The 55,114-nt window shown below is 52.5% G+C and carries 61 protein-coding genes (1 of these 61 running past the window's edge); 36 read left to right on the top strand and 25 right to left on the bottom strand.

Features of this window, described 5'->3' with window-relative positions:
- The 3 genes in view from MOV14_RS03680 to MOV14_RS03670 are tightly spaced (at most 19 nt apart) and all read left to right on the top strand, a layout consistent with a single transcriptional unit that may run on beyond the window.
- Positions 1-194 carry the end of an ABC transporter permease gene (locus MOV14_RS03680; RefSeq protein ID WP_318537885.1) on the top strand. Its footprint begins 901 nt before the window's first position, so the window shows 194 of its 1,095 coding nt (coding positions 902-1,095); its start codon lies beyond the left edge, outside the window; its stop codon occupies positions 192-194.
- Positions 195-213: 19 nt separating this feature from the next.
- Positions 214-1,203: an ABC transporter ATP-binding protein gene (locus MOV14_RS03675; protein ID WP_442786696.1), complete on the top strand. Its 990-nt coding sequence runs from the start codon at positions 214-216 to the stop codon at positions 1,201-1,203.
- On the top strand, positions 1,203-2,162 hold the full coding sequence (locus MOV14_RS03670; protein ID WP_442786695.1) for an ABC transporter ATP-binding protein: 960 nt from the start codon (positions 1,203-1,205) through the stop codon (positions 2,160-2,162). Before MOV14_RS03675 ends, MOV14_RS03670 begins: the two co-directional genes overlap by 1 nt.
- Before the next feature lie 6 nt (positions 2,163-2,168).
- Here MOV14_RS03670 and MOV14_RS03665 read toward each other — a convergent pair whose 3' ends face one another.
- Together MOV14_RS03665 and MOV14_RS03660 are read right to left on the bottom strand one after the other, a co-directional pair.
- A complete protein-coding gene (locus MOV14_RS03665) occupies positions 2,169-2,753 on the bottom strand; it encodes a hypothetical protein (RefSeq protein WP_318537882.1) in 585 nt (194 codons plus the stop codon).
- Between the two features lie 117 nt (positions 2,754-2,870).
- A complete protein-coding gene (locus MOV14_RS03660; protein WP_318537881.1) occupies positions 2,871-4,325 on the bottom strand; it encodes a hypothetical protein in 1,455 nt (484 codons plus the stop codon).
- A gap of 87 nt (positions 4,326-4,412) precedes the next feature.
- On the opposite strand from MOV14_RS03660, the gene MOV14_RS03655 reads away from it, so the two are divergent.
- From MOV14_RS03655 to MOV14_RS03635, 5 genes are all read left to right on the top strand, one after another.
- Positions 4,413-6,713 carry an ABC transporter substrate-binding protein gene (locus tag MOV14_RS03655; RefSeq protein ID WP_318537880.1) on the top strand — a complete coding sequence of 767 codons (2,301 nt, stop codon included), beginning with the start codon at positions 4,413-4,415 and terminating at the stop codon, positions 6,711-6,713.
- 96 nt (positions 6,714-6,809) lie between these two features.
- On the top strand, positions 6,810-7,895 hold the full coding sequence (locus MOV14_RS03650) for an ABC transporter permease (RefSeq protein ID WP_318537879.1): 1,086 nt from the start codon (positions 6,810-6,812) through the stop codon (positions 7,893-7,895).
- 7 nt (positions 7,896-7,902) lie between these two features.
- Entirely contained in the window at positions 7,903-9,315 is a 1,413-nt protein-coding gene (locus tag MOV14_RS03645) for an ABC transporter permease (RefSeq protein WP_318537878.1), read from the top strand.
- A 9-nt stretch (positions 9,316-9,324) separates the two neighbouring features.
- Positions 9,325-10,296, top strand: coding sequence for an ABC transporter ATP-binding protein (locus MOV14_RS03640; protein ID WP_318537877.1), 972 nt, complete (start codon positions 9,325-9,327; stop codon positions 10,294-10,296).
- Between the two features lie 5 nt (positions 10,297-10,301).
- Complete coding sequence (locus MOV14_RS03635) at positions 10,302-11,291, top strand: ABC transporter ATP-binding protein (RefSeq protein WP_318537876.1); 990 nt, start codon at positions 10,302-10,304, stop codon at positions 11,289-11,291.
- On the opposite strand, the gene MOV14_RS03630 is transcribed toward MOV14_RS03635, so the two are convergent.
- Positions 11,288-12,010: a DUF72 domain-containing protein gene (locus MOV14_RS03630; RefSeq protein ID WP_318537875.1), complete on the bottom strand. Its 723-nt coding sequence runs from the start codon at positions 12,008-12,010 to the stop codon at positions 11,288-11,290. The genes MOV14_RS03635 and MOV14_RS03630 overlap by 4 nt on opposite strands.
- 92 nt (positions 12,011-12,102) lie before the next feature.
- Here MOV14_RS03630 and MOV14_RS03625 point away from each other — a divergent pair, with 92 nt between their 5' ends.
- Together MOV14_RS03625 and MOV14_RS03620 are read left to right on the top strand one after the other, a co-directional pair.
- Positions 12,103-13,839 carry an NEW3 domain-containing protein gene (locus tag MOV14_RS03625; protein ID WP_318537874.1) on the top strand — a complete coding sequence of 579 codons (1,737 nt, stop codon included), beginning with the start codon at positions 12,103-12,105 and terminating at the stop codon, positions 13,837-13,839.
- Entirely contained in the window at positions 13,840-15,060 is a 1,221-nt protein-coding gene (locus tag MOV14_RS03620) for a cytochrome c biogenesis CcdA family protein (protein WP_318537873.1), read from the top strand. It begins immediately after the preceding gene.
- Here MOV14_RS03620 and MOV14_RS03615 read toward each other — a convergent pair.
- From MOV14_RS03615 to MOV14_RS03600, 4 genes are all read right to left on the bottom strand, one after another.
- Positions 15,037-15,354: a hypothetical protein gene (locus MOV14_RS03615; RefSeq protein WP_318537872.1), complete on the bottom strand. Its 318-nt coding sequence runs from the start codon at positions 15,352-15,354 to the stop codon at positions 15,037-15,039. The genes MOV14_RS03620 and MOV14_RS03615 overlap by 24 nt on opposite strands.
- Positions 15,323-16,864 (bottom strand): alpha-amylase, encoded by a 1,542-nt coding sequence (locus MOV14_RS03610; RefSeq protein ID WP_326403760.1) that lies wholly within the window; start codon positions 16,862-16,864, stop codon positions 15,323-15,325. Before MOV14_RS03610 ends, MOV14_RS03615 begins: the two co-directional genes overlap by 32 nt.
- A gap of 61 nt (positions 16,865-16,925) precedes the next feature.
- Positions 16,926-17,450: an inorganic diphosphatase gene (gene ppa, locus MOV14_RS03605; protein ID WP_318537871.1), complete on the bottom strand. Its 525-nt coding sequence runs from the start codon at positions 17,448-17,450 to the stop codon at positions 16,926-16,928.
- A 65-nt stretch (positions 17,451-17,515) separates the two neighbouring features.
- Entirely contained in the window at positions 17,516-19,081 is a 1,566-nt protein-coding gene (locus MOV14_RS03600; RefSeq protein ID WP_318537870.1) for a GTP-binding protein, read from the bottom strand.
- A 97-nt stretch (positions 19,082-19,178) separates the two neighbouring features.
- Here MOV14_RS03600 and MOV14_RS03595 point away from each other — a divergent pair, with 97 nt between their 5' ends.
- Complete coding sequence (locus tag MOV14_RS03595; protein ID WP_318537869.1) at positions 19,179-20,342, top strand: DUF72 domain-containing protein; 1,164 nt, start codon at positions 19,179-19,181, stop codon at positions 20,340-20,342.
- On the opposite strand, the gene MOV14_RS03590 is transcribed toward MOV14_RS03595, so the two are convergent.
- From MOV14_RS03590 to MOV14_RS03580, 3 genes are read right to left on the bottom strand one after another with little or no spacing between them, the layout of a single operon-like run.
- Positions 20,299-20,871 (bottom strand): DUF429 domain-containing protein, encoded by a 573-nt coding sequence (locus MOV14_RS03590; RefSeq protein WP_318537868.1) that lies wholly within the window; start codon positions 20,869-20,871, stop codon positions 20,299-20,301. The genes MOV14_RS03595 and MOV14_RS03590 overlap by 44 nt on opposite strands.
- An 18-nt stretch (positions 20,872-20,889) precedes the next feature.
- Entirely contained in the window at positions 20,890-21,408 is a 519-nt protein-coding gene (gene dcd, locus MOV14_RS03585) for a dCTP deaminase (RefSeq protein WP_442786694.1), read from the bottom strand.
- Positions 21,409-21,435: 27 nt separating this feature from the next.
- The gene (locus MOV14_RS03580; protein WP_318537866.1) at positions 21,436-22,116 is read right to left on the bottom strand and encodes an endonuclease III domain-containing protein; all 681 of its coding nucleotides are present in this window, start codon (positions 22,114-22,116) and stop codon (positions 21,436-21,438) included.
- A gap of 53 nt (positions 22,117-22,169) precedes the next feature.
- Between MOV14_RS03580 and MOV14_RS03575 the strand changes: the two genes are divergently transcribed.
- On the top strand, positions 22,170-22,940 hold the full coding sequence (locus MOV14_RS03575; protein ID WP_318537865.1) for a 5'/3'-nucleotidase SurE: 771 nt from the start codon (positions 22,170-22,172) through the stop codon (positions 22,938-22,940).
- A 290-nt stretch (positions 22,941-23,230) separates the two neighbouring features.
- Entirely contained in the window at positions 23,231-24,580 is a 1,350-nt protein-coding gene (locus MOV14_RS03570) for an FAD-dependent oxidoreductase (RefSeq protein ID WP_318537864.1), read from the top strand.
- Here MOV14_RS03570 and MOV14_RS03565 read toward each other — a convergent pair.
- The 3 genes from MOV14_RS03565 to tatC all read right to left on the bottom strand — a co-directional run bounded on the left by MOV14_RS03565 (position 24,534) and on the right by tatC (position 29,302).
- Complete coding sequence (locus MOV14_RS03565; protein WP_318537863.1) at positions 24,534-25,115, bottom strand: hypothetical protein; 582 nt, start codon at positions 25,113-25,115, stop codon at positions 24,534-24,536. The genes MOV14_RS03570 and MOV14_RS03565 overlap by 47 nt on opposite strands.
- 48 nt (positions 25,116-25,163) lie before the next feature.
- The gene (ileS, locus tag MOV14_RS03560; RefSeq protein WP_318537862.1) at positions 25,164-28,346 is read right to left on the bottom strand and encodes an isoleucine--tRNA ligase; all 3,183 of its coding nucleotides are present in this window, start codon (positions 28,344-28,346) and stop codon (positions 25,164-25,166) included.
- A 140-nt stretch (positions 28,347-28,486) separates the two neighbouring features.
- Positions 28,487-29,302 (bottom strand): twin-arginine translocase subunit TatC, encoded by an 816-nt coding sequence (tatC, locus tag MOV14_RS03555; RefSeq protein WP_318537861.1) that lies wholly within the window; start codon positions 29,300-29,302, stop codon positions 28,487-28,489.
- Between the two features lie 67 nt (positions 29,303-29,369).
- On the opposite strand from tatC, the gene MOV14_RS03550 reads away from it, so the two are divergent.
- Positions 29,370-29,609 carry a ferredoxin gene (locus MOV14_RS03550; RefSeq protein ID WP_318537860.1) on the top strand — a complete coding sequence of 80 codons (240 nt, stop codon included), beginning with the start codon at positions 29,370-29,372 and terminating at the stop codon, positions 29,607-29,609.
- On the opposite strand, the gene MOV14_RS03545 is transcribed toward MOV14_RS03550, so the two are convergent.
- Together MOV14_RS03545 and MOV14_RS03540 are read right to left on the bottom strand one after the other, a co-directional pair.
- Positions 29,588-31,138 (bottom strand): hypothetical protein, encoded by a 1,551-nt coding sequence (locus MOV14_RS03545; RefSeq protein WP_318537859.1) that lies wholly within the window; start codon positions 31,136-31,138, stop codon positions 29,588-29,590. The genes MOV14_RS03550 and MOV14_RS03545 overlap by 22 nt on opposite strands.
- 27 nt (positions 31,139-31,165) lie before the next feature.
- Entirely contained in the window at positions 31,166-31,435 is a 270-nt protein-coding gene (locus MOV14_RS03540; protein ID WP_318538164.1) for a hypothetical protein, read from the bottom strand.
- A 34-nt stretch (positions 31,436-31,469) separates the two neighbouring features.
- On the opposite strand from MOV14_RS03540, the gene MOV14_RS03535 reads away from it, so the two are divergent.
- From MOV14_RS03535 to MOV14_RS03525, 3 genes are read left to right on the top strand one after another with little or no spacing between them, the layout of a single operon-like run.
- On the top strand, positions 31,470-32,042 hold the full coding sequence (locus MOV14_RS03535) for a hypothetical protein (protein ID WP_318538124.1): 573 nt from the start codon (positions 31,470-31,472) through the stop codon (positions 32,040-32,042).
- A gap of 8 nt (positions 32,043-32,050) precedes the next feature.
- Complete coding sequence (locus MOV14_RS03530) at positions 32,051-32,773, top strand: purine-nucleoside phosphorylase (protein ID WP_318537858.1); 723 nt, start codon at positions 32,051-32,053, stop codon at positions 32,771-32,773.
- Positions 32,770-33,360 (top strand): tRNA(Phe) 7-((3-amino-3-carboxypropyl)-4-demethylwyosine(37)-N(4))-methyltransferase, encoded by a 591-nt coding sequence (locus tag MOV14_RS03525; RefSeq protein ID WP_318537857.1) that lies wholly within the window; start codon positions 32,770-32,772, stop codon positions 33,358-33,360. Before MOV14_RS03530 ends, MOV14_RS03525 begins: the two co-directional genes overlap by 4 nt.
- A gap of 53 nt (positions 33,361-33,413) precedes the next feature.
- Here the strand turns inward: MOV14_RS03525 and MOV14_RS03520 are convergent, their stop codons facing one another.
- From MOV14_RS03520 to MOV14_RS03510, 3 genes are read right to left on the bottom strand one after another with little or no spacing between them, the layout of a single operon-like run.
- Entirely contained in the window at positions 33,414-33,806 is a 393-nt protein-coding gene (locus tag MOV14_RS03520; RefSeq protein ID WP_318537856.1) for a CopG family ribbon-helix-helix protein, read from the bottom strand.
- A complete protein-coding gene (locus MOV14_RS03515; protein WP_318537855.1) occupies positions 33,803-34,603 on the bottom strand; it encodes a metal ABC transporter permease in 801 nt (266 codons plus the stop codon). The genes MOV14_RS03520 and MOV14_RS03515 overlap by 4 nt, the downstream gene beginning before the upstream one ends.
- Before the next feature lie 9 nt (positions 34,604-34,612).
- Positions 34,613-35,365: a metal ABC transporter ATP-binding protein gene (locus MOV14_RS03510; RefSeq protein ID WP_318537854.1), complete on the bottom strand. Its 753-nt coding sequence runs from the start codon at positions 35,363-35,365 to the stop codon at positions 34,613-34,615.
- A 113-nt stretch (positions 35,366-35,478) separates the two neighbouring features.
- Between MOV14_RS03510 and MOV14_RS03505 the strand changes: the two genes are divergently transcribed.
- From MOV14_RS03505 to speE, 3 genes are all read left to right on the top strand, one after another.
- Positions 35,479-36,366: a metal ABC transporter substrate-binding protein gene (locus MOV14_RS03505; protein ID WP_318537853.1), complete on the top strand. Its 888-nt coding sequence runs from the start codon at positions 35,479-35,481 to the stop codon at positions 36,364-36,366.
- 18 nt (positions 36,367-36,384) lie between these two features.
- Positions 36,385-36,612 (top strand): winged helix-turn-helix domain-containing protein, encoded by a 228-nt coding sequence (locus MOV14_RS03500; RefSeq protein ID WP_318537852.1) that lies wholly within the window; start codon positions 36,385-36,387, stop codon positions 36,610-36,612.
- A 160-nt stretch (positions 36,613-36,772) separates the two neighbouring features.
- Entirely contained in the window at positions 36,773-37,696 is a 924-nt protein-coding gene (speE, locus tag MOV14_RS03495) for a polyamine aminopropyltransferase (protein ID WP_318537851.1), read from the top strand.
- Here the strand turns inward: speE and MOV14_RS03490 are convergent.
- On the bottom strand, positions 37,693-39,159 hold the full coding sequence (locus MOV14_RS03490; protein ID WP_318537850.1) for an acetyl-CoA carboxylase biotin carboxylase subunit: 1,467 nt from the start codon (positions 39,157-39,159) through the stop codon (positions 37,693-37,695). The two genes, speE and MOV14_RS03490, sit on opposite strands and share 4 nt — an antisense overlap.
- On the bottom strand, positions 39,160-39,957 hold the full coding sequence (locus MOV14_RS03485; protein ID WP_318537849.1) for a TatD family hydrolase: 798 nt from the start codon (positions 39,955-39,957) through the stop codon (positions 39,160-39,162). It lies immediately after the preceding gene.
- A 61-nt stretch (positions 39,958-40,018) separates the two neighbouring features.
- Here MOV14_RS03485 and MOV14_RS03480 point away from each other — a divergent pair, with 61 nt between their 5' ends.
- From MOV14_RS03480 to MOV14_RS03465, 4 genes are all read left to right on the top strand, one after another.
- Positions 40,019-40,921: a polyprenyl synthetase family protein gene (locus tag MOV14_RS03480; RefSeq protein WP_318537848.1), complete on the top strand. Its 903-nt coding sequence runs from the start codon at positions 40,019-40,021 to the stop codon at positions 40,919-40,921.
- Positions 40,897-41,559, top strand: coding sequence for a class I SAM-dependent methyltransferase (locus MOV14_RS03475; protein WP_318537847.1), 663 nt, complete (start codon positions 40,897-40,899; stop codon positions 41,557-41,559). The genes MOV14_RS03480 and MOV14_RS03475 overlap by 25 nt, the downstream gene beginning before the upstream one ends.
- A 182-nt stretch (positions 41,560-41,741) precedes the next feature.
- Positions 41,742-42,092 carry a PadR family transcriptional regulator gene (locus MOV14_RS03470; RefSeq protein ID WP_318537846.1) on the top strand — a complete coding sequence of 117 codons (351 nt, stop codon included), beginning with the start codon at positions 41,742-41,744 and terminating at the stop codon, positions 42,090-42,092.
- A gap of 271 nt (positions 42,093-42,363) precedes the next feature.
- Positions 42,364-43,482, top strand: a complete 1,119-nt coding sequence (locus tag MOV14_RS03465) for an NAD(P)/FAD-dependent oxidoreductase (protein ID WP_318537845.1) — start codon at positions 42,364-42,366, stop codon at positions 43,480-43,482.
- Here the strand turns inward: MOV14_RS03465 and MOV14_RS03460 are convergent.
- The gene (locus MOV14_RS03460) at positions 43,479-44,228 is read right to left on the bottom strand and encodes a nucleotidyltransferase family protein (RefSeq protein WP_318537844.1); all 750 of its coding nucleotides are present in this window, start codon (positions 44,226-44,228) and stop codon (positions 43,479-43,481) included. The two genes, MOV14_RS03465 and MOV14_RS03460, sit on opposite strands and share 4 nt — an antisense overlap.
- 151 nt (positions 44,229-44,379) lie before the next feature.
- Here MOV14_RS03460 and eno point away from each other — a divergent pair, with 151 nt between their 5' ends.
- The 8 genes from eno to xerA all read left to right on the top strand — a co-directional run bounded on the left by eno (position 44,380) and on the right by xerA (position 51,138).
- A complete protein-coding gene (eno, locus tag MOV14_RS03455) occupies positions 44,380-45,684 on the top strand; it encodes a phosphopyruvate hydratase (RefSeq protein ID WP_442786693.1) in 1,305 nt (434 codons plus the stop codon).
- A 48-nt stretch (positions 45,685-45,732) separates the two neighbouring features.
- Positions 45,733-46,536 carry an HD domain-containing protein gene (locus tag MOV14_RS03450; RefSeq protein WP_318537842.1) on the top strand — a complete coding sequence of 268 codons (804 nt, stop codon included), beginning with the start codon at positions 45,733-45,735 and terminating at the stop codon, positions 46,534-46,536.
- Between the two features lie 54 nt (positions 46,537-46,590).
- Positions 46,591-47,811 carry a DegT/DnrJ/EryC1/StrS family aminotransferase gene (locus tag MOV14_RS03445; RefSeq protein ID WP_318537841.1) on the top strand — a complete coding sequence of 407 codons (1,221 nt, stop codon included), beginning with the start codon at positions 46,591-46,593 and terminating at the stop codon, positions 47,809-47,811.
- A gap of 5 nt (positions 47,812-47,816) precedes the next feature.
- On the top strand, positions 47,817-48,509 hold the full coding sequence (locus MOV14_RS03440; protein ID WP_318537840.1) for an acetate--CoA ligase family protein: 693 nt from the start codon (positions 47,817-47,819) through the stop codon (positions 48,507-48,509).
- 241 nt (positions 48,510-48,750) lie between these two features.
- Positions 48,751-49,080 (top strand): hypothetical protein, encoded by a 330-nt coding sequence (locus MOV14_RS03435; RefSeq protein WP_318537839.1) that lies wholly within the window; start codon positions 48,751-48,753, stop codon positions 49,078-49,080.
- 67 nt (positions 49,081-49,147) lie between these two features.
- A complete protein-coding gene (locus MOV14_RS03430; RefSeq protein WP_318537838.1) occupies positions 49,148-49,819 on the top strand; it encodes a hypothetical protein in 672 nt (223 codons plus the stop codon).
- On the top strand, positions 49,806-50,282 hold the full coding sequence (locus MOV14_RS03425) for a bifunctional nuclease family protein (RefSeq protein ID WP_318537837.1): 477 nt from the start codon (positions 49,806-49,808) through the stop codon (positions 50,280-50,282). The genes MOV14_RS03430 and MOV14_RS03425 overlap by 14 nt, the downstream gene beginning before the upstream one ends.
- The gene (gene xerA / locus MOV14_RS03420) at positions 50,275-51,138 is read left to right on the top strand and encodes a site-specific tyrosine recombinase/integron integrase (RefSeq protein WP_318537836.1); all 864 of its coding nucleotides are present in this window, start codon (positions 50,275-50,277) and stop codon (positions 51,136-51,138) included. The genes MOV14_RS03425 and xerA overlap by 8 nt, the downstream gene beginning before the upstream one ends.
- A gap of 4 nt (positions 51,139-51,142) precedes the next feature.
- Here the strand turns inward: xerA and MOV14_RS03415 are convergent, their stop codons facing one another.
- Together MOV14_RS03415 and MOV14_RS03410 are read right to left on the bottom strand one after the other, a co-directional pair.
- Positions 51,143-51,721 (bottom strand): cysteine hydrolase family protein, encoded by a 579-nt coding sequence (locus tag MOV14_RS03415; protein WP_318537835.1) that lies wholly within the window; start codon positions 51,719-51,721, stop codon positions 51,143-51,145.
- Positions 51,722-51,763: 42 nt separating this feature from the next.
- Positions 51,764-52,063: a MarR family transcriptional regulator gene (locus MOV14_RS03410; protein ID WP_318537834.1), complete on the bottom strand. Its 300-nt coding sequence runs from the start codon at positions 52,061-52,063 to the stop codon at positions 51,764-51,766.
- Between the two features lie 63 nt (positions 52,064-52,126).
- Here MOV14_RS03410 and metG point away from each other — a divergent pair, with 63 nt between their 5' ends.
- Entirely contained in the window at positions 52,127-52,453 is a 327-nt protein-coding gene (gene metG, locus MOV14_RS03405) for a methionine--tRNA ligase subunit beta (RefSeq protein ID WP_318537833.1), read from the top strand.
- 44 nt (positions 52,454-52,497) lie between these two features.
- Here the strand turns inward: metG and MOV14_RS03400 are convergent, their stop codons facing one another.
- The gene (locus tag MOV14_RS03400; protein ID WP_318537832.1) at positions 52,498-52,746 is read right to left on the bottom strand and encodes a ribbon-helix-helix domain-containing protein; all 249 of its coding nucleotides are present in this window, start codon (positions 52,744-52,746) and stop codon (positions 52,498-52,500) included.
- Positions 52,747-52,873: 127 nt separating this feature from the next.
- On the opposite strand from MOV14_RS03400, the gene MOV14_RS03395 reads away from it, so the two are divergent.
- Positions 52,874-53,608, top strand: coding sequence for a 5-formyltetrahydrofolate cyclo-ligase (locus tag MOV14_RS03395; RefSeq protein ID WP_318537831.1), 735 nt, complete (start codon positions 52,874-52,876; stop codon positions 53,606-53,608).
- A 7-nt stretch (positions 53,609-53,615) separates the two neighbouring features.
- On the opposite strand, the gene MOV14_RS03390 is transcribed toward MOV14_RS03395, so the two are convergent.
- Positions 53,616-54,176, bottom strand: a complete 561-nt coding sequence (locus MOV14_RS03390) for an archaemetzincin family Zn-dependent metalloprotease (protein WP_318537830.1) — start codon at positions 54,174-54,176, stop codon at positions 53,616-53,618.
- An 84-nt stretch (positions 54,177-54,260) separates the two neighbouring features.
- Between MOV14_RS03390 and MOV14_RS03385 the strand changes: the two genes are divergently transcribed.
- Both MOV14_RS03385 and MOV14_RS03380 read left to right on the top strand, forming a co-directional pair.
- Complete coding sequence (locus MOV14_RS03385) at positions 54,261-54,644, top strand: hypothetical protein (RefSeq protein WP_318537829.1); 384 nt, start codon at positions 54,261-54,263, stop codon at positions 54,642-54,644.
- A 71-nt stretch (positions 54,645-54,715) separates the two neighbouring features.
- Positions 54,716-55,114: DUF120 domain-containing protein (locus tag MOV14_RS03380; RefSeq protein WP_318537828.1), on the top strand; the 399-nt coding region annotated here is incomplete at its 3' end.

The following is a 55,114-nucleotide window of genomic DNA, read 5'->3' as shown; positions in this document are numbered from 1 at the left end:
CCCCTGTTCCCGACCTCGGGTTGCTCGTCTCGATGGCTGGTCAATATTTTCCTGAGAGAAGCTGGTGGATAGTTATTGAGGCGGGTACGGCTTTGCTACTCATCTCTCTAGGTTGGAACATGCTCGGGGACGCACTGCGCGACGTGTTTGATCCAAGGACCAGGAGGTCAATAGAGCTGAAAGCGAAGCTGTAGGTGATCGTATATGGCTGAGATGAGTGACGGGCAGGTGCTGAAGGCCCGCGGAGTTACGGTGCGTTTCTACACCTATGCTGGTGTAGTGCACGCGGTAACGGATGCATACCTTGATGTTTTTCAAGGTGAGACTGTTGCCATAGTTGGTGAAACCGGTAGCGGTAAAAGTGTCTTCACTAGAAGCCTCACAGGTTTAATAGAGCCACCTGGTAGAATTGAATCCGGGAGTGTTCTATTCAGGAGGAGAGACGGTACAGTCGTAGACCTATTTAAACTTAGCAGCGAAGAGCTCAGAAAAATCAGAGGTGATGAGATCTCTTATGTGTTTCAAGACCCTAGTAGTGCTCTTGATCCCCTATATACAGCTGGTCATCATATCGTTGAAACTATTCTGGAGCATCGGAAGGCTTCACGGCGAGAAGCGCTACAAGAGGCGGTCATGCTCCTGAAGGACGTCCTTATTCCTACCCCGGAAATACGTGTGAAAAACTACCCACATGAGCTGAGCGGAGGTATGAGGCAGAGGGTTGTTATTGCAACGGCAATTGCGAACAGGCCCCGTCTCCTCATAGCGGATGAACCGACAACTAGCTTGGATGTTACCGTTCAGGCTCAGATACTCGACTTGCTTGCGAGCCTGAAGGCTAAGTATGGGATGAGCATTATACTAATTACTCATAACCTAGGAGTTGTAGCCGAAGTAGCTGACAGAGCATATGTCATGTACGGGGGGAGAATCATGGAGACAGCGGACGTCTTCACGCTTTTTGAAAATCCAGCACATCCATACACCAAAATGTTGTTGCGTGCACTGCCTGATCCTACCAGGAAGGTGAAGAGACTTGAGTCAATACCCGGTACTGTTCCAACACTTATTGATATGGGACCTGGCTGTCCATTTGCCCCTCGTTGCCCTTACGCAATGGATATCTGTAAAAAAGAGTTCCCAGCTTCCGTTATGCTGAGTGACAATCATACGGTTCACTGCTGGCTTCACTCAAAGAAGTGATGGGTATGGCGTTGCTTAGGCTGGAGAATATCAAAAAGTACTTCCGTGTCAGAGGCTCATTGTTCAAGTCTCTTAAAGCAGTCGATGGAGTGTCCTTGGAGATCGGTAGTAGCGAAACGTTAGGATTAGTAGGGGAAAGCGGTTGCGGGAAGTCAACATTAGGTAGAGTTGCTATCCGGTTACTAGAGCCTACCGCAGGTCGCATCATATACGAAGGGGTGGATATAACAAGGCTCAGCAACCGAAAGCTTAAAGAGTTCAGGAGAAGAGCACAGATAGTATTCCAAGATCCAAACACCTCTCTTAATCCAAGAATGACTGTTTACGAAATCTTAATGGAGCCTCTTTACGAGTATGACATGGTGCCAAGTGATCCCGAAAGCTTTCTAGTCGAACAGCTCAACTCAGTGGGCCTAGGCAAGGAGCACCTATTCCGCTATCCACACGAGTTAAGCGGAGGCCAGAAGCAACGTATTGCGATACTTAGGGCCCTCCTACTTAATCCATCGCTGATTGTTCTAGACGAGCCGACGTCATCCCTAGACGTCTCCGTCCAAGCGCAGATCCTTAACATGCTAAAGGATCTTCAAGCTGAGCATAAGATCTCATACCTTTTTATCTCGCACGACATCGCAGTGGTCAACTACATGAGCGACAGAATTGCCGTCATGTACCTTGGAAAGATCGTCGAGGAGGGAAAAGTGGAAGCTGTTCTCGAAAGTCCAGCTCACCCCTATACGAAGTTTCTCTTAAACGCTGTTCCGATACCAGATCCGAAGCTTAGGAACAGGAAGAGGGAAATGCTACAGGGTGAACCGCCATCACCTATCAACGCACCGCCTGGTTGCAGGTTTCACCCGCGATGCCCCTACGCAATGGATAAATGCAGGAAGGAGGAGCCACCTTTCTTTGAAATCGAGCCAAACCACCGCGTCGCGTGCTGGCTCTACTCCAGGTAAAAATAGCTAGAGCCCCTTTCTCTCAAGATGCTCTCTTCTCAAGAATTTTTCGTGAAGAGTAGAGCGCAGACTACTTCTACCAATGAGCAGGAAAACCCGCTCCTGCACATCGAAGTACAATAGGATGTAAAGAATTCCTTTATACGTTAACCGCTCTGGCTTCAATTCATTAACTAGTGCATGCACATGTGCAGAAGCGTCAGTAAAGCCTCTGAAGAACATCTCCAATCTTTTGAGAGCCATTCTAGATCCCAGCATCCTGGTAGCATAGTAGTCAACAGGCTCAAATGACGAGAATGATGAAGTCTCACTTTTTCTACGCTCCTTACCTATCGAACGGAGCTCATCGAGTACTTCAGGGCCGCATTTAACTGGCTCAAGAATAGGTGCCTCAATCGTAGGCTGTTTCCTCAGCATTGATGTTTCCACTTTCCTTGAGAGCAAGAGCCGAGTGTACGCAGAGCCCATTAAAGAGGCAACAAAGCAGTCAACTCCAACACACCAGCCTTCTTCTCCGAGGGGCTCCAGCCTAGCGAACGGGTACCAGACTAGCTTCAAAGCCCGTCTCAGAGCCCTAGCGTCAGCCTCCACAAAAACCGTCTCTATTTCACTCCCCCTTAAGGTTTGACGATACAATAGTTATACTTTACCTTTGCTTTTTCTCGCAAAACAAAATAAAAGGTAACTACAATTCGTTGTTAACTTTATTCAATGGTTAAAATTATGTTCAAGAACCTGTAAAGTGGAAAGTAACTTGGCTTTCAGAGCGAAGAACAGGATAGCTAAGAGAGCTATAGCCACAGGCATCAGCAGGAAGATGGGCACGTTTCTTTCAACAAACCTGCGGACAGCCAGCCCCAAGTCGAACCTCCTCTCGAACAGTTTTCTAGAGCCCCGTATCTCCTGCATATAAATGCTCAAGGTCGAGGCAGAGGCATTCACCTCTTCTGCAGCGAGATTAGGGCAGGCTCTCTCCGAAACGACTCCCCTCAGGACTCTCCACCCATAAAAGCTCCTTGCGTAGTAGGGTAGCTCACCGCTATCGTCGAGGATATAAGTCCCGTTCAGCGTGGGCGGGCTCACTGCGTAGTCGAAAGCTAAGCCGCTGAGGCTCATCACGGTGAGGCCTCCACTCCTGTGAAGGATCACTCTGCCCTCGCTTATGACGCCCGAAAGGCTTTGGGAAGGCTCTGCTCTAACGATTATTAAACCGCTCTCGTTGAAGCTCCAACCCCACACTTCGTCTAAAACCAAAACGAAAGGCTCCCTCCCGTGTTCTTCGTCGAAAACCCCCGCGCCTACAACGTAAACCCTCCCGGTGGTCGGATCCAGCCAGGCTCGCTTGAGGAAAGTATCCCCCAGCGTCCTGTAGCCTCTAAGCCACAGCAGTCCTCCGACCCTCGACACCCGCGCGGCGAAACCCTGCGCAACACCCTCGCTCTCCGTAGTTCCAATCACAACGTAATCACCATTCGGCATGAGCACGACGTCTTCCCCTGTCTCCAAGCTCGCCCCTCCGACGCTGAAACTCTCCCTTAGGCTCAGGTCCACGCCAAGCCTCAGGAGGAGAACGTCGCTCTGGGAGACGTTGTAGGCCCACGTATCCCCTACAACGTAGTAACCGCCCTCGCCGGCAATTATCCTCCTTGCGGTGTCGGGGTAGTCACGGCTGCCGAAGCACCTCGCGCCAAGGATAGAGCCATTAAGGCCGATCTTGGCTACGAAGACGTCTGCGTCTCGGGATCCACGCCGGTAAAAGTACCCTGCCATGACGAGCACATCACCTTCGAGGAACCCGTCCGACACGTAGACGTCCGAGTCTCCAACCACCGAGAAGCTCCTCGCATTCTTGCCCTGGAGCACTACCACGAAGCCGGAAGAACCGCCCCGACCCCTGATGAATCCGCTCATCACAACTCCCCTGCTTGAGGCCTTGGCGGAGACGATCATGCCGCTAAAACCCCACGTGTAGACTACAGCACCCGAGCCGTTCACAACCACCGCGGCTGGGGAAGGGCTAAGCGGGGAGCCCATGAACCCCCCAGCGTAGAGGTTGTCTTGTAGAAGCGCACTATCGACGGGGGAGAAGTCGCCTGGGCCTGCGAGGAGAGAAGCGGCTAAAATCAAGCAAAGCAGAAGGCACACCGCAGCTACGCGCGCCATGCACGCTCACATAAATGACCTGGATCCCTGCTATAAGTTCTTAAGCTAAAAATTTTTTATGAAAATCTTTACATTAGTCCATCCGGAGTGCTCCTAGCTGTTCACTACCTATACCAGCGCAAAGTTAAAATACTTTATTCTCTCTACCTATTAACGATCGGCATGAAAGCCAAGCTAGCACTCGTAATGCTACTGCTGATGACCTTCTCACTGCTACTGCCGCTCCTGCAAGCACAGCCCCAAGGCCCATGGGTCGACGAAGTCTACTTCTTCGCTGAGAAAGACTACGCCAAAGTCGTGGACATGCTGAGCAAGGGCGACATGCACATCTACTTCAGCGACATGCAGGTTGACCCGACGCTTCTGCAGAGGATAAAAAGCGATCCAAACCTAGCAATGGATTACTCATATGGTTTTTACACCGATCTGACATTCAACCCTGTCGGCCCTGAGTTTCCGGGCACTGGCAAGCTGAACCCCTTCAGCGACCCGAAGATACGGGAGGCGATGAACTGGCTCATCGACAGGAATCACATCGCGAACGAGATCTTCGGCGGCTTAGCGAGGCCTATACTATTACCGCTCTTCCCAGGCTTCCCAGAGTATCAGAGAATCGCGGATACTATGAAGATGCTGGAATCGCAGTACAGCTACGACTTCGATAAGGCTAAGACGGTGATCTTCGAGGAGATGGCGAAGCTCGGCGCAACCTACCAGGACGGGAAGTGGTACTATAAGGGCGAGCCGGTCGAGATAATTTTCCTCATACGAACCGAGGACGCGAGGAAGCAGATCGGGGACTACGTGGCCGACCAACTCGAGAAACTAGGCTTCACGGTTACTAGGAAGTACGGCACCAGCAGGGACCTCTCACCCCTGTGGAGGGGGAGCAACCCCGCTGACGGCAAGTGGCACATCTACACTGGCGGTTGGAGCAACTCGATTATAGCCCGCGACCAGGCGTCCGACTTCGGCTTCTTCTACACCCCGCTCGGCGCTGGGGGACCACTGTGGTCCGCCTACAAGCCCGATCCTGAGTTCTACGAAGTGTGCCAAAGGCTTTGGAATAGCCAGTACAGTTCTGCTGAAGAGAGAAATTCGCTCATGTCTAAGGCGGCGGAGCTCGCTTTGAAGGATTCTGTCAGAGTCTGGGTAGTCCAGCAGAAATCCCCCTGGCTTCGCAGAAAGGAGGTCGATGTGGCTGTAGACCTAAGCAGTGGTTATGATAACTACCTCTGGCCATTAACCCTGCGCTTCGTCAACAAAACGGGAGGAGCTGTAAAAGCTGGCATGCGCGAGGTACTCGTGGACCCATGGAACCCAATCCCCGCTGGCGCAGCTGGCCAAACGAACTGGCTGTATGACATGGTGTTGCAGTATGCAGTGAGAGATTATGCTTTCCGCTATGATCCGCAAAGCGGGTTGCCTATTCCTATCAGAGTGGTCAGCGCTGAGGTTTACGCAGTTAAAGGCTTGCCCACTCAATCCAGCAGTAGCTGGCTGAAGCTGTCCTTCGTCGACAAGGTCGAAGTGCCCGCTGACGCGTGGTGGGGCTACGACGTGAAAGCTGGGAAAGTGGTGACAGCTGGAGAGGCTGGGGTAAGGTACGCTCAGGTAAAGATCGTTGTGAACTACGGTGACGTGCTGGGCAAGGTAACATACCATGACGGGACAACGATGAGCTTGGCAGACTGGCTCGTCGGCTGGCCACTCACCTTTGCAAGGGCCGATAACAGTAGCCCGCTTTACGACGAGTCTTACGTGCCCGTCTTTGATTCATGGAGGCAAGTGTTCCAAGGGTGGAGGATTGCCAGCCAGAGCCCGCTGGTGATCGAGTACTACGTCAACTACACTTTGCTCGACGCGGAGCTAATAGTGGATTCTTTTGCAGATTGGCCGGCCTACCCGTGGCACATGGTGGCGATAGGGATTAGGGCTGAGGAGAAGGGACTATTAGCTTTTGGCTCGGATAAGGCGTCTGCGAAGAATGTTGAGTGGATGAACTACATCGGCGGGCCTAGTCTCGAGGTGCTCTCGAAAATGCTTGACGAAGCGCAAGCCGAGGGCTACATACCCTTCAAGGAATTCCTCTCCAAGTACGTAAGCGCTGACGACGCTAAAGCCAGGTACTCTGCCCTCAAAAGCTGGTATCAGGCTCACGGTCACTTCTGGGTTTCCAACGGGCCTTTCTACCTCGACAAGGTTGATTACAACGCTCACATCGCTGTTCTGTCTAGGACTAAGCCAGCCGCGCCTGCTACAAGTAATGTCCTCATCATCAGTGTAATAATCGTTCTGGTCATAATATTCGTGTTAGTACTGTTCCTAGTCTTCAGGAGAAGGAAGCGCGAAGAGCATAAAGAACAGGGAACTGAAGTAAAGAGCTAAATCTATTAATTTTAAAATTAATTTTTTTAATATATTTTTTCAATAAGTATGATGCTCCAATGATTTGAATGTTTAGATAGTAAGGCTTTTAAGTAATTGGATGAGAGTAAGTTGAGTAGAATGTACGCTGGCTTCGTTAAATTCGTCCTAAAGAGGTTCATAGTACTTTACCTTACAGTAGTCATAGCTGTCTATGCTACAATCCTCGTCGCTAATATGGGTGGTAAAGTCGACGAGATAGTGATAGGTGATATAAGGATGTCCGTTGCACAGATGGTCAACCAGAACCCGCTGTATAAGGGCCTTCCAGGTGACCAGAGGGCTAAGTTAATCGAGGAGATGGTGCAACAAGAAATAAAGAGGAGGGGTTTAGATACTCCATTCTATGTGAGGAGCCTGATTTACCTCAAAGACGCTCTGACCCTCGACCTAGGCAGAGCCCTCGTTTTAAGGAGTGACTCAGGCTCGATGTACGTGAAGAACATTATACTCGAAAGACTGCCGAACACTGTGATGCTATTCACGACAGTGACGGTGATAAACTTCTTCCTCCACCTGTTCATTGGCCTCTACCTGTCTAGGCACTACGGTAGCCTGCTTGACAAGATTTCTGTGGCCCTTGCTCCGACATCGGTCATTCCCGGCTGGTTTTACGGGATCTTCCTGATCCTGATATTCTACTCTTGGCTTCACGTCCTGCCACCCGGCGGCCTGGTGGACGTCCCACCCCCGGACAACCCTGTTGACTACGCGCTGAGCGTCTTGAAGCACATGATCCTCCCGATGCTGTCGTGGATTATCTCCGGCTTCTTCCTCGGGATATACAGCAACAGGACTTTCTTCCTGATATTCTCGACTGAGGACTATGTCGAGGCAGCCAAGGCTAAGGGCCTTCCTCCAAGGATGATAGAGACGAGATATATCCTTCGACCCACGTTACCACCCATCGTGACAAACTTTGCCCTCAGTTTAGTTGGATCGTGGGGTGGAGCGATTATTACGGAGACGGTGTTCAACTGGCCGGGCTTAGGCCTCGTCACTTACAACGCGATATCCTCGTTCGACACGCCGGTTATCGTGGGGATAACAGTGATCTACGCATACCTTCTGATGATCACCGTTCTCGTCTTAGATATAATATATGCTTGGCTCGACCCACGAATAAAAATCCAGTTCAGGTGATGGCGCCTTGAGCTCAGCAAAGGGTTTTGCAGGCGCGGTGAAGAGCGTTCTCCAAGAGCTTTTATCCTACAAGTCAGGTGTGGTAGGTCTTCTACTCCTCGGCTTTTTAGTTGCCCTTTCTATCTACGCCGTTACCACTATACCGATGGAAAAAGCTATCGCCATGTGGCGTAGCGGGGGGACAATGTGGCTTGAAAATCCAAGGCTCGCCCCCCCTGAGTGGATACAGTTCTTTGTCGGAAAAAATCTCCCCAAAACCATGGTCTTTAATTCAGTGAACAAAACTTCAATCATCGTAGGAGACGGGGTTAAGAAAATTCACATCGAGTTTGTTTTCTACTACCCCTACGACGACTTTCCATCAGAACTCAACATGTTCTTTACTGCCAACTTTTCTCGCCAATTAGGAACGCCGAAAATAAACATCCTATGGATTAAACCCAGCGGAGATGAAGTTAACGTAACAAGTTTTTCCACATACTCATCGACGTTCTCTTTCTACTTTGTCACCGATCCCGTAACAGAGGCTTTTACTTCCTATATTAGGCAACGATATGGCATCGAGCCCAGCTACATGATAACTAACATGCAACTTCTTTTCGGCAAGTTCACTCCAGAGTCCCTCAGAGCGGGGAGGATGAGCGTTGAAAAGGGAGTGTACAAAGCGATAGTAGACGCTACGCTCTTCGGCCAGGACTCTGACCTCGACTGCAAGATGGTTGTCTACGGAACAGTGTACGGGATAGCGGGGACCGATCACCTGCGCAGGCCACTCGAAATAGCCCTGCTCTGGGGTGCTCCGATCGCGCTGGCATTCGGGCTGACAGCATCCCTCGTCACGACCTTCGCCGAGATGATCATAGCCACGATCAGCGGCTACTACGGAGGGGTGCTCGACAGCATCATCCAGAGAGTGACTGAGATCTACATGGTGCTGCCGTTCCTGCCGTTCCTGATCTTAATCTCGGTGTTCTACGGCTTGAACATATGGACCTTGCTCGCGGTGATCATAGTCCTCAGCATTTTCGGCCCCGGGATTAAGTCGACGAGGGCGCTGGTAATGCAGATAAAGGAGTACCCCTACGTGGAGGCCGCGAAGACCTACGGCGCCTCCAACATGCGGATAATCTTCATGTACATAATACCCAAGATCCTGCCACCCATCGTGCCCGGCCTTATCGCAGCAGTTCCGAGCTACGTCTTTCTCGAGGCCGCCCTGGCTTTCCTCGGGCTCGGCGACCCGTCACTCCCCACGTGGGGCAAGGTCATCAACGACGCGTTCGAGAACGGGGCGCTGTACAAGGGATACTTCTACTGGGTGCTCGAGCCCTCAGCCCTGCTCGTGGTCACAGGGCTCGCGTTCGCCCTCTTGGGCTTCGCGCTCGACAGGATAGTTAACCCAAGGCTCCGGGAAATGTAGGTGGTTTGGATGCCGAGCACTGTTTTAAGCATTAGGGATCTGTACTTGTACTACAGGACGCGGAAGGGCACGGTTAAGGCTGTTGACGGAGTCAGCTTCGAGCTGGGAAAAGGGGAGACCCTAGCTATAGTCGGCGAGTCCGGCTGTGGGAAAACCTCGCTGGCCAGGGCCATAATCAGGCTGCTTCCTAGAAACGTTGAGAGGTTCGACGGCACTGTCAACCTTAACGGCGTGGACGTGATGAAGCTGAGCGAGGAGGAGTTCAGGAAGAGGGTGAGGTGGCAGAAGATCTCCTACGTCTTCCAGGGCTCCCAGAACGCGCTCAACCCCGTTTTAAAGGTGGGTTTCCAGATCGCCGAGCCGCTGATGGTTCACAAGGGCTTAAGCAGGGAGGAGGCGCTCGCGGAGGCCAAGAGATACCTAAGGCTCGTGGGAATCCACGAGAGCTTCCTCGACAGGTACCCCTTCGAGCTCAGCGGCGGTATGCGGCAGCGAGCCGTCATCGCGATGGCCCTCGTCACAAACCCGGACGTGGTCATACTGGATGAGCCGACATCCGCGCTCGACGTTATCACGCAGGCAAACATAATGAACCTGCTCAAGAGGATAAAGCAGGAGATGGGTCTCAGCTACATCTTCATCACGCACGACGTGCCCTTGACGAGCGAGCTCGCGGACCGCGTTGCGGTGATGTACGCCGGCCAGATCGTAGAGCTCGCTGACGCTGACACCTTTTACCTCTCCCCGCGCCACCCGTACTCCGAGAAGCTGATGGCGAGCGTCCCAACGCTGAGGACCGATAAGAAGCTGGAGTTCATACCCGGGGCTCCTCCAAGCCTCATAAACCCGCCCCCGGGATGCAGGTTCCATCCGCGATGCCCCTTCGCATACGAGAGGTGTCTGCGTGAGGAGCCCCCACCCTACGCTCTCGGCGGCTCCTCTTACGTTAAATGTTGGTTGTACCATGAGGGTAAGAGGTGAGGGAAGTGGGTGAAGACAGGGTGTTGCTGAGGGCTCAGGATCTGAGAATGTGGTTCGAGATACGTAGAGGTATGTTCGCGGAGCCGGTCCCCCTGAAAGCCGTTGACGGTGTAACCTTTGACCTTGGCGTCGGCGAGGCGGTGTCCGTTGTCGGCGAGTCTGGGAGTGGAAAAACAACGCTTGGAAAAACCATCCTGCGCCTCTACAAGCCAACCGGAGGGAAACTCGTCTTCAAGGGCCGCGACATCACCAATCTTGACGAGAAGGAGCTGATGTGGTACAAGAGGGAGACTGGCCTCGTGCAGCAGGACCCGTACGGGGCGATGCCGTCCTTCATGACGATCTTCAGGATCCTCGAGGAGCCCCTCATAATACACAAAATCGGTAGCAAGGAGGAGAGAAGGGAAATGGTATTCAAGGCTCTGGAGGAGGTTAGGCTCACACCAGTCGAGGACTTCGCCTTCAAGTACCCGCACATGCTCAGCGGAGGGCAGTTACAGAGAGTTGCTATCGCGAGAGCGCTTATCCTCAAGCCCAGCTTGGTTGTAGCAGACGAGCCTGTATCGATGCTCGACGCATCGGTGAGAGTGGAGATCCTCACGCTCATGAGGGAGCTGCAGGAGAAGAGGAACATCAGCTTCATCTACATCACCCACGACCTCTCAACAACGAGGTACTTCAGCGAGCAGATCTTCATAATGTACGCTGGCCACCTCATCGAGCGCGGGCCAACAAAGACGCTTCTCCGAAACCCCCTGCACCCGTACACGCGTGCGCTCTTGGCCGCTATCCCGGACCCCGACCCGGAGAACAGGAAGCGCTTCCGGGAGGTGCCTGCCGGCGAGCCGCCAAGCCTCATAAACCCGCCCCCTGGTTGCAGGTTTGCTCCTAGGTGCCCCTTCGCGACGGAGAAGTGTAGGCGTGAGGAGCCGCCCGAATTCGAGGCTGAGCCAGGGCACTTCGTTAAGTGCTGGCTTTACGCAGGTACCTCCTAGTTTATTTTGACTCCGTACTTCTCCTCGAAAATCTCAATTATCCTTCTCCCATCCCCCAGCATGTCGTGGTCATTGTTGAAAAATATGTAGGCTCTCTCGGGCTTTGACTCCACGATTTTTCCCGCGACCTCAAGTAGCTCCTCGTCGAGGTACCCGTAGTTGTACCAGGTCAGCCGCCCGTGCATCCTGACGTACACGGTTCCACAGATATTCACTACCCCGATCTCCGGCAACCCCTCGAAGAGAGGCGAGTCGGGTGTCACGAAGTAAATGTGGTTATCCATGAAGAAGGAAACAGCCTGCTCGCTGAACCACGAGAGGTGTCTGGGCTCGACAGCAATCTTATCGCACAGCCCAGAGAAGCGCCTCAGCCTTTCCTTCATCTCTCCGGTGAACGAGGCGCTGGGTGGGAGCTGGAACAAGTAGAAGTCTATCCTCTCCTCGAGCGGTACGAATGCTTCGCGGAACTTCTCCCACAGAGGTACCGCCTTCTCGTTCAGCCTCCTTATGTGCGTTATACTCCTGTGGACCTTCACGGCCCAGCGCAGTTTTCCCGACTCCTCCAGCCACTTCGCCACCATGCTTCGCTTCGGAAAGCTGTAAAAGCTCATGTTGAGCTCGATCGCGTTAAAACCCGAGTTTTGCGCGTACCATGCGAGGCCGTCAGGGTTCCAATCGTAAACCCACCCCGACGTCCCCACGTAGAGCTTTAGGCCCATCAATAGACAATCTTTGCTCGGGTATTTCAACGTTCTCTGAAAGGCCTCGTAACAGTTAATTATGCTTAACGTGTTTGAAAGTCGTGAACAGTATGGGTGCTTCAAGGAAACTATCGTCCTTAATCCTTATCTCCCTAGCACTGGCAACTGCATTTTTCGCCAAGCTTGGCTATGGCCAAAGCCTGCTTTTCTTCGGCAGAGTGACAGACACTCAGCTGAACCCCATAAAGGGGGCGGAAGTAGCTGTATTCAGCAATAACCTCCTCGTGACCTCGGTCACCACGGACAAAGACGGCAACTTTAACCTGAGGATTCCTGCAGGCACATACGTCCTCAGAGTCTACCTCAAGGGCTACGCCCCACGGCAGATACTCCTCGTCGCCACACAGGAGAAGGCTGGAAGCTTAGGCACGATAGTGCTCGAACCAGCGATCTCAATCTACGCCGAAACAACGCAGCTAACGGTTTACCAGGGAGACTTCCTAAACTTTACGATCCGGGTTTCGAATAAGGGGTTAGACCCGCTGACCGTCTACTTCAAGCTCGAGAAGCCTGAATCATGGGTCGGGTACATCGCTCTCAGCGGGGGGCTCCGCGTGGATAACATTGTCGTCGACGCGGGGGCTGAGCGGGCAGTTTTCCTCAACCTAAGGGTCCCCCTGAACGCCAGCGGCGAGGTCAGAATCAGCCTTGAGGCGAGCTGGAGCAACCTCACGAGTGTGTTGCCGTTCGTTTTCACGGTTCAGCCAAAGAAGTGGAATATCGTTGAGTTCCCCGCAGTAAGTATAGGCGCCTACCCTGGAGCCCAGCTGAGGATCCCCATGCAAGTCACTAACCCGTTTTCGGTGGACATGGATTTCCTGCTATCAGCCTCCGTCCCCCAAGGGTGGGTCGCAACGATAATCGACGCGAACAGCCTAAGTGTCTCAGCTCTGGCTCTGCCGCCGCGTGCATCAAAGCAGCTTTTCCTTATTCTTTACGTGCCTCCCGGGGCAACGGTGGGCAAGTACCCTGTGTATGTTTACGCCGACTCCGCTGGCAGCCGCTACATAGCACAGCTCGAGGTCTCCGTCGAGAGCCGGTTCGACCTTCTTAACTTGACTTTGACCTCAACAAGGCTCAACTTGACGGGAGGCACGTCCAGCTCTGTTCCGGTGATCGTGAGGAATGACGGAAACATGCCAACAGTAGTTCTGCTTAAGGCCGTAACTAGCACACCCGAGCTACGTCTCACCTTCTCGGTCTCGGGGCAGCCTGGAGGCTCCTTCTACCTGTTGCCGGGCGAGACCAGGCAGGTGAACCTGCTGATTGACGCCTTACAGTACATTACACCGGGAACGTACGAGGTGAGGATCTATGCAAACGGCACCACGAGCTCAGCGGAAAAGGTCCTTCTCGTGGAGGTAACCGGGGTTAGACGCGCAGAGGTCGTGAACTCCAACTTCCTGGTGGTAGCCACACCCGGCTCAGTAGCCCTTTACAGGATATACGTCAACAACACGGGCACTTACCAGCTAAACTCTGTAACTCTAAGGGTAGACAACGCGCCTCACAACTTCAAAGTATCTATTCAGCCCGACAAGCTGACGCTCCTCCCAGGGGAGACCGGCTACTTCGAGATCCAAGTCTTTGTACCCAGCGATGCCAGTGAGAGCGTCTACAACCTCCAGTTCACAGTCGAGGCCGACGGCGTCTCCACCACCCGTATCCTCTTGCTCTGGGTTCGGTACGAAACCGGCTTAAGCTTCATAGTTCTTATGGGCTCATTGGTCTTTGTGAGCTTTCTCCTAGTCTTCTACGGCAGGAGGAAATTCGTGCCGGGAGCGTAAATGGACGTGGCGAATCTTGCTCTGATCTACTTGCTGGGCGTTGAAACCGCATTCACGCCGTGCTTTCTCCCAGTCCTGCCTGTTTTCATAAACTTCGTCGCTGGCTTCGGGAGAGAGCGAGCCTTCCTAACAAGCGTGCTCTTCGTTACGGGTTCGACTGCAAGCCTCATGCTCTACAGCTTGCTGGCCGCTTACGGGAGTAGCTTTGTGAGACCCTTCCTACAAGCGGGCTTAGCGCCACTTACAGTCGGCGTGGGTCTGCTCCTCGTAAGCTTGGGAGTCGTTTTACTTACCCCTGAGCGGAGAATCTTCTCGATGTTACCCTCTGTCCAACCACGCTTCAGGAAGATCTCCATGCTTAACGCGCTCGTGCTGGGTTTTACTTTCACGCTGGTGGCTGCCCCGTGCGCGGCGACATTCTTAGTGGCAGCTTTCTCGCTCGTCTGGCTCGGGTCCATGAACAGCCAAAGTGAGGCAATCCTCACCGCGCTGGTTTACGCGGGAGGCGTTAATACGCCGTTCCTGCTTCTAGGGCTCCTCACAGGGAAAGCGAGCGAGAAGCTTGCGCGAAGTCCCGTGGTGAGGCACAACGAAACCATATCCGGCTTCATCATGATCCTGCTTGGAGCGCTGACGGTCGTCAGCGTGGAGAATTACGACCTCTACTCGCAGTACGTAGCCCAGGCTCTGGCTCCCTACTTAGCGCTTCTTTCGCTGCTGTCTGGCATTTTCTATGCGAGAGCCGCACTGCGACTTGGTGCGAAGATTAACTCTCTGCCTCCAATGCTTCTCGGCACTGGTATACTGCTCCTGGGCATTTCGGACACAGCGCCCCTCTTCGGGTTCCTACCGCATGTTGAGATTGCGGGGGCGGTTCTGTCTCTCGCCTCCCGGATTCTTATCGCGGCAGGCGGTTTAATGCTAGCCAAACCCGTCCTCCTATCGGTTCTCCCCCTAGCGCCCCTAACGAGCACCACTCTCGTGCTGGATTCGCTGATGCTGTTCTCCTGGATTGCTGGACCTGGGCGCCGCGACAGGGATCACCTCTTTGCGGCTCTCTTTCTCATGATTCACCTGATTATGGATGCTGTGCCGGTGGCTGTGGAGCTCCCGCCGGTAGCCATACTCTTGCTGCAGCCGGTTTCCTACCTAAGCTTACTTGTGCCAGCTATGAAGCTCTCGCGCGTGTTAACGGGGTTACGCCTGCTTGAGGAGGTTTAGGAGCAGCTTGACCAGCTTTTTCTCCGGGTTAAGCTTGTAGTAAGGAACGGGGCTTGAGTCCACAACCTTAAGGAAGCCTTTCTGGGAGAGCCATTCAAGGATAGGTCGCGCTCTCGAGATGTTCACAACTTCTTTCTCAACCGCGTAGGCGTTGAATGACTGTGATGGATCCTCCAGGTATTTTCTAACGAAGAACATGAAAACCCTGAGGTATCCCTGCGACCTCCTCGGGACTAACGAGGCTAATTCCTCCTCGATCTCCTCAAAAGCCGAAGAGCTCCTTTCTGCGTGCATACAAGACCTCCAGGATAGACCTTTTTGCATCCCGATCATCGACGCTGGTTAACCTTGCAGCGAGGTCCCGCTCACCTACGCAAACTTCGAGCCACCTTGCAAAATCGCCTCTTCGAAGGTGGAAGCGCGCGCTCTCCTCAGGTGCTTTCTCGAGAGCTTCGATTAGTGAAAAAACGTTCCACGCGACGTGGCCCGTGGGCTTACCCTCAGTGAGGTGGAAGATGAACTCGCAGCCCGTCTTAACGCGCCTCATCCAGACGTACCTGAGCCTCGCTTCGCTGTTCTCCTGGAGGCTGGATCGAACTCGCGCCTCTAGATCCGATATAGCGTCGGAGTAGCACATGTATGCATGGAAAGGTGTCTCGAAGGGGCTAAAGTACGAGTGCACGTCCCCGGGTCCCCCTCCCTTCGTCGACATGTAGTAGAAGTGGTCGCTTGTGGAGAGGAGCCTCCAGAGCCTCAGCAACCGCTCGCCTCTCAGCGCCTTGATCTGCAACCAGAGGTTTGAGTGCCTCTCAAATGCGTAGTCCTGCATGAAGTTGCCTAGCCAAGCGCTAAGGTCTCTTTCAAGATCGGCCCAGGATATGGTCTGTCCCTCTGGGACATCGATCTCGTCGCGCGGTGGTACCTTTTCAGCGACCTCAGAGGGCGTGGAAAACTGGAGGTGATCCCACTTCAAGACTTCGCCGGGCAGCCAGCGGAGAAACTCGAAGATTCCTGTCTCTGCCGGGAAGTGTTCCCCGAAGGTCTCATAGTCTATCGCGATGACGATCACGTCGCCGGGTGTAGCGGCAAGCCACGCTGAGTACTTGTCAGCTGTGAGCGGGTACTCGCTCCACCACCTGCTAGCGAACCTGAAGCCTATGTCGTCTGAGAGCCTGTAGTTCCTCATGAGAACGCGAATGCCTGCGCCCTTTGCCCTGTAGACATAGTTAGGGCTTCTCCACATTAGTACCCTCTCAACGCCCTCCGTTAGCACAGCCTTGTAGCCAAGCCTATCGAAAACCCTCCCGATGTAGTTGTTGTAAATGAACTCCGTGTTTTCAACAGAGGTTGGAGTCACGCCGAAGTAGGCTCGAATCTTCTCGCTGTGCATCTTCAGCTGGTCTATGAACTCCTCCTCGGAGACGAGGAAGCTCAGGCTGTGAAAGTACGTCTGGTCTAAGAACTCGACTAGACCCGTGTCAGCTAGCTGCTTGAAGCTGTCAAGCAAGTCGGGGAACCACCTCTCGGCCTGCTCGAGGAGAACCCCCGAGATACTGTACGCAACCTTGAACTTCTTTCCGTGGTCCTTAAAGTGGTCTATCTGCTGAAGAATCACAGAGTTTGCTGGAAGGTAGCACCTCTTCGCAACCCTCTCCAAAACCTCCCGGTTGAGTCCTTGGTCGAAGTATATGTCCTCAAGTTCGTCCAGGTCGAGCCTCCCGCGGGCTACTGCGGCCTCAGTGAGCTTCCAGGGGATGTTACGTGCAACGCGGTAAGGTTGATGAACCTCAAAAACGAATACTATGTGCTTTATCCTCGAACACCGTGATGAAAACTATGCAGGAAGCATAAATACTTATTTTGATTCACCCTCTACTCCGGTAGCGTTCAACGGCCTTACTTATAGCTTGGAGTGCTTTTTCCCGTCCATGCCAGGCTTTGACTTTTACCCACTTCCCGGGCTCTAACTCCTTGTAGTGCTCGAAGAAGTGCTTAACCCTGCTCTTGACCCCCTCGTCTATGTCGTCAACGTCCCTTATCTTGCTGAACCTGTTATCTATCTTCTCGTGCGGCACCGCCACAACCTTGCTATCTGGCCCTGCCTCATCCTCCATTTCGAGCAAAGCAACAGGCCTGGCTCGGACAACGCTTCCCGGCACGAATGCATCGAAGCTTAAGAGAACGACGTCCACAGGGTCCCCGTCTTCCTCAAGCGTGGAAGGTATGAACCCGTAGTTAAACGGGTACACCATTGACGTGAACAGAACCCTGTCCACGAAAACGGCCCCTGTCTCCTTGTCGACCTCGTACTTGACATTGCTGTGCATCGGAATCTCAATCACCACGTAGATGTCTTCAGGAGGGTTTTTACCGGGAGGTAGCGTCTTCATACATCTTACGAACTCAGCACCGGAGTATATATCTGCTACTCTATGCTTAGACCCGATGGGAGGCTTCACTCAGCTTTAAGCACCGTGCCTATCGCCCTAGTCCTCGAGTCTCTGAGTATGAACCTCTCACCCTCCTCGACGTACCACGCCTTTGCCATGAACCTTAGTTTCACCAGCCCAGAGTCTCCAGTCCGCATGGGTTCAACCTCCATCCACGTGAATTCGACAGGTGTTCTAATAGAGTGGATGTGCAGAACGGTCTGGTACCCTACCTTGATCGTGGTCGGGTGCCTAAGTATGAGCACATCGGCAACGATCGCTCTCGACGCGTGGAGAGGGGTCTCCGAGAGGGCGAGGCCCTTCTCGACTTCCTCAGCTGTGAAGTCCGTTATGGCTAGCGTTGCCTCCTCGCCAGCTCTGGCCATCGATGAGGGTACGCGGTTTACGTGGATAGACTTAACCCTGGTTCTCCTCCACTTGCCGTCGCGCGTCGGTCCAAGGTAGTAGAAGGCGTTCTCGCGGACTATGCCTCTCTCGATGGCAACGGCTATTACGGTTCCGACGCCTCTCACGTTGTAGATGTCGGTGACGTAGGCGAGGAGGGGCTTTCTCTCCAGCTCTACCCACCTCTTCCTGGGTGGCAGGATGTTGATGAACTCGGTGAGGAGCTCCAAGCCGGCGCCTGTGGTGTTTGAGAGCCTGAAGATGGGGATAACGCGGCCTGAGGGCATCAGGGGGGCGATGTCGTAAACTTCCTTCAAGCTCTTAACGACAACAGGCTTCTTGTCAAGCCTCCTCAGAATCTCACAGGTTTCCTCTAGGTACTGTCTCTCCACCTCAGGGCTAACAATGTCTACTTTAGTAAACACCACGAAAACCGGTATATGGAGAGCTGCGCATATTCCCAAGTGCTCACGGCCCATCACCTGCAAGCCAGTGTTACTAGCGACAACGAGCATAGCATAGTCAGGGTACTTAGACATCACGCCTCGTAGGGCCGTCCTCAAGTACCTTTCATGACCCCCCACGTCGACCAGCGATACGACTTTTTTCGCCGAGAGATAGATTTGGGCCTCGTCGAGCGGATTTGGGAGGTTCCAGTTGACAGGCCTCCCGTGCATGTCGAATCCCAGTATCCTGACGGCGACGGAGGAGGTCCTCCCAGTGATAATCTCGTGAGAAAACCTTGCAACCCTGCGCATGTTGCTCCCCCTGCCGTCGTCGAGAACACCTGTACAGAGAGTGCCCACGGTCGTACTCTTACCAGCGTCAACGTTCCCCAAGACGACTATATTCACCTGAGCTGGAGGGTTCTCCTCGCGCGAGAGCCTCACCAGCACTCTGAGTAGCGACCTACCGGATATTGTCCTCCTGTCAAGTATCCTTATGCTAGCGCCTATCCGGCTAGCGGCGTCAGCGAGGTTCTTTATCGTTTCCTTTTCCTCCTCCTCTGAGAGGCCTCGAACCGTGCCGTCGTCGTTTAGCCCCAGAACGTAGATCGCCTCACCGCCCCCCTCGAAGAGCCGGTACTTCATCTGCGATGCGAGTCTCTCCAGCCTCTCGTCATCTACTTTGGTCAGCACCGACTTGTACTCAACTGGACCGGTCTCGTCCTCCTCGGGGTACGCCACGCCTTATCGTCAGATGATTAACGGGGACGCCCTATTATTTGTAACTCCAAAGAGTAAAGACTTTTTAGCACCCATCGCTTGCTTACCAAAAAGTAGTATGCTGTTCGCGAGAGTGTACATTGGAACCTCGGGTTGGGACTACGAAGATTGGATAGGTCCCTTCTACAGCCGGGAGACAGGGCTCTTCAGCCAGTACGCTAGGGTCTTTAACACCGCTGAAGTTAACTCTACTTTTTACGCGCTCCCAACGAGCAGGTTCCTGGAAAATCTCTTTCGAGTGTCTCCAAGGAACTTCGTTTTTTCGCTAAAAATGTACAAGGGGATCACGCATAAAAAGCTTCTCAACCCCAAGCTTGCAGAGCAGGAGCTGGAGCTCTTCTTCAAGTCCCTAGAGCCTGTTCGAACTACGGGGAAGCTAGGAGCGATCCTGATACAGCTCCCCCCAAGAGGGGTGGAAGAGATCCCCTGGTTCCGCGACTTCCTAGAAGCGTTGCCCAAAGGCTACCGCTATGCTGTCGAGTTCCGGGACACCAGCTGGCTCAGGGAGGAGACTTACAGGACTCTATCGGACCTTGGCATCGCCTACACTATAGTAGATGAGCCGCTGTTACCTCCAGAAATCGTGGTAACATCGGACTTCTCCTACGTGAGGTGGCACGGCCGCGGTGAAAGACCATGGTACTACTACCACTACACGATTGAGGAGCTGAGGGAATGGGTGCCCAGGCTTCAGAAGCTTGCTGAAAACACTAGGTTGCTGCTCGGGTACTTCAATAACCACTTCAGGGGGTTCGCGCCCCACAACGCCCTGCAGATGCTGGCCCTGCTCGGCATGCTGGATAGGGAGAGGAGAGAGATGCTCGAGCGCATGGATAAGTACTTCTCCTCAGCGCCTAGAAATGAACTTGAGAGGGCTCAGAGGGCTGTTGCTTCAGGAGACCTAGAGACAATCCTCAAGGTGTTAGCCGGCGAGAAGAGGTTTGCCAGAGGCCTTGAAATCGACGACCGCGAGGTTGCGTTTGAGGTGCTCGGGGACAGCGTGAAGGGCAGGGTGAAGAACTATGTCATAGACATCGACATCAAGGGCAAGCGGATCTACCATGACTGCGAAGACTGGAAGAAGCAGGTGGAAAGCAAGAGGTTTTGCAAACACATGGTGAAGCTCTTCCTGAAAATGCCGCGAGAAGTAGCAGTAAAGCTCCTAGTGGACATAGTCTCTAATGTCGACGAGTGGGAATTCGCGGCAGGCACCTCGGAATAGGGAGAACAAGCGAGCAGTCCTCGGAAGCTAGCCTCAGGTAGTCCCCCCTCCAGTACAGGAAGGCCGTGTAGGCAGCTGTAACAGCGTCGAGTGCATCACCGGTTAACCTTCCAATTGGGAGCTTTACCCCAAGTGCTCTTAGACCGCGCTCTAGACCGGTTAGAGACCTCTTGCTCCTAGGGAGGCAAAGGACATCCTGGCTACCACCTGGATAAACCTCAAGAATGCTGAGGCCAGCTTCCTCCAGTAGCGAGCGAAGCCTCATCCCTCGGAGTGTCAGGCTCAGCATGGAAGGCATTGTTGGAGGGAAGAACCTGATGCCGAGGGAGATTAGTACTTTCTCGCATCCACGGATCCCGCTCTTGGATGGCAGGCTTAGTGGTGCATCAATGCCCGTATACATCGGCCTCGCGCTAGAAAGAGCTTCACGTATCTCCTCGTCTGTTGACAGCCCAAAAACTTTGGCTGTAAGGTTCTCGTCGAGTAAAGCCACATAGGTGGGCTTCTTCTCCGAAGAGGAGAGGTCCACGCCTGCGAACCACATAGCCTACTTAGGAAGCGTTACACCGCGCTGTCCCTGGTACTTACCCTTGTAAACCACGGGAGGCCCCTCTATCCTGTAAAAGGCAACGTGCGCGAACCTCATTCCCTTCTTGAGGACTATAGGGAACGCCCCGCCGTGGATCTCTATCGTGAGTTCTCCCTCAAATCCAGCGTCTATAAGCGTCGGGGGTATCGAGACGCCGAGTCTCGCGAAAGTGCTGCGAACGCCGATAAGCCCAGCCACGTCTTCAGGCATTTTAACGTACTCGAGGGTTGTGACGAGGACTTTCATGTATGGCTGTAAAACGAATGTGTCAGCCTTAAAGACCTTGTAGTAGTCCGAGATATTGACCTCTTTAAGCCTGTCAGGGTCGAGAGGCTCTGGATTATTCAGCAGGACTGCAACCTCCTCACCTATCCTAAGGTCGACGCCGTTCTCCCGCACGATCTCTTCTGAAAAAGGCTCGATGACAAGCTTACCCTCTTTTATCAGACGCCTGATCTCGGCTCCCGAGAGCATGATCATAAAAACCCCAAGCGGCTTTTTTCCCTATCGTTTAGCTTTAGCGTACTCGCAAATATCTCTGAGAGGGCACACCTCGCACCTGGGGTTTCTAGCTTTGCAGATTTCTCGCCCCAATTTGATTAAAAGCAGGTGCGCCTCCAGCCTCCTTTCAGGCCTAAAGACCTTGTGTAGGTCTATCTTTATTCGAGAGTACGCGTTTGACCGCGTAAGCCCCAGCCTCCGCGCTACCCTCTTAACGTGTGTGTCGACAGGGACTACTGGGAAGCCAGTATTAGCCAGAAGAACATCTATGGTTTTATCTCCGATGCCCTTTATCTTGCTTAGCTCTTCCCTCACCTCCTCCTCACCCTTCTGCAGCATGCGCTCAAGACTCCCTCCGTAGTTTTCGACCAAGAGCTTTGAGAGCGAGACGATCGCCTCAGCCTTCTGCTGCTGGAGGCCCGCAGGGGATATCACTCGGGCAAGTTCCTCGACGTCAACCTTAGAGAGTGTAAGAGGGCTGACCCCAACCTCTTCCTCGAGTCTTTGAAGAGCTCTAAAGGTGTTCTTCTCCGTTGTGTTCTGGGATAGTATCGTAGCTATGAGCACCTTGAAGGGGTTCTTCTCTTGAGCGGCTTTGAGAGCGGCAAACTCATCACTGCTTATCCTAAGTTCTCTGCCGAGCCTGCGGAGTATAAGGTCACCTAACTCGTAGCTTTCATGCACGTTGCTAGGTTAAGGTGAAAGCGTTAAAAGTGCGTTGTTTCGGAGACACACTTGTGAAGCTCAGCCTACTGATCGCAAACGATGACGGCATCAGCACTGGTCTAAGGGCACTTGCCGACGCGGCTGCCGAAAGAGGCCACGACGTGTTTATCGCGACGACAAGCAACCACTCTAGCGGAGCCAGTAAATCTATCTCCTTTAAAGCTAGGTACAGGCTCACCAGGCTCTTCGACAAGTACGATGCCCTGGTTGCGGACTCGACTCCGGCAACAGCTGTCGGCATAGCCCTTGACTCTCTCGGCAGGAAATTCGATTTCGTGGTTAGCGGCGTGAACAGCGGCCCCAACATCGGCTTGTGGGATGTCCTATCCTCAGGAACCGTGGGGGCTGTGCTAGAGGGGGTTACACGTGGTTACAAGGGGATCGCTGTTTCGCTAGTTGCTAGGGACTGGTCTGAGTACCAGAGCCTAGGGTGTGAGGCCTACTATACTGCTGCAAGGTTAGCCATCAATTTACTCGAGCTTCTCGCCGATGAACCATGGGAAGCCTCACTGCTTAACTTGAATGTCCCAACGTGGACTCTAAGAGGAGTTAAAGTCGCGACACTTGAAACCGCTCCCCAATCCGAGGTGTATAGTTGTCGGGAAGGGCTCTGTGATATGAGCAGGTGGACGTTGGAGAGCGCCTATAGGTGCGCTACACCGAACAGCGACGTATGCCTTATCAAACAGGGTTTTGCCACGTTGACCCCTCTTACCTTCGCTGCGACAGGCCCGATGGACTGGCTTGTGAAAAAGCTGGGAAAAACGGGAAGTTGCTTTTAGCTGGAGCATTTAGCCTCTAGCTTTTTGAGCCTTGCCGAATCCCCTACCGCTACTTCCGGTCGCCCTTACATGGCTACTACTTCCCTCATCGTAGCGCCTCTTGGTATTCATGGACACTCGGTTTAGGGGGTGTCGTTGTGCTTGCTGGCTTTAGCCCGCGTAGCTGAAGCGCACCTCTTCTTTTCATGCAAGCTTACAGGAGTAGACTCGTCAGTAAGAAATACCCGCTCCCTCGACCCCCACCGACACAAAAATTTAAAGATATGACAGAGGTTTATCGCAGGGTGAAGATGTCCGAGAAAGCCAATGTAGTAGTAGTGGGTGGCGGTCCTGCAGGCATGACTGCCGCCTCAAGGGTGAAGAGGTTCAGGCCCGACTGGAGGGTTGTTGTCTTCGAGAGGAGCAGGTATGTGAGCTACGCTCCATGCGGTATTCCGTACTTTCTCGGGGGACTCGCCAAGAGCATCGAGGAGCTAGTTCACTACCCTGTGAGAGTCTTCACCGAGGAGAGGGGCATCGAAGTTCACACCGAAGCGGAAGTCGTGGAGGCGGGCGAGGGATATGTTAGAGCCCGCTTCAAGGACGGAACCGAGAGAACCTACGAGTGGGATAAGCTCCTAATTGCTACTGGAGCGCGGCCTAGGATACCACGGATTCCCGGGACCGAGCTGAAGGGTGTTCTAACTCTTAGAACCCTCGAAAGCGCCGAGGAGGCTAAACGTACATTGTCTCAAGCTGAAAGAGTCGCGGTCGTTGGTGCTGGATACATCGGCTTAGAGCTAGCTGACAACCTCGTGAGAATCGGCAAGAAGGTTATCTTGATCGAGCTTCTACCCCACGTTATGCCTACCCTCGACTACGACATGACTGCGCTGGTTGAGAATGAGCTTGTGAGAAACGGTGTAGAGCTCCACCTTAATGAAACGGTAAAGGAGGCGACCGGCAACGGGAAAGTTGAGAAGATAGTTACCGATAAAGGCGAGTACAGAGTCGACGCCGTCTTCTTCGCCACAGGTGTTGCTCCCGAAACAGCGCTGGCAGAGATGCTTGGGGTGAAGAAGGGCATCACAGGCGCCGTGAGCGTGGACGCCTCGATGTCCACAAACAAGGAGGGTGTTTACGCCGCTGGGGACGTTGCCGAGACGGTAAACCTCGTAACAGGGAAGCCTGATTGGTTTCCGCTAGCCCCCGTTGCGAACAAGATGGGTTACGTTGCGGGCGCATCGCTGGCCGGGTTTAAAGAGACCTTTCCGGGGGCAGTGGGAACTGCGATTACAAAGGTCTTCGGACTCGAAGTGGGGAGAACAGGGTTAACCGAGGAGCGGGCCGTAAAAGAGGGCTTTAAACCAGTGTCCGCGACAATAACAGCTAACACGAGAGCCAGTTACTATCCCGGCTCAACTCGAATGACCGTCAAGCTCATAGCAGACGGCTCAACGGGCCAGCTCCTGGGAGCGCAGGTAGTAGGAGCAGATGGTGTCCTAGCGAGGATAAACGCGCTTTCCGTGCTAGTCGCGAAGAGGGCGACGGTCAGGGAGGCGTTCTTCAGCGATCTCGCATATGCTCCTCCCTTCGCCCCAGTCTGGGACCCCGTCATCGTGGCTGCTCGAGTTCTTCTCGGAAAGCTTGCGCAGAGCTAAACCTCTCCTTTCTCTCTGCTAGGACGTAAGCGTACCCTCCTGTCATGAGAATAACTGACCCAGCCACCGCCAGCAAGCTGGAGACCGCGACCTGTGCGTCGAGAGCTTGCTGGTTGTACCGCGCGAAGTACAGTGTGATCTTGACTGTAGAAGTGCAGGCTTTACACCCAGACTTGACGCTCACGAGCACCGGACTACTGTTGAGGTAAACAGTGCCTGATGCGGTCCTAGCGGCGTCCTGTATGAGGAGTTTTCCCGTTTCCTGGTGCCCTTCATCGTAGAAGATGAGCGTCAAGTTTACGAAACGATCTCCCGTGTACGTCAAGTTGAATAAAGCCTTCTGTGAGAGGCCTGTTGGAAGAGGGTAGGTTTCTTCGTGATCTAAAGGCAAACTGAGCGTTATGAGTATTTTCTCGCGTGGTGAAAGCTGATAGCCAATACTAGCGGCCAAAATCGCACCTACGGCTAGAAGGACAAAGCCTATGATAATCAGCTTTACAGAGAAGGCTCGGGTGACCCGAGTTTCCGGCTGCATTCAATATCACCAAAGAACGGGGTCATAAAAACGTTGTACTAGTGTCGCCTACACTGCAGCTCTTCTAACTCCTATTTTCACCCTGACATCTCCAATCTCCCACTCCTGCACTAGCTCACCCTCTACCTCATCCTCCTCTGTGAGTTTAAGCGAGAGGGACCTAGACTCAGTTTTCAAGTACTCTTTGAAGTCGCTCAGGACCCCCGCGTACTCTTTCGGAGCGTAAATGGCCACGTCAATGTACTCGTTAACGGCAAGCCCCAGCTGCTTTCTCATGAACTGTATTCTCCTGAGAACGTCGCGCGCAAATCCCTCCGCTAACTCTCTCTCACTCAACGTTAAGTCGAGCACTATATAGCCCCAGCTCAAGTTTTCTCCATCGAACCCCGCTTTCCAGCCCTCACTTACGTTAACCATCTCGCGCGTGATTCGGTAGGTCCTGCCGTTGTGCTCGATCTCGGCATAGCCTTTTTCCACTAGGGAAGTCGCTATCTCGGCTTCTCTTTTAGCAAGGAGGTCTAGCACAATGTTTGTCTCCGACTTGAACACGGGGCCTATAGTGCGGTAGACAGGTTCAACACTCAAGACCTTGAAGTCTTTAACGGTGGAGGAGTCGGCGACGACAACCCTCTTGACGTTCACTTGAGAGGTTATCACGTGCTCCATCGTTTTCGCTGCCTTTGAAACCTGCGCGTCGTCAGTAAGTATGTAAAGGGCTGGGAGAGGTTGCCGTATCTTAACACCCCTGCGCATCCTTATAGCAAGCGCTCTCTCGACTATCTCACGGGCTACCTCCATCTCTTTCTCCAGCTCTTCGTTTATGAACTCGAGCCGGACCTCCGGCCATGGAAGCGCATGAACACTGGGCGCCCTGCCTTCCTGTCTGAACGATTCAAGGTATATTTTCTCTGTGGTGAAGGGGATGATCGGGGCCGCTACCCTCAGGAGCCTCTCGAGCACATAGCTGAGAGTCGCGTAGGCTGTGATCTTAGACTCCTCCTCCTCTTCGACCCAAACACGCGGGCGAATGAGCCGAATGTACCAGTGGCTCAGGTCCTCTACTACGAAGTCTCTGAGGAGTCTAGCCGCGCGGTGAAGGTTCAGGCTCTCATACGCTTTCCTGGTCTCGTCTACGAGCCTTTCAAATCGGGAAAGAAGCCATAGATCCTCAACACGGAGCCTTCCTAGCAGGCTATCTATGGGGTGCTCTTCTGGGTCGAACTTGTCAATGCTCATGTAAAGGCTGGCGAAGTAGTAGACGTTCCAGAAGATGTTTAGGTCTGAGTACACCTCCTCCAGCCCCTTCCACGAGAACCTCAGGTCTTCCCAGGTCGTGTTCCTGAGAACGAACCAACGGAAAACATCCCTGCTACCATATTTGTATTCGAGGATCTGTTTAGGCTCAACATAGTTCCCGAGCGACTTGTGCATCTCCCGCCCCTGCTCATCCAGGGCAAACCCGTGCATCAGCACTCTGCGATAAGGCGACTGGTCAAATGCTATTATACCGCTCCTGAGAAGCGAGAAGAACCATCCGGCTATCTGGTCGTGCCCCTCTATTATGAGGTCCACAGGCCAGAGAGCTTTAAGCCTCTCCTCGTTTCTCGGAAACCCCAGAGACGCGTAGAAGGCGACGCCCGAGTCAAGCCACACGTCCAGCACGTCAGGAACACGCCTCATGACCCCCCCGCATTTCGGGCATTTTAGCGTAACTTGGTCGATCCAAGGCCTGTGCAGGTCGGGAAGCTTAATCTCCCCTGCCAGCTCTTCAAGCTCCCTCTTGGAGCCAACGACCACTCTCTCGCCGCACTTCTCGCAAACCCATATCGGTGCCGGCGTCCCCCAGTACCTCTGCCTCGATATAATCCAGTCGCGAAGACCAGCAAGCCAGTTCTTGAACCTTGCGTATCCAGCCCACCCCGGAACCCAGTCCACTTTCTCCGCCTCCTCTAGCATCCTGTCCTTAAGGTGAGTCACTCGTATGAACCACTGCTTCGTTCCGCGAAGTATAAGGGGGGTTTTGCAGCGCCAGCAAATGGGGTACCTGTGCTTCAGCGTCCCAGCGTGCAGCAGGAACCCCTTCTTATCCAGGTCTTCTATGATGACTTTGTTAGCCTCGCGTACCGGCAGGCCTGCGTACTTGCCCGCCCCTTCAGTCAATCTCCCCTTCTCGTCCACGAGGACGACGACTGGTAAAGAGTACCTTTGAGCAACTATGAAATCCTCCTCCCCATGACCCGGTGCTGAGTGTACAAGCCCTGTACCCTCCTCAGCTGACACGAACTCGCTCGAAAGAACTATTCTATGGACATCTACCAGGCTCCGCTGAGCATCAACCTCCTCCAAGAGGGGGTGCTCGTACTCGAGCCCCTCGAGCTCTCGGCCCTTGACAGCCTCCACGACCCTGTACTCCTTAATGCCAGCATCCTCCATGACCTTGTCGAGCCTCTTCCTCGCCACGAGGACCTCCTCCCCGCCGATGTCAACCCACACGTACTCTAAGTCAGGATTAGCCATTACAGCAACGTTAGCCGGCAGCGTCCACGGCGTTGTGGTCCAAATGACTATGAAGCGTCTCTTGTCTCCCTTCAACGGGAACTTTACGTAGATCGATGGATCCTCCAGCTCTGTGTACTCCGTGACTTCATAGTCGGCAAGCGTAGTCTCGCAGCGGGGGCACCAGTGAACGACCTTCAGCCCGTAGTCCAGCAAGCCCTTTTCGTGAGCTTTCTTCACGAGCCACCATGCACCTTCGATGTAGTCGTCGTCCATCGTCCTGTACGGTTTTTCCCACCTCATCGAGACGCCAAAGTCCCAGAAGTACCTGCTCATCGACTCAATGTTCTCTAGGACGAACCTCTTACACTCACCGATGAATCTGTCAACTCCGAAGTCCTCGATGTCTTTTTTCGTCTTAAAACCGAGCCTTTTCTCAATCTGAACCTCTATCGGCAGCCCGTGGCAATCGTAGCCAGGTTGGTCGTGGACAGCATAGCCTAGGGCTCTGTAGAACCTTATAATAGCGTCCTTCAGCACTTTGTTCCAAAGCGTTCCGACGTGGGGTACACCGCTGGAAGCGTACGGGGGGCCGTCCAGGAAGTAGAACTTCTCTCTTCCCTTCGACGCCTCTCGTATCAGGTCGTAGACACGCTCTCTCTCCCAGAACTCTAGAACATCTACTTCGTACCTTTTAGGGTTAAACTCCTGGGGTAGCTGCCTAACTACAGGCATACGAACACCTCAAGGGTGGGCCGCAATTTAAGGCTAGTGGAGGCCAGAAGGCGAAATCTCGAGCAAGCTAAATTAAGCGTTTTTACGGAATTTGGCGGGGCATTCTCACCCACCCTTTAGGAGTGTCATTCGCAACTAGTTTATTTGTTTTTCTCTCGCTTTTCTTTTATAAGCCACATCGAGAGGAAGTAGAGCCCCAGAAAAGGTAGACCTAAGGCAAGGGCGCTGGTGGGTGTTGGGTCTGGTGTCAAGACAACGAGCAGCGCCACCGTTAGGAAGAAGACATAGCGCCAGTTGCTCCTTAGAGTTTCGTAGCTGATGACCCCGATTTTGCTCAGCGTGAGCACGAAGATGGGAAACATGAAAAAGACCCCAACTGCGACTGACCCTAGGAAGATGTTCTGGTAGAAGTCCTGGATAGAGAATAGAGGCGCGGCCCCTCCAAGCTGAGCCAACCACAGGGCAATAAGGAAGGTTAAGGGCATCACCACATAGAGACCGTAAACCACCCCTGAGACAAACAGGAGTAGGATCGCTACAAGGTAGCGCTTGACCACCCTCTTTTCGTGAGGGTATAGCCCAGGTTCAATGAACCTGTAGATAAAGTAGGCTACAACCGGGCTTAGAACGACGATGCCTACTAGCGCAGAAGTTATTACTGCCGCTGTTAGCGAGTCAAACCACCCATGGGAAATCAAAATAACGCTAGATGAGTTAACTCCCAGAGTCTTGGCGAGAGGTTGAAGCACGAAGTTGTCCTCATACGTTAGGACTATTCCCCTAATCTGGTCCATCAGGTAGAATGTTAGGGGGACGTACTGCTCCGGTAAGAGGTGTGGTGTTGGTAGAAAGAGTAGAGCTAGCATAAAGGCTACTATGGTGAGCAGGATACTCCTGATGGTCTCGAGTAGGTCGTAAACATGCTCCATGAGGGGTTTTTCCGGTAGCTCGGACATTGTCGCTCTAAAAGAGTAGGGATAAATTTATATTAAACTCGACGAAAAGAATTGCGGTGCAAAAAGCATGCCCAAGTTTAAGGTCACTATCGACAGGGATCAGTGCATCAGCGATATGGCTTGCGTGAGTCTTTGCCCCGAGGTTTTTGAGATGAACGAGGAGGATGGAAAAAGCCAGATCGTAGCTAAGTACAGGGTCGGCGGCAACCCAGGTGAGGGAGAGGTTCCCGCTGAGCTAGAAGAGTGCGTGAAAAGCGCAGCCGAGGCGTGTCCTGTCTCGATAATTCACGTTACGAAAGTCGAGTAGGTTTTGAAAGAGTAAGCGTCCTCTTTTTCTTCGAAAACGCTTCTACCCTTGGCGACTTCGATCTCTCTTTGGACACGATTGTTAACGATGTAGGTTATCAAGGCGATGAGTAGACTGATGAGGAGCACGATCAGCGAGAAGCCGTTTTGCTTTACACTGCCGAATGCTTTCGCAGCGCTGTCATTTTGCTGAACCCAGTCCTGGACGCCTGTGAACCCAAATCTCCTGAAGAGGGGTGCTAGGTTACTCCTCGCTGCCGCGCTCATCACGGACACGATGTCGTTCGTCGTCTTCACGGATCCACGGGACCTTATGGCTTCGAAGAGTTGAGCGATGTATCTCTCGCCCCCAAAGGAGGAGGAGACATTGTAAACTATATAAAAGCTTGCTAAGTAAGCGTCTCCTACGAGGTTCGGGTCTGCTCGCCATACCTGAATGAAGGAGAAGTTGCCAGACGCATACTCATAGAGAGCAGATGAAGCATTGTGCAACTCCTCGGCGTAGTCGGACACATCAACTCCTATCTCTTGTGCGACCACTATTGAAAGGTACTGCGCGAGCCCCTCGTGAAACCACCTGGTCTGGGCGTTTGCCTCTACACCGGCCTTTCCCAGGAAAACGTGGACCATCTCGTGTATGACCGTCGTCTCCAGGTATCCTGGCGCGTACCTGATCAAGGCCAAGTTAAGCATTATCGGTCCCCTACCTCCCGCATTAATGTCCTCACCCATGACAAACCCTAGGGCGCTGATACCCCCCATGCTCTCCATAGGAAGGTACAGCTCGAAAGTCACCTGATCTACAGTCACTCCCGTGAGGTTTCTGAGTCTCTTGTAGGCCTTCGAGGCGATATCGAGAATCTTCTCGGATAAGCTACGGTAGTAGACAGGCGACACCACGGTTAACACCGCTTCTCCTGTTCGCGAGAAGTTAGCAGTTTGCACCCGCCTAGCAGTCTGGTACTCAATAACCACCCTCCCAGGAATGAGTTGCTGCGCGCCCGGTGATAGACGGTAGACTCTGTAGCCAGCTCCCTCGAGCCTGATCATCCGAGGAGACTCGAGGGTCACCGACGCTAGGTTGGGTATCCGAACGCTTACTTCGATCTCTACGGGAGGGCTTGCGACGAGCATGGGGCTCATGAACCACCCTTGGTTGTCCGAGAGAAGACTTGCGTATGGGAACTTGTAGCAAACCGACAGCGTGGAAGTACCGTTGTCTCCCGGCGCTAGTTCTAGAGTCGAGTTGTAGTAGAAGTAGGCGGACGAGGGTTTATCCTCTATGCGGTAGTTCCCGTAGCTAGAGCACACACTGTAGTTTTCGAACTTGGGAAGAGTGAATGAGAAAGAAGCCCTACCTGCGGCTCTGAAAACTATAGTTACCGTAGCGTTCCCGTTGTCTTCAACGTCGATGTAAACCTTCACCTGAGGTGTGCCTTGCGCCCCAACAGGTGTAGCCCTTGAGAAAGTCGCCAAAGTGAGTGCCATAACAAGTAGCAGGGTTAAACTACGCTTGAACTCCTCCCTCATAGCTAAGGTATCCCGCTTTACGCCCCACTATGCCGCCTTATATTCCTCATGCTCTTTTCGTCCAGGATGAGAACCAAGCTTTTTTGCTGTTATCTGCAGCATTAACCTCAGTGCTTCCTGTCTCATCACGGTTTTTACAGTTTTCGAAGAGCTGACGCCACGATTTTTCACTGAGCGGCAACAAAGGCAGGCGTAGAAAAGGATATCTCCAGGTAGCGTTGAATCGTCGCGGTAGTTAGCCGTGACCGGGCACAACTTGACTATAAACTGTGAGAAAGCCTTACTCTTCTCGGACATCCACTGCAGAACAGGCGGTGTCTGCGACCCTTTGATGAAGCTTTTAAACGTTGCTAGCAAGGAAAGCATCGATTGCTTGATCATCCTCGGAGACCTGTTTGACGATCTGCACGAGCGTATGGATTCCATGACGCTAAAGCGGGAAATGCTTCAACTCGGCTTTAAGGAGTACAGAGGCAAGCACATTCTCTACACACCGAGCTCCTCATCGCATGACCCTATCGTGGGTAAGAGCGAGTTTGAGCTCAACGGGGTCAAAGTCTACGTAGACAAAGTAATCAAAGCGAGCCTAGGTGACCTGAACCTTTGCCTGACCCACGGAGATATGCTTGTCCCCAACGGTGCTGTAGCGTACGCTATCAACGCCATCTCGGCCCTTGCTGGGAAGAGCCTGCTCCTAGAGGAGCTGACAAAGCGGAGAATCTGCAGCAGTAGCGCTTGGTTTTTCATGGGACACACTCACATACCGGGTCTAGACCCCGCACGGAGACTGGGAAACCCCGGTTCGTGGCGCAGAGAGTGGAGGGGGCGTGTACCTTACTGGAGAAGGCCCTCGAACAGCGCGATCCTCTACGAGGGCAAACGTTTTAGGCTGGTTTTTCTCTAGTACTTTCGATGGGCTACTACCACCCCTTGTCCAAAAAACCCTACCACATCCTAGCAAAGCCGGGCGAGATTGCCCGGAAGGTCGTCGTCGCTGGCGACCCTAAGCGCGTCGAGAAAGCGGCACAGCTGCTGGAGAACCCTCGCGTCGTCAACGAAAACAGAGGATTCCTCACGATCACGGGTGAGTACAAAGGGGTCCAGATCACGCTTGCTGCTCATGGTATCGGTGCGCCTTCCGCGGCTATAGTCTTCGAGGAGCTTTATATGCTCGGTGCTAGGGAGATCGTGAGAGCTGGCACCTGCGGCTCTCTTAAAAAAGAGCTCGGGGTTGGAACAATTGTCGTTATCGAGGCTTCAGCTTATACCTACGGCGGCACGCTGGGATCCTACTTTCCTGGAGTCTCCTACCCTGCTTGCGCGTCACCGGAACTCGTCTTAGCGCTAGAAAAAGCCGCTGAAAAGCTCGGAGTGAGGCATGCACGCGGAATAGCCCTCTCCCACGACGCCTTCCACACCGTGGAGAAGAGAGCGCAAGAGTGGGGCGCTATGGGCGTAGACGTCCTGGAAATGGAGTCCGCGACGCTCTTCGCTCTCGGTAGGTTCAGAGGCTTCAAGTCTGGGGCACTTGCTTTAGTAGTGGACAACATGGTTACTGGTGAGGAGCTTTCCGGAGGCAGAGACGAGCTCGAGCTCAAAATGACTCAAGTAGCTCTAGAGGCGCTCGTGGCGTGATCCACTCGCCTGATGAGCGATGGCTCACCCTGCGCCGGAAGGCTCTAGATCAGCTGGAACTCCACAAAAAGGAAGGACGCGTTGACGCCGACATCCTGTGGCTCCTGGACATCGTGAACTCCACGGAGAGTTACTACACTACGAGTAGCTGTAGCGGCCGAATACAGGTAATTGCGGGGCGGCATCCTGGAGAGAAAGGTAGATTGAGGGTACTGGCTAAATGGCACAGGCCCATCGCCCCTGAGGAGCTACTGCTCGTTTTGAACGCTACAAGCGAGGAGAATGTATGGTTCTCAGTCCACCCGCCCATAATGCACATCGTGGCCCGAGACATACCCTCTGCCAGACGACTGCTCATTGCTGCCAGAAACTCCGGTTTTAAGCACAGCGGCATACAGGGCTTAGGTAAAAGAATAGTCGTGGAGATAATGTCTATGGAGAAGCTGGAAGCACCGCTGAGGCTTAAAGGCTCGGACATAGTAAGTCCAGAAAAATACCCCCTGCTCGTCGACGCCGCGAACGAGTTGCTACTACGCGGGAAGAGCAGGCTAGGGAAGCTCGCAGAAGCATTTAAGGAGGCTTCTTAAACCCGGTGCAGTAACGCCTGGAAGGCTTCTGTTTCCAGGTTTTTAGCTTAAAGTTACGAGTGCAGTGGGATGAACTTGCATACCTTGCAGCCGCATCTATTCATGCTGCTCTCGAGCCCGACTATCTCGTCGCTGTAAGCTTTAACGTAAAGCACCTCGGTGCACAGACCCTCAGTCGTGTGGAGGTGCAACCTGCTCCGAATAGCCTCTTTCCTGCGCTCAATCTCAGAATCTATCAGACTGCCGCGTCGAGGTTCGTAGCTGACAACAAGCACCCCCTCGCATTCATGAGGTGCGGTGAAGTGAAACTTCTCGTCTAGGAAACTTCTAACAGCCATGTTTACGATATGAGACCTGTTTGTTCCCATAACGCTAGCGAGCCTTTCAACGTCGCTCGCCAGATCACTTTCAAGGCTAATCCCGAACCTAACCTTGCAACGCTTCACCTCTTCCCACCTCGCGCGAGCATGACTAGGTAGACTGCGAAGAGCATAAGACCAAACATGGCGGACGGGGCTATATCGAGCGCTAGAGCGGCGATAAGGCCGATGATCCCGGAAAGCACGGAGACCACTATGCTTATCCACAACATGTCCCTTGAGTTTCGGGCTGTTGAAAGTGCGATGGCTGAGGGTAGTAGCAGGACCACGTGCTCCAGCACGAAGCCTACCACTCTTAGAAGCCCCACGCTTGCGACAGTGAGCAGTGTTACAACCGCGTAGTCGTGTAGCTTAACGTTCAAGCCTATAAGCATCGCGTAGTCCCTGTCAACTCCTATCAGGACCTCCTTCCTGTAGAGTATAATGCTGAGAGCCGCTACAGCGGCCGAGACCACGAGTGCATAAGCTACATCACTCCAAGTCGAGAGCAGGGGGTCGCCCAGGATGTATGACCAAAGGCTGACCTGTGCGGGAAACTTAGTCAAAATGTAGTACATCGCGGCGACGCTCGCCGAAGTTGTGAAGGCCACGAAGACCGACGTGGCTATGTTCTCGTCTACGCCCCTCTGAACCAGATACATCTGCAGAAACGATAGCGGCACGCTGATCACTATAGCGAGGGTTGTCGGGTCAAACCCCGTGATCGCCGAAAGCATGTACCCTAAGGCTATTGAAAGGAGAGAAGCGTGCGGAAGGGCTGAAGCAAAGAAGTTCAGCCTTCTTACCGTTACGATCGGGCTAAGTGAGCTGAAAGCGATCGACGTTGAGGCTATGAGGATGAGCCAGCGCGGGTCCAAGTACATATGAATCACCTAAGCTATCACGTGTAAGCACTTCTCGATAAGTAGCACACCGTCTCCGTAAGCCTTTCGGAGCATATCAAGCTTGAAGATGTCTCGAGGCGAGCCTACAGCCTTTATGCCGCGGTTGAACACTATGATGTACTTGCTAAGGTTGATCGTGAGAACCGGGTCGTGTGTCGTTAAGAGCACCATTTTTTCTCTGGAGATCCTTTGAATAAAGGATAAAATATCTTCCCTAGCCCTTGGATCCACCCCTGAGAACGGTTCGTCTAGAAGAAGGATCGGGGTCTCTCTGGCCAAAGCCCTGGCAATGAGAATTCGTTGCAGTTGCCCCCCGCTGAGCTCGCTGAGCCTTTTATCCGCAAACTCCTCGGCTTTCACCGCCTTTAAGTACTCTCCAGCTCTGCTCTCACATTCGCGATCCTCGCACCTTCTCTCTGACCTTAGCGTAGCCTCGATCAGCTCTCTGCCGGTTATCGGGTAACCGAACTCTATATTCGAGATTTGAGGAACATAACTCATGAAACGCCCAGCAGCTAGAGGGTTTCCCGTGACCTCTAATCCGTTAACGAGAACCTTGCCCTCCACCGGCTTAAGAAGACCCATGAGAACCTTGAAGAAGGTAGTCTTGCCCGCGCCATTTGGCCCCAGCACGGTTATTAAGCCAGCACCCCTTACTGAAAAGTTCTCCTTTGTTAAGATGTACTCTGAATTGTAGGCAAATGTAAGGTCTATTACACGTAGCTCTACTTCTTCGTGCACGTTCAAACCACCAAGCTTAAATAATCGTGCACATATAAGTAGTTTATGCCAGGGTGATTACCCTAATGTGCACAAATCAGGTAAAGTCAAAGAGTAATAGTGCACGAAATAGAATGATACTCGCCGTTACTGCAATACTTGCGCTTACCGTGATAGCCATCTTCGCAGTTTATCTCCTTGCTCCCAAACAGCCTCCTCAAAGTAAAACGGGGATGGTTGTTGCTGTGACGTTTTACTCCCTTAAGCCTGACCTCGAACAGCTGATCTGCAGCGGCGACTCCGTCTTCTCGGTGACCCCCCCGGGAGTGGACCCCCATGAGTACCAGTTGACCCCCAGTGACGTTGCTAAGTTGCGGGACGCTGACATCATCGTCTCAACTGCTCATACTCCTTTCGAGACGCAGATAAGGGATCTCGTGAGCAGAGGCGAGATAAAATCTGTTCTAATCGAAATTCCAAACATCCCCGGCGTAAGCATCAAGTTGAACCCCGCGACGGGTCAGCCGAACTACCATTGGCCGATATACGACCCCGAGAACTACAAGATCTACATGGCCTACGTGGAAAAGCGGCTTGAGACGCTTAGACCGGAGTGTGCTGAATCATACAGGGCGAACCTCAAAAACCTCACAGAGAAGGTGAGTACAATCGAGAACGCTACTAGAAAGCTGAACTTGTGCGCCGTAGCTACTTCTCCGCCGGCGCAGTACGCTGTTGAGTGGGCGGGCATCAGAGTCAAGTACCTTCTCGTAAAGGAAGAGGACCTGCCTGCCACTCCTGAAGACCTGGCAAGAATAGAGAGTAGCCTCAGCAGCGGCGAGTGCAAGCTTATAGTAGTAGTGGGGTCAACCTCCACACAGGTTGCTCAGAAAGCTCTAGAGCTCGCCGCCAGTCACAGCGTGCCATACATAGTAGTTCCCGATCCCACTGCTCCCGACAGCGCTCTCAACAAGATTTTCAAGGTATCTCAGGAGTTAACTAAATTAGCCCCATCTGGCTAGAACTTCTGGGCGGTGAAAATGCCCTGCGGTTCAAAGAAGCTTGATGAAACAGCCGTAAGCATCCTGAAAGCGCTAGTAACGTTTACGCAGCCGGCATCCTGCAAAGAAATAGCCGAGAAAGCGGGCCTAGACGTTAGAAAAGTCACCGGGAAAATCCGGGGTTTAGTTAATCAAGGCTTGGTTGAGAAAGCCGGGGAAGGTAAGTACAGAATAACCGACAAGGGCAGGGAGGCGATAAAAGCCTAAGCCTCCTAAGTTGAGAAAGAACTTTTTTATCTTTGTGTCCTTTAGAGGTCTGGGATGAAGACCGCTGGAACTGCTGATGCGTGATGTAGGCTAGGACACCTGACCCCGTTTACCTGCGTAGCGATTAAATGGTTAAATATGAGGGATGTTACGCTAGCTTATGCAAAGCAACCAGTCAAAGAGCTTTGGGGTACTCTGGTACACCGAGTGGCTTAGCCCGCTTGAGGCGCACATCCACGGCATAGAGGAGTTACTATACGACGGTCGGACGAAGTACCAGAGAGTAACTATCGCGAAAACGGGGTCCTTCGGGCTGGCTCTCTTCCTAGACGGGTATGCGCAGAGCACAGAGTACGACGAGTTCATCTATCACGAGAGCCTAGTTCACCCAGCAATGCTCACGCATCCCAATCCGAGGAAAGTACTCGTCGTGGGAGGGGGTGAAGGCGCGACTATCAGGGAGGTCCTGAAGCACAAGACGGTTGAACGCGTGGTGATGGTTGACATTGATGGAGAGCTCGTCGAGCTAGCGAAGAAGTACCTCTATAAATGGCATCAGGGCTCTTTCGACGATCCTAGAGTGGAGCTAGTGATAGCAGACGGAAAAGAGTTCATCGAGAACACTAGTGAGAAGTTCGACGTTGTAATACTTGACCTCACGGATCCTATTAAAAACACCCCCGGTGTTCTACTTTACACGAAGGAGTTCTACGAAGGCGTAAAGAAAATACTGAACGCGCAGGGCGTTATGGTCACGCAGGCTACTTCTACGAGGTACTACCTCGAAGCATTCACAGTTATAGGCAACACCGTGGGTGCAGTCTTCCCCATCTCTCGTCTCTACAAGGTATTTGTACCAGCATTCTACAGCGAGTGGGGCTTTGCCCTCGGATCAATGGGGCGTGACCCGCTCAGTATCCCAAGAAGTGAGCTTCAAGAGAAGCTCGGCAGGCTCGATCTCCGCTTCTTGGACATTGATAACTACTACCACTTATTCAAAATCCCCCGCTACATGAAAGAGCAGATGAAAGAGTACACGTGGATATCGACGATCGACAAACCTCTCGAAATAAGTCTCAGTTAGAAGCGAGCCCTGGCGAGCAAACGCCAGTAGCTGACTTTCTGCGCTTTATCCTGCGCGCCTCTTTCCCTTCTCTCAGTGTCAGGTGTTGCCGCACCTTCCTCGCCCCGGACCCGGTAAAGGCTCTCCTCCTCTAATAAGCGAGTAGTGTACGTTCCATCCACAAAGCGTGGATGCTGGAGGACGTTTACTAGGAACGAGCGGTTGTGTTTAACTCCTTCGATCACGAGCTCCTTCAGTGCCCTTACCAGCCTGCTCCGCGCAGCCTCGCGATTCTGCCCCCAGGAAACGATTTTCATCAGAAGAGGGTCGTAAAACTCCGGCACAGTGTAGCCCTCGTAGACGCCGCTGTCGACTCTGACCCAGGGTCCTGCGGGTAGTTCCAGCCGGGATACTCTTCCGGGTGAGGGCATAAAGTTGCTCCATGGATCCTCCGCGTAGATGCGCGCCTCTATAGCGTGGCCGCTATAGTTGAGCGATGATAAAGTTGATGAAAGCTGTTCGCCTGCGGCTATGAGTATCTGTTGCTCAACGACGTCGACGCCAGTGATCATCTCCGTGACGGGGTGCTCTACCTGTATTCTGGTGTTAACTTCGAGGAGGTAGAACTTCCTTTCGTCTAGGTCGAAGAGAAACTCGAACGTCCCAGCGTTCACGTAGTGGCAACTTTCGGCAGCTTTAACGGCCAGCCGCAACACCTCCTTTCTCTCCTCAGGGGTGATGGAAGGGGATGGGGCTTCCTCAACGACCTTCTGGAACCTCCTCTGAACGCTACACTCCCTTTCAAAAAGATGCACTATTTTTCCGTGCTCATCACCTAGAATCTGAACCTCGATGTGCTTAGCTCTGGGGAAGTACTTCTCGAGGTAAACCTCGCTTCTACTGAACGAGGCTGAAGCCAACCTAGAGGCTTTCTCAACCTTATCCCTCAGATCGCTAGGAGAACTTGCGACGAACATCCCGATACCCCCTCCACCTCCCGCTGGCTTCACGACTACAGGATACCCTAGCTCCTCTGCAGCCTCGGGGGCCTCCTCTAGGCCAACGGGCTCAAGTGTCCCGGGAACCACCGGGATCCCGCTGCCGGCGAAAAACCTTCTAGATGAGAGTTTGTCACCAGCCAGCTTTAAAACGCTTGGAGGAGGGCCTATCCATGCGAGGCCGCTCTCCACAACCTCCTGAGCGAATTGAGCGTTCTGCGAGAGAAAACCGTAGCCAGGGTGGATAGCCTCAGCTCCGAGGCTCAGAGCAGCTTGCAGTATGGCTTTGGAGTTCAGGTAGCTGAGCTTAGGCTCGGAGGGACCTATGCGGACTCTTTCATCGGCAAGCCTTGTATGAAGCGCATCCCTATCCGCGTCGCTGTACACTGCGACAGTTTTGATCCCCATGTCTCTCGCTGTTCGAATGATTCTGACAGCAATTTCCCCCCTGTTAGCCACCAGTATCTTGCTGAAAACACTCCCCATTTACCGCCGACCAGTAGTACTAACGCCATAGAACATAAATGCGTTCTGGGTAGTCACCTCATCAACCTCCTCAAAGCTCATCCCTCTCAGCTCGGCCACTTCCTCGATGACCGCTCTAACGTTTAGGGGAGTGTTCACGCCCCCACTCGGGGACAGGAAAGGAGCATCTGTTTCCGTCAGGATACGCTCGAGAGGGAAGCTCTTAGCTATCTTGCGCATATTCTTGGTGTCCTTAATTTTGTAGTTCACGGAGAAGTAGAAGCCCATGTCCAGAGCCTTTTTTGCTGCAGTCATGTTTCCGGTAAAGGAGTGCATCAACACTTTCTCTTCAAGCTTGAAGCTAGAAAGCATCTCGACGACCTCCTCCTCGGCCTTCCGGCTATGAATTACAACAGGTTTTCTTATTTTCTCAGCCAGCTCAAGCATTTCCAGGAAAACTTTCCTCGATCGAGAGTACTCTTCCTCATCTTTAACCCAGAACCTGTCGAGGCCTATTTCCCCAATCCCTACTATCGCCCCAGCGTTGCGCTCCACAAGTTCCTTGTAGAGCTCGATCTCATCATCGCCCATTTCATGTACTTGTACTGGGTGAAGCCCCATGGTTACGAACACCAGCCCTTGGTACCGCTGGCTCAAGCTCAGCGCCTCGAGCGCGTCCTCGAAACCTCTCTTTTTCTCCTTATCGAAAGGGAACGCAGAGGTCACTATGCCCCTCATCTGTCCTTTTGCTTCCTCCAGCACCTTTGGTAACAGCTCTCTAAGACCAGGGTATGTCAGGTGGCAGTGAGCGTCAAACACTTGTCGAAGTTCGCAGGAAAGCCTTATATTCGTTTGCGGGCTGTGGGTCTTTGGGTTTTTAATGCTGTCAGTGGTAGCCCTGGAGTCAGAGACGAGGCGTCTGAGGGAGAGGCTGAGGGACTATATTCGCGAAGAGGTCTACGAGAAAGAGCCCTTCCTTGAGGAGCTCGTGTACGCTCTTGAGGGCGGCAAAATGATCCGCGGGACGCTCGCGCTCCTCGTAGCTAAGGCTCTGGGCGGCGATGCCGAGCAAGCGTTACCCATAGCTTTAGCCCTAGAGCTCATGCATTCAGCCAGCCTTATCCACGACGATATAATCGATAAGTCTGAGGTGCGGAGAGGCAGGGCCAGCTTCTGGAAACGCTACGGATTGGAGAAAGCTATCGTTTTCCCCCACGTGATGATGGCCACCGCGATAAAGTACGTTGCCCAAGCGGGTACGAGGGCTGTTATCGAGAGCATGGACGCGTGGTACAAAGCTGCCTTAGGGCAGCTGTGGGACATGGAGATACTAAAAGGGGTCGACCCCGGGGTTAGTTACTTGGACGTTATTTCATACAAGACGGGCGCTGTGTTCGAAGCTTCAGCAGTTTTACCTATCTATGCGATACAGCAAGGAGAGTCAGTAGTAGAGTACGCCAGGGTTTATGGCCTCTCCCTTGGCCGAGCATACCAGATTCTAGACGACTTAGTTGACGTAGAGAAGGGTGTCCGCGACAGCGGGAGTGTAATACAGCTACTTAGAGAGTCACGGGGAAATCCTCTAGAGTATGCTGGGGAAAAGTTTGTGGGTGAAGTAGACAGGGTTTTTGAGAGTGCGGCTCGGTTATCCAGCTTGCTCGCCTACTTCGCTAGGTACTCGTTGGAGCTATTCCTACGCGAGTGCTCTTGCCAAGCCAGGAGAATCCTTGGGGAGAAACTGGAATCTAGGTGGCGTTATTGGGGGCTACCGGACTACCAATAGGGTTATGGTTTAAAGTAGAGCGCGTTCTAAACTACCTGTTTGATACGGCCGTATATGAGCGGGCAAACACTGTGATGAGCCTGGGTGTGCATAGACTTCTCAGGAACATTGTTCTATCCTCCGTGGCCGGTAGGGTTCTAGATGTGGGTTGCGGGGACGGAGTGTACGTTCCTCAGCTCGTGCGGACTGCTGAGGAGGTTATATGCATCGACCCAATAGCCACGAAGAACATGCACAATTATGCGAATTTTCACCGTGTAGTAGCAACAGCAGAGTGCATACCCTTTAGAGCCAAGTCGTTTGACTTCGCTATCGCGATGTTTAGCTTCCGCGACTTCATGGACAAAGCTCTAGGCATTTTTAACATGCGTAAAGCGTCGAGAAAAGGCGTCTTCATCCTCGACCTCTTCGCGGTAAACCGTTTCCTGCTTCCGGCTGTCGTACTGTACTTTGGGTACATCGCCCCCATCTTGGGCTTCATCGTGAGCGGTGGTCATCGAGGCAGGTGGGAGCTTTTGATCCCAACTCTTCAGCTAATGCCCAGGGCAGATTTTTTCAGTAAACTCGGCGGGAAAGTGCTCATAAAGAAGGGACTAGGTTTAGTTGCAGTCATTTACATCCCATCTGAAGCCCGCTGATTCTTAGCTATGGATTTACGTTCAGCGTTCAATGAATCCGTGCTCCAGATACTGCCTCTCTTCTCTGATCAACGTTTTGCTATGGTAAAAAGGAAAAGAAAAGGTAAATCACCACACGGGAATATAAAAGACAAAAATGTTTATATATAGATGTAGATAGAGGAAACTCCTAGTGATGTGTCATGGCTGAAGACAAGAGTCCCACGGTAGCTGAATCGCTAAGGGTAAATACAGTGATAAAACTTTACACGCTTATACTGCTGGCTGAGGGCGAGAAGCACGGCTATGAGCTCATGAGGCTTCTCGAGAAGATGCTCGGCGTCCAAGTAGGGCCTTCGCAGGTTTACCCGTACCTGAAGAAACTAGAGGAAGCAGGCTTCGTGGAATCGCGCGAGGTTGGCTCTAGAGATAAGAAAGCTTACAAACTGACACCAGCCGGCATCGAGTTCGTCCGAGATATCCTAGAGCGCTCTCTCACGGTCATCCAGACAGCAGTAAAAGTACTTGGTCGTGAGAAGGTCTGCCTTCCATAACATTTGCACCTAGACCGCCGAAGTTCCTCAACTCTCTCCATTTCTGCCTAACGAAAAACAGCGTTAAAGTATGGTTCTTCAACGTATCAACAGCGATAGTTCCGATTATCATCATTAGATGTTTTAGAAGGTATCGATTTCACATCGTGGGGGCTTAAGGTAAACTGCGTAGATACTATATGGCGTGCATCCAGAGACAAGATGCACCTAGAAATATCTAAGAGAACAGAGGGTAAAAGCTTAAGAGACATGTTGATGTAGCAACGGAACGATGTTTAAGGTTGCGGTTATTGGCCTAGGCCCTGCCGGCGCAGCAGCTCTAAGAAGGTTAAGCGAGCTGGGCGTCGAGGCTATAGGCATAGAGAGGAAGCATGCCCTTGAGAGCCCCACAGTCTGCGGAGAGTTCCTACCGGAGCCGGAGGCGATTCAGTTTATCAGCCATAAGCCTTCAGTAAGGACAGCTTTCAACTACATCAGCCTCGCCAGAAAGCTGAACACCTTTGATGAGATCCACCTCAAAATCGAGGGTGTAAGGTTATTCAGAATGGCAGTTCCAGGTTTCACAGTTAGCAGGCGGGAACTGGTCGAGAAGCTCGTTGAAAGAGCGAACTATGTTTTAGGTGACGACGTTGTATGCATTAGGAGACTGCAGGATCACTATGTCATCAAGACTCGCCGAGGCAAAGTTCTCGAAAGCGAGTACATCATAGCTGCCGACGGATATCCTTCGCTCACGCGCAGGTTGCTCGGATGCGCTTCAGAGCTCGAAGCTAAAGATCTGGCAATCGGGGTGAACATGAAAATGCGGACACCCAACATGAGTAAAAGAGTTGTTTACATGCATGCTTCTCCCCAGACTCCTGGCGGCTACGCTTGGATAATCCCTTACGAGGGCGAGGTCTCTAACGTAGGCATAGGAATCCGCTACAGCTACGTGAAAGCAGGCACAAACCCCATACACCTTCTGAAGAGGTTCGTCGAGCTTAACCCTGAAGGTTTCCTGGATTCCGCCTCTAGCATCGAGACACCAAGGTCTAGGTGGATACCGGTTTCGGGCTTCTACGCGCCCCCTGTATGCGGAAAGGTGCTTTTTGCCGGAGACTCTCTCGGCTCAACAAACCCCATAAACGGAGGCGGCATATTTACGTCGATGGCCCTCGGCGTACTGGCTGCGGAGGCCGTTTGGTTGGAGAAGCCAGAAGTCTACGCTGAGAGAGCTTGGAGCGAGGTCGGAAGCATACTGAGCATTGGAAGGAGGTACAGGAAAATGGTCGACTTTATCTTCGACCACTGGCAATTTTCAAGACTGCTAAAGCTTGCCCCAGCCGGCCTCGTAACGAAGATAATTAAGGGCGAAAAAACCTCTCTTTACTACTTCCTCGGCTCTTAGAAGAGGAAACTGAATCTCTGGTCCACCTCGTTCGGGTCCAGTTTCTCGTATGCCTCTGTCGTTCCGAGGTCGAACCAAAAAGCACTCGTTAAGTATCCTCCAACCCTGAGCCTTCGCTCTATCAAAACCCTGATGAGATCTCCCATGATGTCAATATCCCTCTTGGTCTCGGCGATCTCGTGTAGCACCTCAAGAGCCTTTCTACGAAGAGCGACAACACCTATAGTGACCGGTTTTCCGAGAGGGGGTTTTTCGACCATCCGCACAACCTCTTCGCCGTCAAGCTCGGCAACGCCGACCGCGACCCTATAGTTCGGCGAGAGGGCGAGTGTGGACATGAACCCTCTCTCGTCGTGGAACCTAAGCATCTCAGAGAGATTAATGTCGCTCAGGATGTCACCGTAGTAAACGAGTATATTTTCAGCGTCGTCCAGCGCTCCCTTTAGGTAAGCGTTGTAGAGAGCGCCACCGTTGCCACCGAACTCGGGGTTGTCCCAGACGTAGGATATTTTGACGCTGTACCTCTCCCCATCGTTGAAGTAGTTCACGATCTGCTGTCCTTTGTAGCCTATGAGCATCACGATGTTGTTTATGCCGTGGTACTTCATCAGTCGAACAATGTACTCGAGAAGTGGTTTCTGCTGTGAACCTATAGGGATCATGGCTTTCTGGAAGTAGTAAGTTAGCGGCCTGAGCCTTTTACCTTCACCCCCGCAGAGAATCACGCCTACAGTGTTTTGGGTCAAGCTGACACCGATTACCTGTTTTTCGAAAAAGTATATGAATTTACTCTTTATCCTCGTTTTTAAGAAAACATCCTGGTTAATAACACACGGTAAAAGCCACAACAGTTAAGTTAGTAAGTTGATAACACAGAATGTGCCTTCAACACAATACATCTGGGAAGAGGACTTTGATATAGTGCGTGTAAAAGCCAGGTGGGTTCTCGACTCGCGCGCAAACCCCACAGTCGAAACAGAAGTATACACTCTCGGCGGCGGTTTTGGAAGAGCGATCGTTCCGTCCGGCGCCTCTACGGGTACTCACGAGGCGTTAGAGCTACGAGACGGTGGGAAAGACTTCCACGGCAAGGGAGTTACCAGAGCTATCGAGAACGTTAACACCGTCATCGCCAGGGAAATCGTAGGGATGGATGCTAGAAAGCAGGAAGACATAGACAGGAGGCTGATAGAGCTGGACGGAACACCCAACAAGTCGAGGTTGGGTGCGAATTCCATACTTTCTGTCTCCCTCGCGGTGGCGCACGCCGCTGCCAGCACTTACGGTATGCCGCTTTACCTGTACTTAGGGGGCCTTCAAGCCCACCTTCTACCCGTCCCCCTCATGAACATCATAAACGGGGGGAAGCACGCCGGTAACGAGCTCAGGATCCAGGAGTTCATGATCGCTCCTGTAGGGGCGAAGTCCTTCGCCGAGGCGCTCAAGATGGGTAGCGAAGTGTACCACGCGCTTAGGAGCATCCTGAGGGAGCGCTACGGAGCCCACGCCGTAAACGTGGGGGATGAGGGTGGTTTCGCGCCTCCCATGAGGGAGTCAAGGGAGGCTTTGAGGGCTCTAGTTGACGCCATAAAGCTCGCCGGGTACGAGCCCGGGAGGGACGTTGCTTTAGCGCTGGACGCGGCGGCCTCCGAGTTCTACGACGAGAAGAGGGGCACCTACTTATTGGACGGAAGAGAATTCAGCCGCGAACAGCTCATTAAGTATTACGCAGAGCTTGTCGGGGAGTTCCCGATAATATCGATCGAGGATCCTCTGCACGAGGATGATTTCGAGGGGTTTGCTATCGCTACCCGTGACTTAAAGGTTCAGATAGTGGGAGACGATATTTTCGTCACAAATCCCTCAAGGCTCTCGAAAGGCATATCTCTTGGGGCCGCAAACGCTCTGCTCCTCAAGGTCAACCAGATCGGTACCCTTTCTGAGTCGCTTGAAGCGGCTAGGCTAGCTATGAGCAACAACTACTCGGTGATAATTAGCCACCGGAGCGGCGAGAGCGAGGACACTACGATAGCTCACCTGTCCGTCGCCCTTAACACAGGGCAGATAAAGACCGGGGCTCCTGCGCGCGGGGAGAGAACGTCCAAGTACAACGAGCTCATAAGGATCGAGGAGGAGCTCGGGTCGCGTGCGAAGTACCCTGGTCTCTCAGCGTTCAAGCACTACAGGCTAAGCTCTCTCTGAGTCCGAGCAAAAACATTTTTAAAGAGAAAGCGCCTCTTTCTTTCTCCCATGCTGAGCTCACAAGCTATCGTTGTGTCGAAGTCCATTCTGAATAGGTGGGTTGAGAGGGACCAGTTTGTAGCTAGGCTAGTTAAGGTCATCGAGAGCGATGAGGAGGTTCAGGCACTGCTCGAGATGAGCAACACGATAGCCGTGAAGCGACTCGGGTACAATGACCATGGTCCAGTCCACGCAAGGATAGTGGCTGGAGCATCGCTCGAGATAATGCACATGCTACTTAACCGCAATGTAGATTTCACCACCTTGAAGGACGGGACAGCGCAGAGCCTCGACGAAGTCAAAACTATCCTCGTGTTAGCAAGCTACCTTCACGATATTGGAAACTCAGTTCACCGCGAAAACCACGAGTTTATAGGTAGCCTTCTAGCCAAGGACATAGTTGACAGGGTCATAGGCACCGTGCACCCAGGCATCGGTTCCCGAAGGTACACTCTGAGGCAGGAGGTTCTTTCAGCAATATACAGTACTGAGTTCAACGTAAAGGCCTTGACGCTCGAGGCCAGCATAGTGAAGCTCGCAGACGGGCTGGACATGTCGGAAGGTCGGGCTCGTTTACCTTATAAGATGGGGAAGGTGGACATGCATTCCCTGTCGGCGCTTAGCATAAAGCGCGTCGAGCTTTCTCAGGGTGACGACGTACCAATTCAGGTCTCCGTGTACATGGAGGATCTAGCCGGCTTCTTTCAGGTGGAGAGGGTTCTCATGCCGAAGCTTGAGTCAAGCAAGCTGAAGGGGCTGGTCAGGGTAAATATTTACAGTGGGAAGGGTGAAAGAGTGGCCTCACTGCTCTAAAAACTGCTGGATATCTTTAATAGCTGGACGTCGTCTAAAACACCCTGGTCGCAGATGGAAGCACCGGCTATTGAGGGAGGGAAACCTGTTCGGGACACCTTTAAGGAGTACTTCCCGAGGATTTCGGAATACGAGAAACAGCTCGTGCTTTCGGTTCTCGAGTCCGGTCGCTTAGCTTCAGGCGTGGGAACCTTCGTCCGCAGGTTTGAGGAGGAGTTCGCAAGGTTCTTAGGAGTGAAGTACTCTCTTGCCGTTTCGAACGGAACGGCTGCGTTGCACACGGCTGTTGCCAGCCTCGGTATAGGAGTAGGAGACGAGGTTATCACGACCCCCTTCAGCTTTGTCGCAACTGCCACAGCTGTGTTGCACAACAACGCTATCCCGGTGTTTGGGGATATAGAGCTTGATACACTCAACCTAGACCCCGAAACAATAGTTGATAAAATCACTCCTAGAACGAGGGCTATACTGGTAGTTCACTTAGCGGGGCATCCCGCGGAGATGGACGAGATAATGAAGATCGCCCGCGAGAACGATCTCGCGGTGATAGAAGACTGCGCTCAGGCTATCGGGAGTGAGTACAAGGGGAGAAAGGTGGGTAGCATTGGTGACGTAGGGGCTTTCAGCTTCTACCAGTCCAAGAACATGACAACAGGGGAGGGAGGGATGGTCACGACAAACGACGAGGCAATTTACAGGAAAGCGAGGCTCTTCGTGGAGCATGGCTCTGAGGAGCGCTACTACCACACAACCCTCGGATGGAACTACAGGATGACAGAGCTACAGGCCGCGCTGGGCTTGGGTCAGCTGTCGCGAATAGAGGAGCTAAACAGAGCAAGGGAGGAGATTGCTAGAATATATACCGATGAACTGGAGAGCCTTGACGGAGACCTCGTTTTGCTACCTAAGCCGAGGAAGCACGTTAAGCACACATGGCACATATACCAGGTTTTGCTCAGGCTGGAGAATCTAAGGGTTAATCGAGACAGGGTGGTTGAAGCCGTGAAGCGTGAGAACGTTTTAGTCCTCGTCTCGTACCCTCGTGTAATATACGAGAACCCACTGTTCCAGAAGCTTGACGCTTACGGGCGGGGTTGCCCCTGGTCTTGCCCCTACTACGGCGGTAAAGTTTCGTACAAGCCTGGGCTTTCCCCGAAGGCAGAGCTTGCCGCGAGAAGTGTGGTTACCTTACCAACGCTCGCAGGTATGAGCGCTGATGATGCCGTTGACACAGCAAAGGCTTTAAAGAAAGTTCTGCTGTATTACAGGAAGTGAACCGGATGACCAACCCGATTTTGGAGAAAGCCATCAATGAGGGCAGGTCGCTTCTATCGCTCTCGGAGTCTTTGGCTCTACTTGAGAGCTACGGCTTGCCAGTCGCGAGGTACATTATGCTAAAACGACCAGAGGAGGCCGCAAAGGCGGTTAGCCTCGGCTTTCCAGTTGTGTTGAAGCTCGACAGCCCTGATATTGTTCACAAAACAGAAGCTGGAGCTGTGAGAACGGGAATAGGCTCTGAGGTCGAGCTGAGGCAAGCGATGGATGAAATGCTCTCAAGCGTCAGGCAAAGGTACCCTGAGGCTAGAGTCTATGGTTTTGTAGTACAGGAGATGGTTCAGAAAGCACACGAAGTGATAATCGGGGGTCTTCGGGACGAGCAGTTCGGCCCTGTAATAGCGTTCGGCATAGGCGGGATACTCGTAGAGGTCCTCAAAGACGTGGTGTTCGAAATCGCGCCCGTGTCCTACGAAGACGCACTAGAGATCATTAAGAGAATCAAGGGCTACAGGATTTTAGAGGGATACAGAGGACTACCTCGGGCTAACATAGAGTTGCTTGCTGAGACGATAAGCAGAGCTTCTCTAATGTTCTCCGAGCTCTCCACCACGGTCAGCGAAATGGACCTTAACCCCACCTTTGTCTCATCCGAGTGGGTCAAGATAGCGGACGCTAGGTTCAAGCTAAGCTACTAGATAGCGCGGATTTAGGCCTCTGAACCTTCTTCCCGTCAGGCCAGAGCGCATAAAAGGCCTCTGGTGAGTGCAACAGGCGACAGAAACTATGAAATTGCATCGCATCAGTCGCGAGAAGACTCGTCACCCATCAATTATACCGTCGCCTCATCATCCGCTTAATTAGGTGCCGACGGCCTCCTTATAAACCCTGTCCCCCGAAATTTTTTAGCAAGCATAACTATTCGAAGCATGAAAACGTATGCCGATTAGTGTAGGTGCTATCCTTGAGTTTATCATAGGTTGGGTTGTGAGTGCTATTGTGATCTACGTTGTGCTGAAGATTTTTCCAGGCAAGCAGAAACGCGAGAACATTGCTGGGGCCCTCTTAGCCGCACTCGTCGGCGAAATAATATTCGCGTTATTCAACATCCTAAACATACCCTTCGCGAACACCCTGGCGATAGTAGCGTGGCTGTGGGCTCTCAGGAAAATCTTCGGTGTAGGCTGGATAGGAGCTGCAGTCATAGCCTTCCTAATCTACGTTTTCAGCGTATTTGTCTCGCTCCTAGGGCTTCCGCACATCATATAGCTTTACCTTGAACAGCATACTTTTTTTAAGGCGGGATGGTTGTTAAAGACTAGGTGCGCTTGCAGTAATGGAGTGGAAGGAATCTAACGCGTATTCGACCTTGAAGTCAATAGTTTCACATTACATAGCTAGGTACTTCTCCGATCTCACGCAGCAGGAGGTCGAGTTCATGAGCGACGTGGCAACACAGGACCTTGTGAATTACCTGGCAGTGAAGTTCGACTTCATAGGCGACCCGGACTACAGCTACAAGTCTCTTGCGTTAGCGTCGAAGCTGGCTGAAGAGAATCCGCTCGAGTTCGACTCCCTGGTGAACGAGTGGGCTGAAATCTGGGTTCTCAAGTGGAGGCAGAGAGTTAAGCTTGTAATGTCCGATGACCCTGAGAACACTAAGGCTGTCCAGCGTCTGGAGGAAAAAGTCGGACCAATTCTGAGCGTGCTCGGCGACGAAGCCACTGATTTTAAAAAGTTCGCGATAGGGTCCTTGATTAGGACAGGGGAGGTATGTTTCACGAACCTCATGGCCGAGATGGTCGTAAAGGAGATCTTCTTCAAAATAGCGTCAAGCCAGAGAGGTGATGAGGCCGTAAACTTCATCAAATCAAACCCTGTGTTCGTGATCAATGAGGTTGTGAAAAGGGTGAAGGAGCTAGGCCAGTTCCGAGGCAACCTGGTCGTCGTCAGGATAAACCCAGCGTTTTTCCAGGATGCCCGGGGTGAAGCTGTTGAGTGGTGGTGAAAAAGAAGAGTATTTGAAAGTTGACGTTGTAGGCGTTTACCCGATACTCTTCGAATCGGGTGGCGCAGGCTTTGTAATGCTTCTCGAGGCACCAGAGTGGAAAGGTAAGGTGCTACCAATATACATTGGGGTGAGCGAGGGAGTAGCTATTCAGAACGCTCTAAACGGCGTGAGAACAGAGAGACCGATGACACACGACCTGATAATTAACATCCTCGAGGCTCTTGGAGTTTCCGTGGAGAGAATAACCATAGATGCGCTTCTCAACAACAGCGTCTATACAGCAACCATCGTTCTAAGGAAAGGCGATGAGCAGAAGGGGGAAAGGTTATTCATCGACGCTAGGCCGAGCGACAGCGTAGCAATAGCGCTGCGCGCTGGCGCTCCCATATATGTTGCTTCGCACCTTGAAAGGCTTGCGCGGCGGCCAGAAGAGCTGGGGTTTAAGGAGGAAAATGAGTAGGGAAGCATCCCCGCTGGCTTTGAGCAACCAAGAGCTCGTTGAATTGTACATATCTCACCTCATTGCCCGAAACAGGTCTGAAAGGACGATAAGGTACTTTAGAAGCATACTGGAGAGCTTTCTTCAGTTCCTCGATGGCAAGCGAATCTCGGAAGTGCAGCTCTATGACATCGACCTTTTTCTAGCCCGTCTGCGCCAAAGCGGGTGGAAGCCGGACAGCTTATACACCGCGGCTGTTGCAGTTAAAAGGTTCCTGGAGTTTGTCGGCAAAGAGGACGCGTTGCGAGGGTTTGAGCTTCCTAGGCGTGAGAAAAAGCTTCCAAGGTACCTTGAACCCGAAGAAGTGAAAAGAATGGTGGAGCAGGCTGATAGCATTCGAGACAAGCTCATCGTGATGTTGCTGTTTACTACGGGGCTTCGTGTCGCCGAGCTTGTCAACATCAGAAGAACAGACATCGACCTGGAAAGAAGAACGATAAGGGTGAAAGGGAAGGGCGCCAAGGAAAGATACGTGTACTTTCCTCAAAGCGTCGCGGAGTTGCTCGCAGCCTATGTCTCAAGCAACGACTCGGAGTGGTTGTTCCCCTCTTCGAAAGATCCCAGCTCTCACATCCACTACACAACTGTTGAGAGAGTATTGAAGACGCTGGCGCGTAAAGCGGGATTAAGTAAAAAAGTCACTCCGCACCTGCTTCGGCACACCTTCGCAACCTTAAGCCTCGCCTCAGGCCTCGATGTGAGAGAGATCCAGGAGCTTCTGGGGCACTCGAATCTCAACACTACTCAAGTGTACGCCCATGTCTCTAGGGAACGCCTTAGGAAAGATTACGAGAGGGTGTGGGGCTCGGTTCTCTAGCCTTCTAGACTATCTCAGAAACAGTGGAGCGGAGTTCGATATCGAGTCTTTTCAGGAGAGTTTCTAAGCTTATGACTTCCGCTCCAGCGAACTCTCTCATGTACTCCAACCCCACTTTGTGCCACTCATCGCTAGCTGCTGCCACGCACTCTACAGGAACAACCACTTTGTAGCCCCGGTAGAATGCCCCAAGCGCTGTTTGTTGCACGCAGATGTGAGTGTGTATTCCCGTAATTATGATGGTGTCTACTTCCAGCTCTCGGAGAAGCATATCCAGGTCTGTGAAAACAAATGCATCGTACCTCCTCTTATTCACGATGAAATCCTTCTCAGTGGGCGAGAGCTCGGGGACTATTTTCGCCTCAGTACTACCCTTGATCGCATGGGGGCCCCATAGCTTAGTTTCGAAGTCTATGCCTTGGTAGTGCTGGTCGACAGCGTACACCACCGGTATGCCTCTGCTTCGCGCGAACTCGACAAGCCTTTTGATGCAGGGGATAATACGCTCAGCGTTCTCAGCGCGCAGGCGACCGCGAACGAACTCCTCGAGCATATCTACAACGAGAACAGCGTATTTAGACATACCACTCAAATAACCCGATAAGGCATATAATAGCGTTTCTTCCTACTCGGGCTTAAGGACCACGACTTTTGGCTTCAGCTCCTCCTCGAGCATCTTCAGGATTGCGGCAACCCTACGACCCTTCTCCGTCAATCTTAGTATTCTGTTGCCGGGACTACCCTTTCTATCCTCCTCGATAAAACCGTACTCCAATAGCTTCTTCACGTTGTTGTAGATAGACGTCGTGGACAGCCCAGTGGTAGGTCTTAGGTCGGTGATCTTCTTCTCGCCTGAGAGGAGCGCAAGGAGTATTAGATCGCTCTCAGTGAACACCAACCTCACATCTACGTCTTCCGCGGTCATGACCCACCTACAAACCTCGCTACACCGAAATAAAAATTAACCTGTGATTCCGATCTCTCAAGCATGCCTACAGTTAAAATCGAGGATTTCCAAAAGCTGGACATACGCGTGGGGAAAGTACTGCATGCCGAACCGATACAGAAGAGCGAGAAACTCCTCCTCTTGAAGGTCGATATAGGCGGTGAAACGAGGCAGCTAGTGGCAGGCCTTAGACCCCACTACAAGGCAGAGGACCTGGTAGGTAAGCTCGTCATCGTTCTAGCCAATTTAGAGCCTAAAGCCCTCATGGGGTACGTTTCACAAGGCATGCTGCTGGCCGCTGTGGATAATGGAAAGCCGGTCTTGCTGGTGCCTGACAGAGAAGTAAAGCCAGGGGCTAAAATAAGCTGAGGGAAAACTGGAGAAAGCAGAAAACTTCTTTTCTAACAGACTTTTCAGCGAATTCCTAAGTGAAGGCCACGGTCAAACCTGGCAGTGTCCATTTCCCTGTACGTTGAAAGGAGCTTTCTAATGGCCTCACGTATAGCGTCGCTGCGATTCTGGAAGTAACCTCTCTCAATGAGCTGATCGAGAGCATCTATAAGGCCGACGGGCAGCTTTACCGATATGACCTTTGTTACAGACGTATAGTCACCCCTATTGGTGACGTAGTAGCTACTTGAAAGATCGTTTCTTGTGGTCATCAGACTCTACTCTAACCGAGCTGGATATATTACTTGTAGGAATAACCCCTGCCTATAACCGTAGGACAATTTAAAATAACATTCGTTCGAAACTTTAATTTACACTTGGGTATAATGAATGAACTCTATGGCAGAGCTAGGCGTAGAGCGCGATCGGGAGAAGGATGCCATCAGGAGGGAGATCTGGGCTTTACTTGAACGCTACGAGGTAGTGACCAGCCCTAGGCCTTGCTATGGGAAAATCCCCGGTTTCGTGGGTAGCAACAATGTCGCGGCTAAGATCCTGAAGCTTGAAGGCTTTAGACGCGCAGAGACAATTTACACAACCCCCGATCTTTCTAGCCGAGCAATAAGAGAAGAATCCCTGAAGAGAGGCAAGAAGGTAATAGTATCCCTGCCGAGGTTACGTGGCTACGTGATTTTAGACCCGTCAAGGATACCTTCATCTAAGTACGGCTTTGCCTCCACACTTAGAGGTTCGTTAACTCTGGGAGAGAGGATAAGGTGGCCCGAGAACATTAGCGTTGATCTAATCGTTTTGGGAAGCGTGGCTGTGAACAGGGACGGCTCAAGGCTGGGTAGGGGAGACGGGTTCTATGACCTGGAGTACGCGATTCTCAAGGAATTACACGTAGTCGATGATAAAACCCCTATAGTCACGGCAGTCCACGACCTGCAAATCACGGAGCGTAAAATACCGATGTACAAGCACGATGTCCCCGTTGACTACATCATAACGCCCACTCAGCTTATAGTGACATCAACAACTTACCCGCGTCCGCCCGGGATAATCTGGGATCTTCTATCCATTGACTTTATCAAAGCAACACCTATTTTACGGGTCCTCTTCGGTATATCTTAGTGAGCTGTTAGGGTATTCTTAGCAAGCCCGGGGTCATCCTGTTAAGTGCCGCCGCGCAGGAGCTACAAAACGCGGCTGGTTTTGCATCAACGTCGTAGATAGAGTTACTAAATCTCATCACGCACCTTCGCTGGCAGTGCGGCAAGCCGAAGCTGTGCCCTAGCTCGTGCAAGCTCTCCTTCAAGAGCCTCATTCTGTACAACGCAATCGAAGGTTGCTGACCGTAATACTCGGGTCGAAGCCGCTCAGTAAACACCACCCCGCCCCAACCCGGCTTCGATACCCCGAAGACGAAGTTTAAGCCCTCAACAAACCCATCGCCGTTTACGAGTACGAGCAGCCGTTGCTGAGGTACCACCCCCACAGTTGACTGAAGCTTTTCCAGCAACCCCTCAGCGTCGATCTGATCCCTTTCCTCGTCGTAGAAGTCAAGGAGAACGCTCATGCTCAGCAGCTTAGGCTCTACGACTACAGTCGAATTAAAAATGCTCTTAAGGGAGTCAGCGAGCCAATCAACGTCGCCCCTCTCAACTCCTAACGGGGCTATCTTAATCGCAATTCCAGCCATACGACAACAGTATGAAAATTAGCTAACACCTGCATCAAAAGCATTACCATCAATTAAGCACCCGGGAAGCACAGATTACCAGATATGAAGCTGCGTCTCGAAGACGTCATCGACGAAGCAGTGCTTGTCTCTGAGAAGAGCACAAACGTCCTGCTTGTTACCCTGCTTGCTTGCACGCTCCTATCGCTTATCCTCTCAGAGACCAAGTACCTCCTACTGTCTCCGATAATTGCCTCATCGTACTTTGTGGTCGAGCTCTCTTGGAGGTTGTACAAGCTACACGGCGAGAGCGGAGAGTTGAAAGGCGGCCTTTTCGCCGTGGCTCCCTACATTACCCTTCTCACGGCCTCTCTCAGCCTCTTCGGAGTACTTACCTTCATCGCGTACATTCTATCTATATTCGGGCTCTCGGCGATACTCGGTTTAAGGGCTATAGCCAGTAAGCGTGAAGTAATTGTGATCATGTAAGGCTGATCCCTCGGGAGAATGCGATGGGGCCAGTTACTGATAAAAACCACAGGGAGGTAATAGAGCATTGTATGCCCAGCGATCAGTTATACGAGATGCTCCCCTTACTTCTCGAGCTCGCCAAGAGGGGTTGCCTGAGTTTTCCTCGACGGATAAGCCGCACCGAAGTCATGAAAAGCCTGGGTTATTCAGCCTGGAGGTTCCGGAAGCTCCTCGAAAAGGCCGAGAGTGAAGGTTACATCGAAAGGGTTTTCTTTGGACGCTACGTAGCTTACAGAGTCACTCCGAGAGGAGTTGACCTCCTCAAGAGAATTCACGCGGACCTGAGTGCAGTATTCAGCTCAAACTCATCTATCGTGCTGAGAGGAGTGGTGGTGCCAGGGTTAGGGGAAGGGGCAGTTTACATGAGCATACCCCGCTACGTAGAGGCATTCAGAGAGGCTCTAGGCTTTGAGCCATACCCCGCGTAC

The sequence above is a fragment of the Infirmifilum sp. NZ genome (assembly GCF_022693705.1).
Taxonomy (GTDB): domain Archaea; phylum Thermoproteota; class Thermoprotei; order Thermofilales; family Thermofilaceae; genus Thermofilum.
The sequence above is the reverse complement of the archived record's forward strand: the minus strand, read 5'-3'. Positions and strand labels throughout refer to the sequence as shown.

What these genes read in the sequence shown, in the direction of transcription:
- MOV14_RS03675 (WP_442786696.1), top strand. Translation starts at nt 214, where the DNA reads ATGAGTGACGGGCAGGTGCTGAAGGCCCGCGGAGTTACGGTGCGTTTC.
- MOV14_RS03670 (WP_442786695.1), top strand. Translation starts at nt 1,203, where the DNA reads ATGGGTATGGCGTTGCTTAGGCTGGAGAATATCAAAAAGTACTTCCGT.
- MOV14_RS03660 (WP_318537881.1), bottom strand. Translation starts at nt 4,325, where the DNA reads ATGGCGCGCGTAGCTGCGGTGTGCCTTCTGCTTTGCTTGATTTTAGCC.
- MOV14_RS03640 (WP_318537877.1), top strand. Translation starts at nt 9,325, where the DNA reads ATGCCGAGCACTGTTTTAAGCATTAGGGATCTGTACTTGTACTACAGG.
- MOV14_RS03630 (WP_318537875.1), bottom strand. Translation starts at nt 12,010, where the DNA reads ATGGGCCTAAAGCTCTACGTGGGGACGTCGGGGTGGGTTTACGATTGG.
- MOV14_RS03625 (WP_318537874.1), top strand. Translation starts at nt 12,103, where the DNA reads ATGGGTGCTTCAAGGAAACTATCGTCCTTAATCCTTATCTCCCTAGCA.
- MOV14_RS03620 (WP_318537873.1), top strand. Translation starts at nt 13,840, where the DNA reads ATGGACGTGGCGAATCTTGCTCTGATCTACTTGCTGGGCGTTGAAACC.
- MOV14_RS03615 (WP_318537872.1), bottom strand. Translation starts at nt 15,354, where the DNA reads ATGCACGCAGAAAGGAGCTCTTCGGCTTTTGAGGAGATCGAGGAGGAA.
- ppa (WP_318537871.1), bottom strand. Translation starts at nt 17,450, where the DNA reads ATGAAGACGCTACCTCCCGGTAAAAACCCTCCTGAAGACATCTACGTG.
- MOV14_RS03595 (WP_318537869.1), top strand. Translation starts at nt 19,179, where the DNA reads ATGCTGTTCGCGAGAGTGTACATTGGAACCTCGGGTTGGGACTACGAA.
- MOV14_RS03570 (WP_318537864.1), top strand. Translation starts at nt 23,231, where the DNA reads ATGTCCGAGAAAGCCAATGTAGTAGTAGTGGGTGGCGGTCCTGCAGGC.
- MOV14_RS03565 (WP_318537863.1), bottom strand. Translation starts at nt 25,115, where the DNA reads ATGCAGCCGGAAACTCGGGTCACCCGAGCCTTCTCTGTAAAGCTGATT.
- ileS (WP_318537862.1), bottom strand. Translation starts at nt 28,346, where the DNA reads ATGCCTGTAGTTAGGCAGCTACCCCAGGAGTTTAACCCTAAAAGGTAC.
- tatC (WP_318537861.1), bottom strand. Translation starts at nt 29,302, where the DNA reads ATGTCCGAGCTACCGGAAAAACCCCTCATGGAGCATGTTTACGACCTA.
- MOV14_RS03550 (WP_318537860.1), top strand. Translation starts at nt 29,370, where the DNA reads ATGCCCAAGTTTAAGGTCACTATCGACAGGGATCAGTGCATCAGCGAT.
- MOV14_RS03545 (WP_318537859.1), bottom strand. Translation starts at nt 31,138, where the DNA reads ATGAGGGAGGAGTTCAAGCGTAGTTTAACCCTGCTACTTGTTATGGCA.
- MOV14_RS03540 (WP_318538164.1), bottom strand. Translation starts at nt 31,435, where the DNA reads ATGTCCGAGAAGAGTAAGGCTTTCTCACAGTTTATAGTCAAGTTGTGC.
- MOV14_RS03535 (WP_318538124.1), top strand. Translation starts at nt 31,470, where the DNA reads ATGAAGCTTTTAAACGTTGCTAGCAAGGAAAGCATCGATTGCTTGATC.
- MOV14_RS03530 (WP_318537858.1), top strand. Translation starts at nt 32,051, where the DNA reads ATGGGCTACTACCACCCCTTGTCCAAAAAACCCTACCACATCCTAGCA.
- MOV14_RS03515 (WP_318537855.1), bottom strand. Translation starts at nt 34,603, where the DNA reads ATGTACTTGGACCCGCGCTGGCTCATCCTCATAGCCTCAACGTCGATC.
- MOV14_RS03505 (WP_318537853.1), top strand. Translation starts at nt 35,479, where the DNA reads ATGATACTCGCCGTTACTGCAATACTTGCGCTTACCGTGATAGCCATC.
- MOV14_RS03500 (WP_318537852.1), top strand. Translation starts at nt 36,385, where the DNA reads ATGCCCTGCGGTTCAAAGAAGCTTGATGAAACAGCCGTAAGCATCCTG.
- speE (WP_318537851.1), top strand. Translation starts at nt 36,773, where the DNA reads ATGCAAAGCAACCAGTCAAAGAGCTTTGGGGTACTCTGGTACACCGAG.
- MOV14_RS03490 (WP_318537850.1), bottom strand. Translation starts at nt 39,159, where the DNA reads ATGGGGAGTGTTTTCAGCAAGATACTGGTGGCTAACAGGGGGGAAATT.
- MOV14_RS03480 (WP_318537848.1), top strand. Translation starts at nt 40,019, where the DNA reads ATGCTGTCAGTGGTAGCCCTGGAGTCAGAGACGAGGCGTCTGAGGGAG.
- MOV14_RS03470 (WP_318537846.1), top strand. Translation starts at nt 41,742, where the DNA reads ATGGCTGAAGACAAGAGTCCCACGGTAGCTGAATCGCTAAGGGTAAAT.
- MOV14_RS03465 (WP_318537845.1), top strand. Translation starts at nt 42,364, where the DNA reads ATGTTTAAGGTTGCGGTTATTGGCCTAGGCCCTGCCGGCGCAGCAGCT.
- MOV14_RS03450 (WP_318537842.1), top strand. Translation starts at nt 45,733, where the DNA reads ATGCTGAGCTCACAAGCTATCGTTGTGTCGAAGTCCATTCTGAATAGG.
- MOV14_RS03445 (WP_318537841.1), top strand. Translation starts at nt 46,591, where the DNA reads ATGGAAGCACCGGCTATTGAGGGAGGGAAACCTGTTCGGGACACCTTT.
- MOV14_RS03440 (WP_318537840.1), top strand. Translation starts at nt 47,817, where the DNA reads ATGACCAACCCGATTTTGGAGAAAGCCATCAATGAGGGCAGGTCGCTT.
- MOV14_RS03435 (WP_318537839.1), top strand. Translation starts at nt 48,751, where the DNA reads ATGCCGATTAGTGTAGGTGCTATCCTTGAGTTTATCATAGGTTGGGTT.
- MOV14_RS03430 (WP_318537838.1), top strand. Translation starts at nt 49,148, where the DNA reads ATGGAGTGGAAGGAATCTAACGCGTATTCGACCTTGAAGTCAATAGTT.
- xerA (WP_318537836.1), top strand. Translation starts at nt 50,275, where the DNA reads ATGAGTAGGGAAGCATCCCCGCTGGCTTTGAGCAACCAAGAGCTCGTT.
- MOV14_RS03415 (WP_318537835.1), bottom strand. Translation starts at nt 51,721, where the DNA reads ATGTCTAAATACGCTGTTCTCGTTGTAGATATGCTCGAGGAGTTCGTT.
- MOV14_RS03410 (WP_318537834.1), bottom strand. Translation starts at nt 52,063, where the DNA reads ATGACCGCGGAAGACGTAGATGTGAGGTTGGTGTTCACTGAGAGCGAT.
- metG (WP_318537833.1), top strand. Translation starts at nt 52,127, where the DNA reads ATGCCTACAGTTAAAATCGAGGATTTCCAAAAGCTGGACATACGCGTG.
- MOV14_RS03400 (WP_318537832.1), bottom strand. Translation starts at nt 52,746, where the DNA reads ATGACCACAAGAAACGATCTTTCAAGTAGCTACTACGTCACCAATAGG.
- MOV14_RS03395 (WP_318537831.1), top strand. Translation starts at nt 52,874, where the DNA reads ATGGCAGAGCTAGGCGTAGAGCGCGATCGGGAGAAGGATGCCATCAGG.
- MOV14_RS03390 (WP_318537830.1), bottom strand. Translation starts at nt 54,176, where the DNA reads ATGGCTGGAATTGCGATTAAGATAGCCCCGTTAGGAGTTGAGAGGGGC.
- MOV14_RS03385 (WP_318537829.1), top strand. Translation starts at nt 54,261, where the DNA reads ATGAAGCTGCGTCTCGAAGACGTCATCGACGAAGCAGTGCTTGTCTCT.